Here is a 57,671-nt window from a genome sequence, read left to right as displayed (position 1 = left end):
CATCCATTCGGGCATCGGTTCATCTTTCAGGTAATGATTAAAAAAACCGAACATCCGCTTGCTTAAATCCACGCGGTTGGCCCAGCTGGAACTTCTCAGGTTGTGCGGTTCGTCGTTGTAACTGAGCAACCATGAAGGTTTATCGAGGCGGCGCAGCGCCACAAAAAACTCGATGCCCTGATACCACGGAACAGCCCCGTCATTGTCGTTGTGCATCATCAAAAGCGGCGTGTTTACGTTTGGCGCATAAAACAGTGGTGAATTCTCTATGTAATGCAACGGCTTCTCCCATAATGTTCCGCCTATCCGGCTTTGTGTATGTTCATACTGAAACATCCGGCTCATTCCCGATCCCCAGCGGATTCCGCCATACGCACTGGTCATGTTGCTTACCGGTGCGCCGGCCATGGCAGCGGCATATAAATCGGTTTGTGTAATTAAATAGGCGGTTTGGTAGCCTCCCCAGCTTTGTCCCTGCAATCCAATATTTTTTTCATCGATATATGGAAATTCATTGATGAGATATTGCGTGCCGCTGACAATGGCATTGTAGGCGCTTTGCCCGGGATAACCAACTTCATAAGTGATATCGGGAACAAAAACCATATACCCGTTGCTCGCATAAAATGTTTTATTGATGGTTGAACGGCTTGGTGCCGGATGCTGGTGCCGGAATAAATTCTCTGCGTTGCGTTCATAAAAATACACCATCAGCGGGTATTTCTTATTTGGGTTAAAATTTTCAGGTTTGTACAAAATACCATTCAACTTTTCACCTGAAAGGGAAGTCCATTCCACAAGCTCGGCAGTTGGCCAGATGAAATCATCTTGTTGCGGGTTGGCATCCGAAATTTTTTCAGCATCTGAAAAATCAATACTACTTGTCCACAAATCAGGAAATGTTTCCACGTTTTGGCGTGTCCAGATAAGTTTTTCTGCTGCTTTGGCTTTCTTCACATTTCCAAAATAATATTTATCCATTACGACCAGTTCGGGTTCAGTAATTGTACTGAAATCAAAACTAAAGAAACCGTTTTCCATGGTATTTTCGTCAATTGCCCGTAATAAAACATTTTCTTCCAAAGGAATATATATCAAGTCCGGATCCAATTTCTGGTAACGCAGTCGAATTTGATTGCGACGGCCAAATGCTTTGGTAATATTCACAGGAACACGTTCTCCAGAAGGGTCGATCTTCCAGATATCGTAGCGGTCGTAAATGTAAACAAACCGATCGTTTTCGCTCCAGCCGGTAAACCCGTACGGACGCGGATCCATGGGGCGGTCGTTTCGTTCGTCGTAAAAGTTCACCGGAATTTTTTTTGTGAGCGCAACAGGATCAAGGTTATTAATGTCGGTTGACCGCGAATAATAACTGCTGTCGGCAGGTTCGTACCAAACAACATATTTCCCGTGGGGCGATAGTCTGGCATATAATTTTTCTTCAACAATTTCCCTTTTAATACCCGTTTCAAAATCAACCAGATAATAATCACGATTACGTTTGCCAGTCCAACTCGAGGCTCTCAAATACGGGGATTCGTTGTAGCCCAAACCAACATTTCCATTGCCTTTCCGGATGGGTGAAACATTTTTGATATTTAAATCGGCCAGCTGGATAAACCGATCGAGGTTGGTATGATAAACGGCCAAAAAGGTTCGCTTCTTTTCGCGTTCGAGTTCCGCTTTTTGTTGTGGCTGTAGCTTATCATCGTGCCAGCTCCATACGTCAAGTTTCGGCCTTTCTTCATCCAAAATTGTATCCTTTGGCTCTGGTTCCGGACTTTCGGCTGTTCCGAAATAAAGTTTAGTCCCGTCTTCCGAAAAATAGACATTCCCGTTTTCGCTGGGCGACCAGCCCACCGGAATTCCGCTGGTATAGCTATCCACAGTAACTTCGGGTTCCGACTCCAGCGTTCCGTAGTACAATTTGTACACTTTTTCATCGATGGTATCCTTCGAGAAAAGAAACGCATATTGTGAACCGCTTTCATCAGCAACAGCTTTTTTGGCCCAGCCTTCAGAAGAAAACAACTCCCTGTTCTGCCCCATCGAAGTATCGAAATGTTGAACGGAAGAATAGGTGTTCAGTGTATCTTTTGTCTGCTGAATGAAATAGACCGATGCGCCATCTTTGGCATAAAAATATTCGGTTACATTCGGGAAATGCAACGTGTCGCCTGAATTCACTTCAAATAATACCAAATCATCGCCGGGTTGTTTCTCTTCTTTTTTTTCTTGCTTCTCTTCGATAGTATCTTTTTCTGCGGGAGCAGGTTCAGTTAAAAACGCGATCCACCGCGTATTGTCTTCGGGCAGTTTAAAGGACTTAAGCCTGGGAAATTTTTTAATTCCTTCGTTACCGAATACCCAAATCCCCAGGCTGTCTTTGGGCATTTTATCTTTTTTAACTTCATCAAGTTTTGCCTTCCGGATGGAGTCTTCATGAGGTTTGATTTCGAAAATAATAAAATCATTTTCGGAGCCAAAAACAGGCCTGGCACCACGCGAAAGAGTATCCAGCCTGTCCGAATGCTTTACAATCAACATCCCGTCGCCCTGCTGGGGTTTTTGAACGAAAGCAACCATCTCCCCGTTATTCGAAATAATTGGATTCGAAATGGTATTCCAGGTTTCAAAATCGTCGATTGACAATGCTTTTTTTACAGGTGCCTGGGCATTAAGTCCTACAGATATTAAAAATAAAGATAAAAATATCAGTCCGGTCCTTCTCATCACAACTCTCCTTTTTTTCGTATTTAATATAAATATTCAAATATAAAATAAATCACAATTTTATCCACGAAAAAAATTAAGAAGTTCATTGAATTCTTCGGGTATTGGCACGCTAAAGGAAAGTTCTTGATGAGTTTGAGGATGCATAAATTCCAGTTCGGAGGCATGCAAAAACAAGCGCTTCAAACCGGTTTTTTCTGTAATTATTTTGTTCAGTTTAAAATCGCCGTGATGTGTGTCGCCCAGCATATCGAACCGGTTTTTGGCAAAATGTTGCCGTAGTTGATGCCATCGTCCGGTTTCAGGTTGAATTTCAACAAGGCTAAGCACTACATTTTCGGTTTCTTTATGTGAAATACCGGTTAAAACAGATTGAAGTGTTTTGAAATGGGTGACAGCCGGTTTTTTAAATTTTGTCTTTTTTTTCACCAGCACTTTCTGGTCAAACGTTCCTTCCCCCGGGTTGTCCTGAACAATGGCCAGGTACTTTTTTTTCACCTCTTTGCGTTCAAACTGAAGGGCAAGTTCATGCGCCGTTTCAGAAGAAAATGTAAGCACAATTACCCCGGAAGTTTTGGAATCAAGCCGGTGAACGTTGTAAATCCATTTTTGGGTGATATCGCCCAGCAGCTTTGTAAGATACGGGGCATCGTGAGGCATAAAATCATTTTTATGAACCGGCAAACCAACCGGTTTGTCAACTACAATTATTTGTTCGTCCTGGTAAAGAACTGGTATTTTAAAATCGTGATTCACTGATAAATATTAGTTAAATTTCCAACAATCTTTCGCTATATTTGTGTTCCGGCAAAATAAACAAAACCAATGGTAAAAACGCTGATATTTCTTGTTATTGTTCTACTTGTTTCCTGCGGTGTTGACAACCGGAAAGAAGCCGAAAATATTATTGCTGAATTTGAAAAAGAACACATTACAGACAAACGCGAAACGGTTTTTGATGTTTATCCGGTATTTGAAATGGGCGACCTGGTTTTAAAAGGCGAAATCAGCAATCCGCAAAAAAAACAGGATTTGGTCGATGCGTTTGGCTCACTGAAATTCCGTGATAAAATTACTCTGCTGCCCGATTCAACTGTTGGAGAAAAAACATTTGCACTAATCAACCTTTCGGTGACAAACCTGCGGGCAGAGCCGCGACATTCGGCCGAGCTGGTTACCCAGGCATTGCTCGGAACTCCGGTAAAAATGCTGAAAAAAGAAAATGGATGGTACTTGATTCAAACGCCCGACAATTATATTTCGTGGGTCGATCCATCAGGAATTACTCCAATTACTAAAAATGAACTGCAAAACTGGCGGCAATCGGAGCGGGTGATTTTCACCAAAAATTTTGCTGAAGTTTTCCGCGATGAAAGAATGGAACAACCGCTTTCCGACATTTCCATGGGAAATATTCTGGAAGTGGTAAATCAAAACAGGGGAAGCCTGGAACTGCGTTTCCCCGATGGAAGAACAGGATTCGCCGCAAACACTGGCTGGACTAATTTTGAAACCTTTAAAAACAAAATGCAACCCGACACGACGAATATTATAAACATGGCCCGCCAATTTACCGGAAGACCTTATTTATGGGGTGGAACCTCATCGAGAGCAATGGATTGCAGCGGCTTCACCAAAACGGTTTATTTCATGAACGGCGTAATCCTGGCACGCGATGCTTCGTTGCAGGTCAGGCACGGTAATTTAGTGGATTCCGGAGAATCTTTCAATCAGTTTCAGCCAGCCGATTTATTGTTTTTCGGCAGAATAACTGCGGACTCCGCAGAACGCATTACACATGTGGCCATTTCAACCGGACGTTCCGAATTCATACACGCTTCAGGAAGGATTAAAGAAAACAGTTTCAATCCGGCCAGTGAAAACTATTCTGAATACCGGAGAGAATCATTTATGCGGGCCAGAAGAGTTATCGCTTCGGAAGGAACAGAAGGGATTCAATGGATAAAAAACCATCCGTGGTATTAATGAGGTATTTAAAAGTTACAAGAAAATGAAAACCGGCAGAAGAAAATTTCTAAAAAATACAGCATTGTTAACAGCAGGCGGAGTAATTTTGCCGCAATTAACTTATTCAAATATGAAAGGAGTATCTCCGAAACAAGGGTTAAAACTCAGTTTTGAACCTTACGATTTACAATTGAAGCATGTTTTCACACTGGCCAACAGTTCGCGTGCCACCACACCGGTAATGCTCACTAAAATTGATTTTGAGGGGTTTACCGGCTACGGCGAAGCCTCCATGCCGCCCTATCTGGGCGAAACGCAAAAAACAGCGGGTGCGTTTCTTTCTTCGCTAAACCTTGCGCAATTTGCTGACCCGTTCCGGATTGAAGATATCCTTGAATATGTGGACGAAGCAGCTCCCGGGAATACAGCAGCCAAGGCTTCGGTGGATATTGCACTGCACGATTTGACAGGAAAGATTATGCAACAGCCGTGGTATAAAATATGGGGCTATTCGCCGGAAAACACACCAAACACCTCTTTTACCATTGGAATTGACGAACCGGAAGTGGTGAAACAAAAAGTGGAAGAAGCAGCACCTTTCAATATCTTGAAAGTGAAACTGGGTGGTGATAACGATAAAGAAATGATTGAAACCATCCGCTCAGTGACCGACAAACCGCTTTGCGTGGATGTGAACCAGGGCTGGGCTAACAAAGAGGAAGCGCTGGAAATGGTGCACTGGCTGAAAGAAAAGGGGGTTGAATTTGTGGAACAACCGCTACCTAAAAACCGGAAAGACGACCACGCCTGGCTGACAGAAAATTCTCCACTGCCAATAATCGGCGACGAGGCCATTCAGCGGCTTTGCGATGTACAGGAAGCTGTGGGCGTTTATTCGGGAATCAACATTAAACTGATGAAATGCACCGGCATGCGCGAAGCCCATAAAATGATAAACCTGGCCCACGCCAACCAGATGCGGGTGATGATTGGCTGCATGACCGAAACTTCATGCGCCATTTCTGCAGCCGCACAGCTTGCACCACAGGCCGAATGGGCCGATTTGGACGGAAACCTTTTAATTTCAAACGATCCGTATGAAGGAGTAAAAGTAGTGGATGGAAAAATTACATTGGTTGACAGACCGGGGATTGGGATAAAAGAAGTATAACCTCCTTATTTTTCAAACTCATTTTTATGGAATGAGTTTTATGAGGTTTAAAACTTCTTTATCGGTAAGATTTTCAATTTCAGATTTATCATATATAGTCAGTAAAAAAACCGTATCATTTTCATAAACTACATGAGTAATAATCCTGGAACCGACTGACTTACCTTTACCTTTGCTCGAAATAGCAAGACGTATTTTATAGCAATGGCGACCGATTGAAACACCTTTAGCTGGGTCTTTTTTCAATTCCAAAATAAGTGTTTGAATTTCCTTTTTAAGCGATGGAAATTTTTTACTCAGGCGTTTGACCTGTCTCTCGAAAACCGATATTGTTTTAACATTAAAGTTCATCTAGAAAGTCCTCTGCGTTACGGGCTTCCAACTTTCCTTCCTTTACTTGCTTCATTTCCTCAACTGCCTCCGCAAGCTCAGTCATAAAAACCTTTTTGTTTCTCAGCCTTTTAAGTTCCATGAGGTCTTTTTGAATTTTTTCCCAATCTTTCATGGGAAGTTGGACAGCATTTTTGTATCCTTTCTTATCAGTAATATATTGTAAATCCATAGGTACTTTTCTTATAAATTCTATTTTCTTTTACAAATATAAAGTTCCCGAATGTATAAAACAATACCAAGCGAAAATGTATAACACATGGTATTTTTCAAAAGCCAAAAATGAATTTATGGTGTAATGTTGACGCTTTTGTAAAAATGTAATCTTTTCAAATTTTAAAAAAGTTGAACCTACAGGCTTTTATTTTGTCTTATTGGCAGGATGAAAACAGTTTTAACCATATTATTTTTTGCCGTTGCCTTTTCTGCGTGCGGACAGGTTCAGGAGAAGGCTAAGATTAAGGCTGAGGCAAAGGCTGAAGTAAAGGAGGACGAAAAAATGAATGAATACAGAAAGTTAACCGATTTTGAAGAATATGTGATAATCCAAAAAGGTACTGAGCGCCCGTTTACCGGGGAATATAACAACCACAAAGCCAAAGGAAAATATGTGTGCAAACGGTGCGGAGCCGAACTTTATACATCTTCAGATAAATTTGAATCGAACTGCGGCTGGCCCAGTTTCGATGATGAAATTGAAGGTGCTGTAACCAAAACGCTGGATGCCGACGGCCGGCGTACTGAAATCACCTGCAATAACTGTGGTGGGCACCTGGGCCATGTTTTTTATGGCGAAGGATACACCGATAAAAACACGCGCCACTGCGTGAATTCCATTTCACTGGAGTTTATTCCGGCGGAGCAATAATTACAAGGACACGGACAATCTCTTGTCCGTGAATCAGTCAGACCTGGAAAAGCCAACTCCCAAAGTTAAATCTGTCGGACTTGGAAAGTCCGACTCCCGTAAATCAGCTTAAATTTCTTCCTTCACGATTGTCAGTCCGTCAATAAAATAAACCACCTCTGAGGCATCCTGGGCTTCTGCAATAACCTGATGCGCTTCTTCTGTTTCAGCATCGTCTTCATGATCTTCACCTTCGCCGTGCTCCCCTTCCTGATTATGCGCGTCGGCCTGGGTTCTCACTTCCTTAAAAATACCGCTGATAGTAAGGTCGCTGCCCATCTGTTCCTGCCTGAAAGCTCCAATTTTTTCGCCGGCTTCCACCCTGATGTTCATATCTTCGTTGCTCCCCATCAGGAAACACCGGCCGCCACCCTGTTTGCACACGTGCATTACGGTGCCTTTTACCGTTACTTCTTTACCTTCCAGTTCTGCGGCATTAGCAAGCAAATCATCAACAGAATAAACCGTTGCGGACTTTTCTGCATTTTCATTGCCTTTTTGATGAGTTAATATCAGTTTTAAACTCGGTAAAATAAATTTTGTAATCGGGATTAAAATCGTGCCGGTGGTTTAAAAAAATCCCCGAAAGTGCATAAACTACGGTCATTCCTACAATAAAATATCCCAAATCGCGGTGCAGTATCCGCAGCAGTTTCCGAATCTTCATTTACTTAAGTCATTGTTTTTTATCTATTTCGAATAAAATTCGTTTAAGGAAATTACATCAGAAGAACTGCAAACCGGGCAGTCCGGATTTTCTTCCTCGTAGTTATTAAAACTGGCCTGGCACGAATTGCATTTAAACCAGTTTTTATCGAAGTAAATATCACCTCCCCTGAAAATGATGTCGCGGCCTTCAACAAAAGCTGTGGCCACTTTATTTCGGGCTTCTTCGTAAATACGTGTTAAGGTAGGCCTCGAAACATCCATGTGTATGGCAGCCTGCTCCTGGGTAAGGTTTTGATAATCGAGCAGCCGGATGGCTTCGTACTCCTCCAGCCGAAGAATTACTTCGTTCGATTTGCGGCCCCTAACACCAAAAACCGACATTCCTTTTATAACAGGGGGTACCTGGATTCTTCTGTTTCTTTTTCTTCTGGGCATATTAAATTGAATTTAGTTTGCTTAATAAAAAATGATCGGCCAGCACAAGCGCAGCCATGGCTTCCACAATAGGTACTGCACGTGGTAAAACGCACGGATCGTGCCTTCCTTTTGGGTTAATGGTCACCTCATTACTGTTTTTGTCAACTGTTTGCTGTTCTTTCAGCAATGTGGCAATAGGTTTAAAAGCCACATTAAAGTATATGTCTTCACCGTTGGAAATACCTCCCTGGATTCCTCCTGAATTATTTGTTTTTGTCCGAATACCGTCTTTGCTACGAATAAATACATCGTTATGTTCCGAGCCGCTCAGTTTGGTTCCTGCAAAGCCAGATCCGTACTCAAACCCTTTTACTGCATTTATACCCAACATTGCAAAGCCGAGGTCGGCATGCAGCTTGTTAAAAACAGGCTCGCCCCAACCGGCAGGAATGCCTTTGGCCACGCATGATACTGTTCCACCAACAGTGTCGTGGTTTTTCCCGGCTTTTTCAATGCGCTCAATCATTTTGGCTGCGGTTTCAGCATCGGGGCACCGCACAATATTATCTTCTGTTTTGGTGAGATCTGTTTCGGTGTATGATTTCTCCATTTTCACTTCCCCTACCTGCGACACAAATGCCTGGATGGTAATTCCTTTTACGGCCAGTATTTGTTTGGCAATGGCCCCTGCAACAACACGGGCAATGGTTTCGCGGGCTGATGATCGTCCTCCTCCGCGGTAATCGCGTGTACCGTATTTTTGCTGATAAGTATAATCGGCATGCGAAGGCCGGTAAACATCTTTTAAATTATTATAATCTTTTGAGTGGTGATCTTTATTCCAGATGATAAAAGCTATGGGGGTTCCCTGTGTTTTTCCCTCGAAAATACCGGAAAGAAATTCCACCTGATCGGCCTCTTTGCGTTGGGTTGTTATTTTCGACTGCCCTGGTTTCCTTCTTGTCAAATCTTTCTGAATAAGGTACATATCCAGTTCAATACCAGCAGGACAGCCATCGATAATTCCGCCGATGCCACGTCCGTGAGATTCTCCAAAAGAGGTTAAGCGAAATATTTTTCCAAACGTATTCATACACATTAAAAAAACCCCGTTTTCTTGCAAATGTTCAAGAAAACGGGGTTAAAATACTTAAATTGTGGTAATAATCAAAAATAAATTAACTGCCGCAACCGCAACCACCACCGTGGTCTGATCCACATCCGTCGTCTTCGCAGCCGTCGCTTCCGCAACCACATCCACCACCCGAAAGTATTTGCGCAACTTCTTCGTCAGTTGCTTCGCGTACTTCAAGCACTTCACCTGCAAAGTGCAAATCTTCGCCGGCTAACGGATGGTTGAAATCCATTTTCACGTTTTCATCGTTAACCTCGAGTACAAGGCCGTTCAGCCGTTGGCCACTGCTGCTCATCATTGGTACTGCATTACCAACAGCAATTAACTCGTCGTCAAATTTTCCATCAACAAGAAATACATGTTTAGGTAATTCAACTATTGCATCCTGATTTACATCACCGTATGCATCATCTTTTGTAAGCTTTATGGAGAATGGTTCTCCTTGTTTCAAGCCTGCAAGGTGAGATTCAAACTTGGGCAGCATAACCCCGGCTCCATATAAAAACTGTAATGGTTTTTCGGCAGTTGCTTTTTCAACTACTTCTCCTTTCTCGTCGTCCACCCTCAAATCGTAGGTCAATGTAACCATTGAATGCTTTGATATCTCTAACATAATTCTTCAAATTTTTTTTATTAAATGCAAATAAACTGTTTTTATGGCACAGAACAAAATACTTTTAAATCCCTTACTGATTTAATAACAAAAAAACAATGCATTGGATTACAATTTTTTTAATTTTTCAAGATTTTTTTCACTGAATAGCCTTTTGCATTTTTCACTTTCAGCAAATATATTCCGGGAGGATAATTTCCTAAACCTGAGATGCGTATATTGTTTTCATTTTCAACTTTCTCCCTGTAAAATATCCTGCCCGTCAAATCAGTTAAAACAACCATTTCAACATCTTCAGGCAACTCCACCTGAAAGAAATTATTTACCGGATTGGGATATACCTTTAGTGGTTGATCTTTTTTGCTAATAAGAATGCCGGAAGAAGTGAGTTTTGCCATCGTAAAATTGTCCACACAAAAATAAGCCGGCGTGTTCATCCATCCATTTTCTGTATCAGTGGATTCCATTCCGAAATGCAGTTCAGTTACCTTTCCCAGGCTGCTCAGGTTCATCCACTCCCAGGTATTTACCAGGTAATCCTCATCTGAATTTTCGAACCGGTAATCGGCCATAAAAAATTCCACAGTATCAGTTAAATTGCCCAATTCATTAACTCCCCAAACAAAAAGTTTTAAATAATCGGGGTCAGTTCCGTCGGCTCCTCCAAACTTTTTGGCAAAACCGTAAACACCGCCATCGCGCATGGCTAAATAGGCATAGGTTGAATTGGTTACATTGAATCCGGTAATTTCAACAGCAGAATCAAATTCCATTTTCAGAGCCCCCGGGAAATAAGCTACCGCGTAATTTTCAGAATCTGAAACTCCGCCGCCGGTAATGGCGCTGAACTGATTTTCGTACCCGGGGGTAACCGTGTCTGTCATATTCGAAACAGAAAAACCACTCCAGCTTTGATATTCGGCATTGTAATCGTTGGGGAACCAGATTCCGCCGCTGTTAAAACCACCGGCACCGTCGGAGCCATTATACCACGAACCGGGTTCCAAAACTACATCATCAAAAGTTGCAACTGTCTGGGCATTTGCTGAGAACAGGGCTACCCAGAGCCCCAAAAACAAATAAATTTTTTTCATTGTAAAATTAATTTTGGTGAAACAAAACATTTTACAATACCAAAAACCTGTGGGAAAAATGAAAGGTAAATTACCTCCAGCTTTTACTCCCGAAAGCTTACGATATTGTTTATGAAACGGCAGGTCTTCTGGCTTTCCCCGATTGGCAGCGGCCTTCCCGGTCCGTTTACCAACGGAACAGTGGCTTAAATGCTGTCAACATGAAAGGATTACAGCTGCGGGTACAGCTCCGGAATTCCCCGATAACTATCGGGCTCACCGGATTCCCTTAAAATCTCAAAAACTGAGAACCATTTCACTGCAAAAATAGGTTTTTATTTATAAAAAATGCACCTGAAGATTTTTTTACACATCCTCAGGTGCATTCTTTTAATTTGCACCAGTTTGCCAGGCAACAACTACAGTGCCTTAAACCAATCCTGGAAATATTTTCCCAACCATGGTGTTTCTTTCTTTTCTCCCTGAATAGCCCCCACTAAACTCATTATCCAAAATACGAAAACCACGATAGAAATTATCCATCCAATAACAGGGATCATCGTCAGAATAAGGCCGAGTAGATAAATACCGAGTAACTGGCGAACTCGTCTTTTTCGCTGCTGTTAATTACCAATGCTATAATCCAGCCGATAATAGTAATGTGTGCTACAATTGCCTTTGTTTTCCCATCCATAGTTTTAAATTTTAAATTTTTGTAAATTTCGTAAATTAAAAGTTAGTTAACAAAACAATCACTGAAAATCGAACTTTTTTATCTTTTTCAAAAACGAATAATTATTGGTTTATTGGTTCAGGAAAACTCTTCAGAAGAGAGCAGCTGTTCGAAATACTCCACTGTTTTTTCAAGACCTTCGCGCAGGGGTACAATTGGTTCCCAGTTGTTTAATTTTTCTTTGGCCAGCGAAATGTCGGGTTGGCGCTGTACCGGATCGTCTTCGGGTAACGGCTGGTAAACAATTTTAGATTTTGAACCGGTAATATCCAAAATTTCGTGTGCCAGTTCGAGCATAGTAAATTCACCCGGATTACCAATATTTACAGGGCCTGTAAAATCATCTCCGGTTTCCATCATGCGCACCATCCCGTCAACTAAATCACTTACATACTGAAAACTCCGCGTTTGTTTACCATCGCCGAAAATGGTAATGTCTTTATTTTGCAGCGCCTGAACAATAAAATTTGACACCACCCTGCCATCGTTAGGTTCCATTTTTGGGCCATAAGTATTAAAAATGCGTACAATTTTAATTCTCACATCATTTTGCTGATGGTAATTCACAAACAACGATTCGGCGCATCGTTTCCCTTCATCGTAACAGGAGCGGACACCAATCGGATTTACATTTCCCCAGTAACCTTCCGGTTGCGGGTGTTCCTCCGGATTGCCATATACTTCACTGGTTGAAGCTTGCAGTATTTTTCCCTTAATACGCTTGGCCAGCCCTAGCATGTTGATGGCCCCCATTACCGAGGTTTTTATGGTTTTAATGGGATTATACTGGTAATGAATGGGTGAAGCCGGGCACGCAAGGTTATAAATTTCATCCACTTCAATGTAATACGGCATGGTAACGTCGTGTCGTACAATCTCGAACCAGGGATTTTCCATAAGGCGAACTATTTTTTGCTTTTTGCCTGTAAAATAGTTGTCAAGGCAAATAACTTCATTTCCTTTGTTTAAGAGGCATTCACACAAATGCGAGCCGACAAATCCGGCACCGCCGGTTACCAGAATTCGTTTCATAATTAATTTTTTACCGGGTTACGACCAATGGGATAATAGGTAAACTCTAATTCGGCCAATTCGGCCCGATCATAAATATTTCGACCGTCAAAAATGATTTTGTTTTTCAACAACCGCTCAAGCACCCTGAAATTGGGCAACCTGAACTCTGGCCACTCGGTTACCAGAACCAGGGCATCGGCATCAATGCAGGCTTCATACTCATCTTTTGCATATCCGATTTTGTTGCCCAAAATCCGCTTTGCTTCTTTCATGGCCACGGGGTCGTAGGCAACTACTTCAGCACCGGCTTCAATTAATTTTTCTATTATAACCAGGGAAGGTGCTTCGCGCATATCATCGGTTTTGGGCTTGAAGGCCAGGCCCCACATTGCAAATTTAAATCCCTTTAGTTTACCTCCGAAGTGACTGGAAATTTTCTGATAAAGCGTTGATTTTTGCCTGTTATTTACTGATTCAACCGCTTTCAAAATTTCAAGCGGATACCCTTTTTCATCGGCAGTGCGAATAAGTGCCTGCACATCTTTGGGAAAACATGAACCGCCGTAACCGATGCCCGGATACAAAAATTTGTTTCCAATCCGCGGGTCGGAACCAATTCCTTTGCGCACTGCATCGATGTCGGCTCCAACAATTTCGCACAAATTGGCAATTTCGTTAATAAAACTAATGCGGGTAGCCAGCATCGAGTTGGCGGCATATTTTGTCATTTCTGAAGAGGTGATATCCATAAACAGAATCGGATGCCCGTTGAGCAAAAATGGCTTGTAGAGTTTTTTCATCACCTTCATAGCCTGCTCCGATTCTGTGCCAATTATAATGCGATCCGGACGAAGAAAATCCTGAACAGCACTGCCCTCTTTCAAAAATTCGGGATTTGAAGCCACATCAAACGGGATTTCCACTTCACGTTTTTGCAGTTCTTTTTGAATTGCTGCTTTTACTTTTACCGAAGTCCCCACAGGAACGGTACTTTTTGTTGCCACTACAATGTAATGATCCATGTGTTTCCCAATTTCTGCCGACACACCAAGCACATATTTCAAATCGGCACTCCCGTCTTCATCGGGAGGCGTGCCAACTGCAATAAAAACAGCCTCCGAATTTTCAAGGCTGCTTTTCAAATCTGTTGTAAAAGATAGTCTTCCTTTTTCAACATTCCGTTTGTAAATATCTTCCAGGCCGGGCTCGTAAATGGGTATTTTCCCGTTGTTTAACATTTCAATTTTGTGTTCATCCACATCAAGACAAACAACCTGAACGCCTGTTTCGGCAAAACAAGTTCCCGATACCAATCCAACATAACCTGTGCCTATTACTGTTATTTTCATGTGTTTAAAATGTTTTTATTCATTCGTGAAAACATGCAACTTTCATTGTAAAAATCAACTTTATGTAAAAGTTTATTCATGGATTGTTTCATGTTCATGTATTTATAAATTTGATGGTGCATTTCGAAATAAATATTCAAATGTACAATTTTTGATGAGTAGATTGTTTCATTCCGTTGGAAATTACCTGGGTTTTTCAATTTAAATGACGGTTTTTATAGAAAAATGTGTAATTTCAAAGTGGGAAGATTGAAAAAAAATTATTTCCACTAATGTATTATAACGAATGCTCAATATATAAATTTTGGCAGTGCAAACCAAGCAAATGTGTAGAGCATTCTAACATACAATACGGATATCTTTAAAGAAGAAAAATATGGAAAACGATGCGGCACTTTTTAAAGAAAAGCTGGAAAAAGAAAAATCTGCAAGAATTAAAGCAGAAAAGCAAATCGGGAAACTTAAAAAAGAACTGGAAAAAGCTTTAAATCAAAAAAACACAATATGGATATCCGGATGCCGGGAATAAGTGGCTACGATGCCGCCGAAGTAATAAAACAGGACGAAGACCTGAAACAAATTCCACTAATTGCATTCACCGCGTCAACCCTGAAAGACCACAGCAAACAAATTCACAGTTTATTCAACGGATACCTGCAAAAACCGGTATTCAAAAAAGATGTGGATTTCATTCTGAAAAAACACCTTAAATTCAGCTATGTCGATAAAAAAAAAAGAAGAAGGTTAAAATTATAGAATAAACTGAAAAGAATGATTTTTCAATTGGCATAATTCTTTAATTTTGTCGAAGTTCAAATACTGCAATGAAAAAGAAACTCACAGAAATATTGAATTATTTCAGTTTTGAAAAACTTAAGAACGACCAGCGGTTAATTGTATTTGCTGTTTGCCTTTTAATTGCAACTGCACTTTGGTTTTTAAATGCCTTAAGCAAAGATTACACTACAACTATCAACTACCCCGTGAGGTACACCAACCCGCCAGCAGATATATTTTTAACAAGTACACCACCCAAAAAATTCGAGTTGAAAGTTGAAGGCCATGGTTTTTCACTTCTGCGTTACAAACTCATTATATCGCCTTCGCCCATCTTGCTGAACCTTACTTCAATCCATGAAAATTACGAAGAAAGCGGAAATAATATAACGATTCAATCCCAAAGCTTAATACAAAGAATTTCGCAACAGGTGAGCAACGAAATTACAATTACAGAAATTTCACCCAATGTCATTACCCTGATTTTCGATAGCCTCGCAACAAAAACGCTTCCGGTAAAAACCAACGTTAACACCACTTTCAAACCGCAGTATTATCTTAAAGGCGAAATTACTTTTGAGCCTGAAAGCATAAAGGTATCTGGGCCTTCGGCTGCACTCGACACCATCCGGTTTCTGGAAACCGAACAAGTAAATATTTCAGAAATAGATACTGATATTGAAAGGGTTGTGCAGGTTAAAAGTCCTTTAAACACACAATTAGCAACCGATAAAGTACTGATGAAAATACCGGTCGAAAAATTTACCGAAAAAGAAATCAGTATTCCGGTTGAGGTAAAAAACAAGCCCGAGGGTGTATCGGTTAAACTTTTCCCTTCGGAAGTAAAAGTTTCGTTTTTGGTGGGTATGAGCAACTACGAAAGTACAACAACAAATAATTTTAAAATCACGGTTGATTTCAACCAGGCTGACAACAGCAGCGAAACCCTTGATGTGACTGTTGATTCGCAACCTCCATTTATTCAATTGCTCCGGGTTTCACCCCGGTCAGTTGATTTTTTGGTGGAAACCGATTAAATAAAAATTCATGAAAAAACAAAAATGGCTTTAACCATAGGAGTTACAGGGGGAATTGGCAGTGGAAAAACTACTGTATGCAAAGTTTTTAAACTGCTGGGGGTACCGGTTTTTGAAGCCGACGAGACAGCTAAAAAATTACTGGATAACGACCAACAGGTAAAATCGGGACTCATTCATCTTTTCGGTGAAAATATTTACAACCCGAATGGAACCATTGACCGAAAAAAGCTTGCGGAAATCGTTTTTAACGATAAAATTCAACTTTCAAAAATGAATGAACTGGTACATCCTGCCGTTCGGGAATATTTTGAAAAATGGGTGAAACAACACAAACATTTCCCGTATGTAATTCACGAAGCTGCAATTCTTTTTGAAAGCGATTTCTATAAAATAATGGATTATACCATTTTGGTAACTGCGCCCGAAAATGAAAGGATTGAACGGGTAATAAAACGCGACAAAGTAAGCAGGCAAAAGGTTGAGGAACGCATAAAAAACCAGTTCCCCGAAGAAAAAAAACAGGAACTGGCCAACCTTGTGCTGATGAACGATAACAAAAATTTATTGATACCAAAGATTATTGAAATTGATAAAAAACTAAAAGAAGATGGCAAAATTTGGTAAATGGATAGGCGGAGGATTAGGCTGGGCAGTTGGTGGCCCCATAGGAGCAATATTTGGTTTTGTGGTGGGCTCAATTGTTGATGGAAGTACAACTGAAATTCAGACAGGAAGGCCAAGCGGTTACTCGGGCCGCACCACAACCGGCGGCTACGTAATGAGCCTGCTGGTATTGGTAGCTGCAGTTATGAAAGCCGATGGGAAAGTACTAAAATCAGAACTGGACTATGTTAAAAAATTTATGGTGCAAAACTTTGGGGCAGCATCGGCACAGGAAGCAATAAAAATGTTACGCGATATTCTGAATCAAACCATTCCGGTAAATGCTGTTTGCAGTCAAATAAAACAAAACATGAACTATTCGGCGCGGTTGCAACTGCTTCATTTTTTATTTGGAATTGCACAGGCCGACGGGCATGTTGACGAAAATGAACGAAAGCTGATTGAAACGATAGCCCGCCAGATGGGCATTGGCAACGGCGATTTTGAGTCCATCCAGGCGATGTTTGTAAGAAACATTGATGCCGATTATAAAATCCTGGAAATTGCCCAGGATGCATCGAACGAAGAATTGAAAAAAGCCTACCGCCGGATGGCCATGAAATACCACCCCGACAAAGTGAGCCACCTGGGTAATGATTTTCAAAAAGCAGCAAAAGAGAAGTTCCAAATGGTGAACCGGGCTTACGAAAACATTAAAAAGGAGCGGAATATTGCATAAAAACACCGGGGCAGCATCAGTAAAACATGACGCACCCCGGCCAACAGAACAAATTAAATGTTAGAAGGCTTTGAAAAAGTAAGTAAAGAATTGTAAAATAACCTCAAAGCCTTCTGTTATGCGGTTTTTGCATTTTCGCGGTATTCTTTAATAATATTAACCACGTGGGTGGGTGCAACCCTTCCGAACACTTTTTCGCCCACCATAACAACTGGTGCCAGGCCGCAAGCTCCCACGCAGCGTAGGCAGTTCAGCGAAAATTTCCCGTCACCGGTCGATTCGCCCACTTCCACTTTCAGCTGGCGTTTAAATTCGCTTAACACCTGTTCGGCTCCCCGCACATAACAGGCAGTTCCCATGCAAATTGAAATGGGAAACTCTCCTTTGGGGATCATGGTGAAAAAGCTGTAAAAAGTAACTACTCCGTAAACTTTTGCCACCGAGGTTTTAAGTTCGCGGGCAATGACTTCCTGCACTTCGGCCGGAAGATAGCCCAGCTTGTTTTGAACTTTATGTAACACATTTATAAGTTCGCCTTCTTTATTTCCATATTCAGTGCAAATGTCTTTTATTTGCTGAACCGTATCTTCTGCAAGTTTTATTTTTGGCATCTTATTTTGTTTTAATTAGATTCTCAATAAAAATGTTGTGTCATAAAATCTAAAAATCATACGTTTTCAGTAAAAGTCATTGGTCATCGGTCATTTGTCACTGGTGGATGTGTGACCAATTGATTTAATAAACTTGTTATGTCTTCTTCCCAGTTCATCTAATTTAGCTATTAATCGTATATAAGTTTCTTCAGTAATATGTTTACGATTCCGTGCTTTTGTTAACCAGGTTCTTGTCTCAGTTTGTGAGCCTCTGGAATAAAATTGAAACTGACGATTTTCCTTATAAAAATAGCGACCGTACCCTTCACTAATATTAGCTGCGATTGAATCAGCAGCTTCTACCAATTGTTTACCGGTAGTCCATTTGTGAAAATTTTCCCACTTCTCTACTAAAAAATAGATTTCGTCTCCAATTTCCATAGCCAACTGATACACTTTTAAATCTTCCAGATTCATATTTCTTAATTTTAAGCTTTAACCATTCCCGAATCTTTCACTTTCCTAATGACTAATGACCAGTGACTCTCTTTCAGGTTCGATCAAAATATTCGGTATGCAATAACTGGTGCGCCTTTTCGCTCATCGGGTTTCCCAGAAATTCTTCATACAACTGAATGATGTACGGGTTTTCGTGCGATTTTCTGATTTTTTTATTGCCATCCTCCTGGTAAATAGCCATTTGCCGTTTTTTCAGAATTTCAACATTGCCATGATGATAGGGTTGCCCACCACCACCGATGCATCCACCCGGGCAACTCATAATTTCAATAGCATGAAAATTGCTTTCTCCGGCTTCAATTCTATTAAGTAATTCGCGGGCATTCCCCAGTCCGTGGGCAATTCCAATATTTATTGGAAAACCATCGAAATCGATTGTAGCCTGCCGGATGCCTTCCATTCCTCTCAATTCATTAAAATCAATTTTGGGAAGTGGCTTTTTCGTGTACAGTTCGTAGGCAGTTCGTACCGCCGCCTCAATCACACCACCTGTTGTACCGAAAATCACACCTGCACCGGTTGATTCCCCCAGTGGCTGGTCGAAATCCTCATTTGATAAGCGGCTAAAGTTGATATTTGCCAACTTAATGAGCGAAGCCAGCTCGCGGGTAGTGATGGCGTAATCCACATCCGGATTGCCATTTACTTTGAACTCATCGCGCCCGCATTCGTACTTTTTGGCAACACAAGGCATAATTGAAACCACTACCAGATCTTCCCGTTTGATTCCCATTTTCTCCGCAAAATAGGTTTTGGCTATGCTGCCAAACATTTGTTGCGGCGAGCGTGCTGTTGAAGGAATATCTTTCAGCTGCGGAAACTGATGTTCGAAAAATTTCACCCACGCGGGGCAACAAGATGTAAGGATTGGCAATTGCACATCTTTATCTCCCTCCAAAAATTTGGTCAGCCTGTTGAGTAATTCAGTGCCCTCCTCCATAATTGTGAGGTCTGCAGCAAAATCGGTATCAAAAACTTTATCGAACCCCAGACTGCGCAACGCCGAAACCAGTTTGCCCGTAACCAGTGTGCCGGGTTCCATTCCAAACTCTTCGCCCAGTGCAGCACGCACGGCAGGAGCTGTTTGAACAATTACAGTTTTTGAAGGATCGGACAACGCCCTTACCACATTACTGGTTTGATCCACTTCGGTTAACGCACCGGTTGGACAAACAGCCACGCACTGCCCGCAATAGGTACAAACCGAATGGTCGAGATTCATTTCGAAAGCAGGAGAAACAACAGAGTTGAACCCGCGGTTGATGGCAGAAAGTACCCCAACCGTTTGTACCTCGTTACACATCATTTCGCAGCGGCGGCACATAATGCATTTGTCCACATCGCGGATAATAGCCGGTGAAGTGTCTTCCCTGTAAGTTGACTGCTCACCCTTGTAGTGAATTTCCCTGATCCCGAGGTGATGGGCCATATCCTGCAGTTCACAGTTTCCCGACTTTGCGCAAATAAGGCAATCAGCCGGATGATCCGAAAGGATTAATTCAACAACAGTCCTTCGTGCATTTATGGCACGTATGGAGTGCGAATGTACCACCATGCCTTCGGCAACCTCGGTACAACAGGCCGGGGCGAGGTTCCTTCTTCCTTCCACTTCTACCACACAAACGCGGCACCCGCCGGGCTTGTTCTCAATATTCATGTCGTCGAGTTTCATATGGCAAAGTGTTGGAATGTGAACCCCAATGCTTTTGGCCGCCTCTAAAACGGTAGCTCCTTTTTTTACTACCAGTGGTTTATTATCAATTGTTAATTGTACTGTATCCATTGTTTTTAATTTTCAGGATTAGAAAAGTTTAATTGCATTGAACTTGCATTTTTCGTAACACACGCCACATTTAGTACAAAGCGACTGGTCGATGTAGTGTGGCTGCCTTCTCTCCCCGGTAATTGCGCCCACCGGGCAGTTGCGGAAACAAAGTGTGCAACCGGTACAAAAATCCTCAATTATTTCATATTTAAGCAACGCTTTACATTGTCCTGCCGGGCATTTCTCCTCATTTACGTGTGCCAGGTATTCATCTTCGAAATTGAGAATTGTGGACAAAACAGGATTGGGAGAGGATTGTCCCAAACCGCACAAAGAGGTATCTTTTATTACATTGCTCAGTAATTTCAACCGTTCCAAATCTTCCTCTTTTCCATTTCCGTTGGTTATATTCTCGAGAATTTCGTGCAACCGTTTGTTTCCAATGCGGCAGGGCGAACATTTACCACACGACTCTTCGAGTGTGAATTCGAGGTAAAATTTGGCAATGGAAACCATGCAGTCATCTTCGTCCATCACAATCATACCTCCGGAGCCCATCATTGAGCCGGCTTCAATAAGATTATCGTAATCGATAGGTGTATCCAGGAAATCTTTGGTCAGGCATCCACCTGAGGGGCCACCGGTTTGCACCGATTTAAAGCCTTTACCATCTTTTATGCCACCGCCAATATCGTAAATTACTTCGCGCAGGGTTGTCCCCATAGGCACTTCAATCAGCCCCACATTATTGATTTTACCGGCGAGGGCAAACACTTTGGTACCTTTCGATTTTTCAGTTCCGATTTTACTGAACCAGCTGGCCCCTTTGTTCAGAATTACCGGAATATTGGCAAAAGTCTCCACGTTATTCACGTTGGTTGGTTTGCCCAGGTAACCTGAAACGGACGGGAACGGGGGTTTAAATGTAGGTTCGCCCCTTAACCCTTCCATGGAATGGATGAGCGCGGTTTCTTCGCCACAAACAAATGCGCCGGCACCAAGTCGGATATCTATTTCAAAATTGAATCCGGTCCCCAGGATATCTTCGCCAAGAAGCCCGTATTCACGCGCCTGATTAAGCGCAATTTTAAGCCTTTCAATGGCAAGCGGATATTCGGCCCTGATGTAAACCAGTCCTTTGCCGGCACCAATGCAGTAGCCGCAAATAGCCATGGCTTCAATAACTGAATGTGGATCGCCTTCGAGTATTGAACGATCCATAAACGCTCCGGGGTCGCCTTCATCGGCATTACAAACCACGTACTTTTCATCCGACTCCACATTACGGGTAATTTCCCATTTCAGTCCTGTGGGGAATCCACCGCCTCCACGGCCGCGCAATCCTGAGTCTTTTATTTCTTTAATAGTTTCTTCAGGAGTGAATTCGCCAAGGCATTTGCCAAGCGCCATATATCCATCGCGCGAGATGTATTCATCAATGCTTTCAGGATTAATGAAACCGCAATTCCGTAAAGCAATCCGCAATTGTTTTTTATAATCGGTCATAATTGATTAGTTGAAAGTTAATTAATCGTCGATGGTTTTAAAAGTAATTGGAATTACGCCATCGATAAGTTCCCCGCGTTTTATGTAAACATCAATAATTTCTTCTGCCTTCTCTTTATTTACATATCCAAAAACCACAGGATCTTTTCCCGGCAGCGTTACTTCCACGGTGGGTTCGGCATAGCAATAGCCCATGCAACCGGTTTGGGTAACTACTGCATCAATGGCCTGTTGTTCCAGCTCCTCCACAAAATATTTCATGGTTTCCTTTGCTCCGGATGCAATTCCGCAGGTGGCCATTCCCACCTTCACCTGCACTAACCGGTCAGGGTGATCGCTGTTTTCACGTAATTTAATTTTCGACTGAACTTCCTCTTTTATTTTCCGAAGGTCAGCCACTGATTTTATTTTTGTCATAGTTGAAAGGTTGTATTTATTTTATTACTCTAATTTCTTTCAGGTTGTTTATTATTATTTACTATGATTTCAATCAATGTAGCTTTAGCCCTGACTGAATTCTGCACTATATCCAGCACATGTTCCGAAATGGTTTTCATACCTGCTCAACAAAACGGCCTTCCAATTGATTCAATGCCTTCTTAATCTCCAAAAAAGTTATTTCTTTCATATTGAAGACGGAGCAAATTTCGCCAATTTGTTCTATATAATGGGCATCAGAATTGCGGATCAGGCTGATTTTGTTTTGTAAAACATATTGTTGTTCAACATCATTTTTTGAACCATGCATCGAAAGCCCCAGTGCATCGAACTTTAAACCGGGTGGAATGAATCCCAGCTGACTTAATATTCCGTTAACAGACCGGTCGATGTGGGCAGGAATAAAAATCCCGTTTAGCCTTTCTACCTGCTGCTGAATTTTGGTAATCCCCACTTTTAAAGCCGCCGGCAAATAATACGGGATCAATTCCAGAATATTTTCATCCTCATCTATTACAGGTTGGTAACCAAAATATTCTTCATCATTCGGAATTTTGGTGATGTTTGCATCGATAAATTCCTGGAATTGTTGTAATTCTTCTGCTTTTTCGAAAAACGCGAGGCAGTGCACTTCTTCGCGGGTTGTAACTTCGGCACCAGTCAGTACATAAATTCCTTCCTTCTCAGCCAGTTTTTTAACCAGCAGTGCATTTTTTGTAGAATTATGATCGGTAATTCCAATGATATCGAGATGGCTGGCTTTTGCTTTTTGCACAATATTCCGGGGAGTCATTTCCACATCTCCGCAAGGCGACAATAACGTGTGAATATGTAAATCGGCCCGGAATTGCTGCATCACCCCGTATTTAAATCGTTATAGATTTTGCCGGCCATTTCAAAAGTTTGCATCGAAGTTCCAAGCAGAGGCACTACTTCTTCGTTACTATGCTCAAGCGTATCTTCATCAGGTTCCAAATTTTTTACAAGGATAACCGCTGCCAGGTCTTTCAGCGAAGCAATGGCTATCACATTCTGGTGGGTTTGCAATGTTATCCAAACTTCATTTTCAGCTGCATTTCCCATCACATCACTCAACAAATCAGATGCGTAACCACCTGTAATTTCGTTATTTAAACCCTGTTCTCCTGAAAAAACTTTCAGGTTATATTTTTTTACCAAATCAGAAACCTTCATTTCGTCCTCCTTTTTTATTGCAATCGGCCTCGAAACGCTTTTCGCCCCAGGTTTTTTCCAGGTTTTTATAGGCTTTTTGCGGGTCTGTTTTCTGTTCTTTTACATATTTACTCTGAAGAAAAACGCAATCGGACATCTTTGCATTGCCCTGCACCATGTCTTCAGCCAGCGCATGACAATTGGGTGCGCCGCAACCTCCGCAATCGATTCCGGGCAGCTGGCAGAGTATTTTATTTATTTTCTGAAGCTTTTCAATGGCTTTCGTTCTGTCTTTATCTAAAATAAAAGCATGTTGCGGTTCAATTTTATCTGAAACAAGTTGCCCTTTTACCGTCTGTTTTTCTTTTTGGTTTACTTTAAGCTGAGAAGCCCGCGGGTAACGCTGTGCTCTTTTTTGCAAACGTTCTACTGTTAAGAAACGGTTGCCGGTGAGTAAAATACCACCGGCACATCCCTGTCTGCACGATTTCATTTCAAGAAAATCGAGATCCGGAACTTCATCGTTTACCAAACGCTCCAAAAACTTCACCACATTGTGAATGCCATCGATTGCCATCGATTTTTTCCGGAACCATGAAGTTTCGCCGCGTGGTAAACTCCAGAGAATTCCTTCGCGACTCAGGTTTTCCCTGAATTTGGAAGTATCGGTTTTTTCATGCGAGGGAATCAGTTTCAGGATGCGATTGTACAAATCCTGCATATTGATGATGCCGGTAACAATCGACTCCTTTTCGACAACCGGCTGGTTAACTGCCGCCATTTTTGCCGAACACGGCGACACATAAAAAGTACCGATTTCATTTTCGCTGGCACCCTGTTTTTTCAACTGCTCAATGGCAAAATAGGCTGCTAAATCGTGCGGTGCTTTTCTTTTTACCACGTTTTCAACCAACGATGGATATTTGCACTGAATGAGTCGGACAATGGCCGGACAAAAAGAGGAAATTAGCGGCCGATCTATATTCTCACGGTAGTTATCTTTTATCGATTCCATAAGCCAGCCGGCAGGTTGTTCTACCTCAAAAATGTGTGTAAATCCAAGTTCAAGCAGGGCTTCGTAAATCTGGCCTTCAGAATAAATCTCTGGAAACTGACCGATAAAAATCGACGGAAACAAAACCACACGATATTTGTACCCGTTAATCTGTGAGAGTTCGTCCTGTTCCACATAAAATGCATCAACCGGGCAGACACGCAAACAGTTTCCGCAATCGACACAACGCTGATTATTGATTGCAGCCACACCGTCTTCAATGCGAATGGCTTCGGTGGGGCAAATTTTCATACAGTGTGTGCATCCGAAACATTTTTCAGTATCTACTCTGATTGCATGATATTTTGGTTCTCGTCTCATCAGTAAAAACATTTAAAACGCACAGTGGTGCTTTTTCCAACTGTGCTTTCAATTTTCATTTCATTAGTAAACCTCTTTTAATCCGTTTGCATACAAAACTCCACTGGCTTTGTAAATTGAAAACGGGGTTTCGAGAATTACCAGCCCGTTTTCTTTGGCGAGATCAACCATTTCGGGCGTGGCCTTTTTATTGCGCGCCAGCAAAACTGCGCTGATATCGGCCATCTCGGCGGTACGAATTAACTGCACATTGGCAAGGCCGGAAATCAACAAAATATTTTCCTCGCCGAGTGTCAACACATCACTCATTAAATCGGAGCTAAATGCCTTTTCCAAACATTTATCATCTGCTAAATTTCCCGCAGAAATTTTTGCCTCGGTATGACGGATTATTTCACTGAGCTTCACAATTATTTTTTGGTAATTTCAGGTTATTTACAATAGCGTAAACATCACAAAGATAAAGGAACAGGTTTTCAAAATGCTGTTAAAAATCAACAATTCATGTTATAAAAGATGATTTAAAATGAATTGAAATAAGCCATTTATTTCTTACTTTAACCAATCAAAAATGAATTGAATAAAAACCAACTTTATGATATACGATAAGCAATCATTCCTGACCGGGAACATCGATGATCCGGAATTTTACCAAAAAATTATTGATGCATTGCCGGTGCCCATTTTCTACCGCGATTTAGAAGGGGTTTTCCAGATGTGCAACAAAGCCCACGAGGAATTTCTTGGAATGCCGAAAGCACAAATCATTGGCCAGTCGGTTTATGATGTTTACACCAAAGAAATGGCTGATATTTTTCATCACCGTGACCAGCAGCTGATTGCCAACCCGGACGTGCAGGGCTACGAAACCCGGGTGAAGCAAAAAGACGGCTCCCATTTGGATGTGGTCATTAACAAAGCCGTAATACGCGACAATGACAACAAAATTGTTGGAATTGTGGGTTCGATAAATGACATCACACAACTCAAAAAAACCGAGAAACGCCTGGAGAAAGCAAGAGAGTCGATGGAAGTTTCGTCGCACATGATGCACAAAATCAACCTTGGCATCATTATGATGGATCAGGAAAATAAAGTAATTGACTCCAACGAAAGTTTTGCCCGTTTAATGGGAGAAGATATCCTGGAGCTGTACGAAACCATTCCCGGGCTGAAAGGTGCCGATGTGGAAGGATTGGTTCCCGAAGTCATTTTTAAAATGTTGTCGGGAATACTAAAATCGGGCGAAGAAATGCTTGACCGCGACATTAAATACAGCGACAAACTGCTTCATGTTTCGGTGGTAACACTTTACAAACAAAAAGTGGTAGGAGCTGTTATCCGCGACATGTCGGCTCCTTTGCTTGTACGCGACGAAATTATTAACCGTGCACAGCGCATTAAGGAACAAAATATTGAGACGGTACAAAAAATTGCCCACCTGCTTGGCGAAAATGCAGCAGAAACTGAGGAATTACTCAACTCAATAATACAATCTTACAGATATGGAGACGACCAATAATCAAGACTACCACGTTGAAATTGATGTACAGCAAAAACGTCCCAAAAATGAAATTGCCTGTGGTGATGTTTTCTTATCTGATATTTTCAGGGAAGAAGGTCGTACCATACTGGTTTTAAGCGACGGAATCGGCCACGGCATAAAAGCCAGCGTACTTGCCCAGCTCACAGCAACAATGGCAATGAAATATGCACGGTTTCACACCAAGCCCGAAATTTCATCGCGGATAATAATGGAGGCTCTGCCCAAAAGCAGCGACGGCAAAGAAAGTTATGCCACTTTTACAATTATTGAACTGGAAGCCGACGGGCAGGTGCGGATAATCAACTATGACAATCCGCCGGTGCTTATCATACGCAATGGGAAACCATTTCAACCCAAAGAATACGAATTGGAGGTGAGAGGCCATGAAAACGTGGGAAAACTGTTGCGCTGCCGCGAGTTTGTTGCACGCAAAGAAGACCGGCTGGTATTCCTTACCGATGGCGTTGTTCAATCGGGACTGGGGGGCAACAACCGCTATCCCATGGGCTGGGGAATTGATAACGTTAACAGTTTTGCCCTGAACCAGGTAGAACGCATGCCAACCATTTCGGCCGCCAAACTGTCAAGGAAAATTATTAACCAAGCAGCCATGAACGACAACTTTGAAATGAAAGACGATACCACATGCGGCGTAATTTATTTCAGGGAACCACGGAAATTCATGCTAATTACAGGTCCGCCATTCTATAAAATAAAGGATTACGATTTTGCCGACCGCATTAAAAGTTTCAACGGGAAAAAAATAATTTGCGGTGGAACCACTGCCGAAATAATTGCCCGCGAACTGAATATGAATGTTGAGATTGAACATGCTCCCAAAACCCGCGATTCTTTACCACCTTCAGCAAAGATGGAAGGATTTGAAATGGTTACCGAAGGAATTCTGACCCTGGGAAAAGTAGAAGAAATTCTCGATAATTACAACAGCGATACACGGTTGCAGGACAGTCCGCCGGAAAAAGTAGTAAAACTGCTGCTTCAACACGACAGCATTGAAATTATTTTGGGCACACGCATCAACTGGGCACACCAGGATCCGGAGCAGCCAATAGAATTAGAACTTCGAAAATTTGTAGTTAAACGGATTGTTAAAATATTAACCAATAAGTTTTTTAAACATGTGGAAATTGAATACCTCTGATGATTGCAAACAAAAAAAAACAAAAGCAGAACCCTGAAACGGATTCTGCTTTTAACACAAACAAAATTAAACGATTACCAACTACCTCATCGGATATTTCTTAAAAACACCTTCTGAATTCATTAAAATATCGATGTATTGTGCACGCTGATAAGTAAAGGGGTCTTTCATGTTTTTGCGAGAAAGTTTGCCCCTGAAATCATCGAGCGATTTGTACTCTTTTTCATCCATCCATTTGTTCAGTTCATCGAGGATTTTTGCCACAACCGCCGGTTTATTTTTATAAATGGTGCTCACCAGCTGCACGGCATCGGCTCCGGCCAGTAACATTTTAATTACGTCTTCGGGAGTGTAAATTCCGCGGCTCACACAAACATCACCGTCGAGGTTACCATATAGCAATCCGGCAAACCTCAGTGCTACCATGTGATCCCTGGGATTACTCAATTCCCACGGAAAGTGAAATTCTTCTTTTTTAATGTCAATTTCGGGTTGAAAGAAACGATTGAAAAGCACGTAAGCATCGGCACCGGCTTCATCAATTTTTTTAATAAAATTTAGTGGATTGGTATAAAACAAACTGATTTTTACACTCACCGGAATTTTCACTGCTTTTTTTACAGCTTTTACAATTTCCACCTGTTTCTCTTCTATCGATTCACCTGTACGTTCGAAGTAACCCGGGGTGGCGTATAAATTTAATTCCAGCCCGTCAACTCCGGTTTTTTCCAGTTCCTGTGCGTACTCCACCCAGGTGGGTTCGTACAATGCATTTAGACTGGCAAACACCGGCACACTAACATTTTTCTTCAGTTTTTCAAGGTTGTATAAATGTTCCTTCGGGCCGGCATGTTCAATTTCCGGAAAAAGCCGAATCATCTCTGCATTGCGTTCTTCGTATTCGGTAAGATCTTCTGACATTTGAAGGTCCTCAAGCTGAACCTGTTCTTCGAATAACGAACGGTAAACGATTGCGCCAATCCCTGCTTTTTCAAGTTCTTCAACGGTTTTTGGTTTTTCTACCAAATTGCATGCTCCAAGAATAAGCGGGTTTTTAAGTTTTACCCCCATGTAGGTTGTTGAAAGATCTGCCATATTAATTGATTTTTTGATTTTCCTAATTAAAAACTAAATATAGAAATATTTTGTTCAAAATCCTTTTATAATTGTTGCTCTTTTATAAAAGAACCGGAATTTATACTGAAACAAAATAAAAAACCACCTGCCAAATGACAGGTGGTCCTTTTCAATTCAAATTCAAAAATGTTTATAACAAACTTAAAGTTACAGTTAACCCGGCCATAACAACCGATACCATGGTCATAAGTTTAATAAGGATATTCAGCGAAGGCCCTGAAGTGTCTTTGAACGGGTCGCCCACTGTATCGCCAACAACGGCTGCGTGGTGTGCTTCGCTACCCTTACCGCCGTAGTTTCCTTTTTCAATAAATTTTTTGGCATTGTCCCAGGCTCCGCCGGCATTATTCATAAATACTGCGAGTGTAAACCCAGTTGTCAAACCACCTGCCAGCAGACCAACCACACCGGCTACTCCCATTGCAGCACCAACAATTACAGGAACGGCAATAGCAACAAGCGATGGCAGCATCATTTCGCGCTGTGCGCCTTTGGTGGAAATGGCAACACACCTGGCATAGTCCGGTTTAGTTTCGCCGGTTAAAATGCCTTTCATTTCGCGGAACTGGCGGCGCACTTCGTCAATCATAATACCAGCTGCACGCCCAACAGCTTTCATTGTAAGTGCACTAAACAAGAAAGCCATCATTGCACCAATGAAAATTCCACCTAAAAACAGCGGGTTAAACAGGGTAATATCGTAAGCTGCCGAAAATTGTTTCACTGAGGCAGAAGCAATTTCAATTCCGTTAACTCCCTCAGGAACATCAATATAAAAATCCATACCTCCTTTGGAAACAAAACCTTCGCCGGCTTTTGCAATTTTACTGAACCACAAACGAACTTCTTCCATATATGCCGAAATAAGTGCCATTGCTGTAAGTGCAGCCGAACCAATAGCAAAACCTTTACCGGTAGCTGCAGTTGTATTTCCCAGCATATCGAGTGCATCGGTGCGTTCACGAACTTTAGGATCCAACTCCGCCATTTCGGCATTTCCGCCGGCATTGTCGGCTATTGGCCCAAAAGCATCGGTAGCGAGAGTGATTCCGAGAGTTGAAAGCATACCTACAGCGGCAAAACCAATTCCGTAAACTCCCATGGCAAAATGCTGTGCGCCACCTGATGCCCAGAAAGCTCCCATAATTCCAAGAACAATTGTTACCACCGGAATCCAGGTTGAGGTCATTCCAACAGCAATTCCGTCGATAATGGTAGTTGCCGGCCCCTGCTGGGCTTGTTTGGCAATGCCTCTGGTTGGTTTATATTCATCGGAAGTAAAAAACTCAGTGGCCTGTCCTATTATAACACCAGCAGCCAAACCAATTACCACAGCCCAGAAAACGCCCCAGGTTACCCATCCAAGCATAACCAGGCCAATCATTGCCAGCAATACCAGTGCTGAGCTGCCTCCGGTACCGAGCAACAATGCATTGAGCAGGTTCTTTTGTGTAGCCGACTCTTTGGTGCGAACCATAAAAATACCGACAATCGATAAAATGATGCCGATTGCTGCCACAATCATCGGGGCAAGCACAGCCTGATAAGCTGTAAGTCCTGCATCTTTCATTACCAGAGCAGGCAGCGATGCCCCCAGTGCAGCAGTAGCGAGAATAGAACCGGCATACGATTCGTAAAGGTCGGCTCCCATTCCGGCAACATCACCCACGTTATCACCCACATTATCGGCAATTGTAGCCGGGTTACGCGGATCATCTTCAGGAATACCTGCTTCAACTTTACCAACCAGGTCGGCACCCACGTCGGCAGCTTTGGTGTAAATACCACCGCCTACACGTGCAAACAACGCCTGGGTTGATGCACCCATACCAAATGTAAGCATGGTTACCGTAATTTCGATTAATTTTACCCGCTCACCAGCACTGTTAATAATCCCCTCTGTTACATATTCAGGGTGTGCATGTACAAGGTTTAATCCAAGAAAATGTAGCCCGTTGGCCATATTATCGGGTGTATAAACCCACTCATTTAATATCAGAAACCAGGCTGCAATGTCGAGCAATGCAAACCCAACTACCACAAGCCCCATTACTGCACCGCTGCGGAAAGCAACCTGCAATCCTTTATTCAACGATTGCGATGCGCCATGTGCGGTACGTGCCGAAGCAAATGTTGCAGTTTTCATCCCCAAAAAACCACAAAGGCCTGAGAAAAAACCACCGGTAAGAAATGCAACAGGAACAAATGGATTCTGTACATTAAAGTAGGCCATGATAGTCAGCAATATAAACAGTATTACAAATACAATTGCAACCACTTTGTATTGCCTGTTCAAATAGGCCATGGCACCTTCTCTGACATATTGAGCGATTTCTTTCATCCGGTCTGTGCCCTCCGAATTCTTCATCATCGATTTAAAGAAAAACCAGGCAAAGCCCAGAGCCAAAATCGAAGCAATTGGAACTATAAAGAAAATATTGTCCATAAGATTGAAATTTTTATGTAACAAACGTTACGGTTTAAATAATAATAAATTCAGTAAACTCTTAGTTTTTATTATTTGTAATTTTTAGTTTTCAAAACATTTTCTCCAATAGGCAAAGATAAATTTTAAAATGAAATGCCGAAGTTTCAGTCCATGATTTGACAACAGGTTAAAATTTGTTAACACATCTACTGCACTATCACTCTGAAGCCTCGGAGTTCCTGTTATACAACACATAAAAACATTTCTCTATAAATGTATAAGTGCCTTTCGTTCTTTTCCGTTCATTAAAACTTTCAATGGTTTTTTAAAATGAATATGTTTTATAAACTCACTTTCATTAACAATTTCCTGCTCTTTCAGCATGTCCATTTTTAAAAATTCGTTTTTTGAATTATGAGGTACAGAGAAGTAGCCCACGTTCATCGAGGTTACATTATGAAAGAAATGCGAGCCGAGAGAAGCATCGAGCGGAAAGTCAGGCAACCCCATTTCTACAATTACACGAGCTTTCGAAATATTTGACCAAAGTACGGGAATTCCGGTGTAAGGATCGCGCGACCCCCAGCGGCCGGGACCAATCAAAATATACTCCCGGCCTTCTTTTTCAATAAGGGTGTTAATTTTATTTATTTCGCCAGCCATCTGACGGGTTTTAGTCTTTTCAAATTTTTCAGGATCAACAAAAACAATATCACTGATACTATCAATTTCCCCGTTACCCATTCCTCGTTCGGTGTACATAAAAACTCCTTCATCGTCGAGCGCCCCCAGGTCAATGTCCACTTGTTGTTCAAGCCTTATTAAAGGTTTTATTTGCAACAGGTAGAGGGTAGGCACCCCATTTTCTTTGGCATCCAAATCAATGGCATACTCAATTTCCACCGGCGACCCCATGGCTTCTTTAAACAATTGAAGGAGCAGCCTGAGGGTTTCGGCTAACGGGATATAGTCATATTTCAGAATATTGGCAAAGTCGATAACACGTGGCCCTTCGCCCTGAATTCCCGGGACCAGATCGTCGTTCTCCATCAGGTAAGTTGATGCGGAATGCTCAAGCGTACCATCTTTTTCAGCTTCTTTAATCCTGAATTTTATAATAGCAGCATCCTCGCCGTCGGTAACAAGATCAAAATCATTTTTTGTCATATCGATGGCATAAAAATGACGCTGCGTATCGCGCAGCTGATCGCTGACTGCCGTGGGATTTATGGCAGGAAAACGGGGACAGAAACGGTACGAACTTTCACCTCCAACAACATACATTCCCAGCCCAACAGCAGCCACCGAAAAACCATCTTCGGGTTTCATGTAGGAAATGGGATAATAATTATACGATTGTGCAACGCCCGAAATTGTCGGATAATATTTGTTGTTATACTCCTGCCCTACTACTTCCTGAATAACAACTGCCATTTTTTCTTCTTCAATTTTATAATTAATGGCATCGAAGTAAGCTTGCGACGATTCGGTAAAAATACTTGCGTACACAAGTTTAACTGCTGTTTCCAGCTGATTGAAACGCGCATTTTTATCGGGGTGGTTATTGGGAATTAAGAAGGTTGCATAAACGCCTGAAAAAGGTTGCAGCAATGAATCTTCAAAAAGCCCGGATGACCTCACGGCAAGTGGTTTATTTACCTGTTCGAGATAGTTCATTAAACGCTCCCGGATTTTACTGTCAAATTCCGACTCCAGGAAATGCTGCCGGATGGATTCATAATCGTTTAATGAATAAATATCGTCATACAAGTTATTCATTTCAACAAACTTATCGAACTCAAGAGCGCCAATTATTGTGGTTGAAGGAATGCGAATATTTAAACTGGGTATAAGTTTCTGAAAGTCGATATTTTCAATGAAATTACAAATAAAGGCAATGCCTCTTCCCTTTCCGCCAAGTGAACCTTTGGCCAGCCGGTGAATCAACCGGTTTGATGTGGCCAGTGCGGGATCGAAATTCACGATGGTGCCTTTTAACTTTTCGAACCTTACATTTTGAAAAACCTCCAGGCAAAACTGTCTCAGCTCTTCTGCCGACTCGAAGTCTTCTGTTTTTACCGGCCGCAACTGTTCGGCCATATTAATTTCGCCGCGGGCCATCAGCCAGGTTGAAAAAGAATTTCTTTTCCCGTGATATAACAATGCTTCGGCCGGAATATCCCTGAATTTTTTTTGAAATTCAACCAGGTTTTCAGCTTCGGTTATCGGTTTGCCGTCCTGGCCTTTAAAAACAAAATTCCCGAACCCAAGGCGCCGGTACAAAAAGTTCAGAATATCCATAGAAAGGCTTTCAGAATTTTTATCGATAAAATCGGCCTGAATACTTTTGGCACGTTCTGCATTTTCAATGTCCTGCGACTGCAACAAAACCGGGATGGCGTATTTCAGGTTGCTTTTTGCATACTTCAACAGCTCAATTCCGGCATTTTCATCGTCCACCCCGTTGAGTTCAAACTGGACATCGGAAATAACACAAAGCATATATCGCCTGTAACTATTGATAACCTGTACAGCATCTTCAAAATTATCAACCAGGATCACTTTGGGGCGGGCTCTCATTTTCAATATTTTATGCAACTCGTCTTTGGCATCTTCCTGCACCAGAATCTGGGTTTGGGTCATAATTGTGGTGTAAAGAATTGGCAGGTAGCGCGAGTAGTACTGGATGCTGTCTTCTACCAGCAGTACCACACGAACATTCCCGTTTTGCGTGTCGCGGGCTACATTCTTTTTGTCCTCTATATATTTAATCATGGCCAGGAAAACGTTGGAATTTCCGTTCCAAACAAATATCCGGTCGATAAAGTCCAGTTTTCTCCCTTCGGCCTGGAAATAACTTAAATCGGCATTGTTATTTGCCAGCAGCAGAAGCGGAATCCGCGGACGGCTCTGACTCAGCTCACGTGCTGTTTCAACCGCTGCATCTTTATCGAGGCCGGCCATTACAATTATCAGGTCAAAATCGCGGTGTTCGAGTGTGAGCAGTGCGTCTTCCCTGGTGTTTACGCTTGTAAACCGGGGTGCTGCATATAAGTTGAGCTGCAGGTATTCGCCAAAAATTTTATCGCTGAACTGGCCCTCCCTCACAATTGAATAGGAATCGTAAAGCGTGGCCACAAGGAGCACTTCTTTTACCTTGGTGGGCATAAGTTCCTGAAAAATATCGCGATCGGTTTTTTTGCGCTTGTAAATACTGCCAAGTGTTATCTTTTCAATATCCATAATTTCTGGTTTTAAACTGCTGAAATTAGCGATTTTTGAGGAAAATAAAACAGCCAGCGCAATGTTTGGGAAATAAAAAAGGGACCTAAATACTCAGCCCCCTTTTCAAGTTAATATATATTCTACATGTCAGTCCAGTTTGTGAATTACCAGTCCCGAGCGTAATTTGGGTTCAAACCATGTGGTTTTGGGAGGCATAATATTCCCGCTGTCGGCAATGTTAATGAGTTGCTGCATTGAAACGGGATAAAGCGCGAAAGCTGCTTTCATTTCGCCTGAATCAACTCGCTTTTTCAGTTCTCCCAGGCCTCTTATTCCACCTACAAAATCAATTCGTTTTGAGGTGCGCAAATCGGTTATACCGAGAATTGGACCAATAACCTGATTAGACAGAATAGTAACATCGAGGACACCAATCGGGTCGTCATTGTCGAAAGTTCCCTTGCGGGCAGTGAGTTTGTACCAGTTGCCGGAAAGATAGAGGCTGAACTCATGTAAACGTGATGGTTTGAATATTTCAGGCCCCATTTTTTCTACTTCAAAACCTTTGGCCAGTTCTTGTAAAAAGCCCTCTTCTGAATGGCCGTTCAGGTCGGTAACAACCCGGTTGTAATCAATTATCTGCAGTTGATCGTCAGGAAAATGCACCGCCATAAAAAAGTTGTATTCTTCGTTGCCGGTATGATTAGGATTTTGGGCAGATTTTTCGAGCCCTATCCGTGCGGCGGCTGCAGTACGGTGATGCCCGTCAGCAACATAAGTGCAGGGTACTTTTTCAGCAAAAAGCCGTTCGAGTTTCTGGTTTTTGACCACATCATTAATCACCCAAAAGTGATGTCCGAAACCATCATCAGCTGTAAAATCGTAATCAGGTTGGTTATTTTCAACCACACTTTTTACAATCTCATCAATTTCGGGAACAGCTTTGTAGGCAAAAAACACAGGTTCTATGTTGGCATTCAGGTACCGCGTAAGTACCATCCGGTCTTCTTCTTTTTCGGGCCGTGTGAGTTCGTGTTTTTTAATCACTCCCTTTTCGTAATCGGAGCAGGCTGCACCACCCACAATACCGTACTGCGTGCGCCCGTTCATGGTTTGTGCGTAGATATAATATTTTGGTTCATCGTCTTGCACCAACCATCCTTTTTCCTGAAAAGCAATAAAGTTTTCCCGGGCTTTGTTATACACAGTTTCAGAATGAATATCCTGAATTTCCGGCAGTTCAATTTCGGCACGGGTAATGCGCAGCAGCGAATTTTCTTTTCCCCGGGCCATTTGAGCAGCTTCCTCCGAGTTCATTACATCATAAGGAAGGCAGGCCAAATCTTCTGCAATATTTTTGAGTGGACGGAGTCCTTTAAAAGGTTTTACAATTGCCATATTTTTGAAGTTATTAAGTTATTGAGTAAGTGTGTAATTGAGCGATTGGGTAAATGTGTAATACTTTTTTGAAATTGTATTCTCATTGAGATTTCCTTTATATACAACTATAATTACTTTACTTATTCAGTTTTCGTTTTAAATACTTTCTGTATCCTGCTGATAATCTCGATAATTCTGTAAGCCGTCGCCTTGATTCAGCATAATCTTTTTCAGTGATAAAACCATTTCTGACCGATATGGATGAATTAACCAGGCATTCCCGAATTGACCCCCTGGTTATTCTTAAATACCTTAAAGCTAAAGGTATCGATTCTCCATATCCCTCCCCAATATTTAAGGCGATAGAATTGGCCGCATTGGATAGCTGAATCGCTAAACCAAACCTCTCCTCTTTTGGGAAATGATCAATGAGTTTATAAACAAAATCAATGTAATCAAGTGATTTTCTGTAAAGTTCCAATGATTCAAAATCGAATAAAGATGAAGTTGAACTGGTATCCATAATTAAAAGTTGAAATGATCATTAAAGTATAAAAATATATTTTTTCAGCCAGTACTAAGCCTTCTTTACTTCAATTACTAAATCACCCATTCACTCATTCGCTTTTTCCGATTCACCTGATAAGTAGTATCGTTCTTTTCAAAAAAAGCGATAATTTGTTCGGCAGCAGCAACTCCTGCGTTAATATTTGCTTCAATGGTTTGTGCTCCTGCTTTTTTAGGCGTGAAAAAATATCGTCCTTCAAATTTTTCCTGAAAAACATCTTCGCAGTCAGGTGTAATATCCGACATGTATTTAATCCTGGGCTTTTCTTCCATTATTTTCACCAGGTCGGGTTCGTTTATTACCTCTTTACGTGCCGTGTTTACAATTACAGCTCCATCTTTAAGGTATTTCAACACATCGTAACTAACGGATTTAATATGTTCGCCACGCGCCGGAACATGAATGGAAACAATATCGCTTTTCCCGTAAAGTTGCTCCAGCGAATTGGTTACTTTTAAACCAATGGCTGCAGCGGCACCTTTGCTGTAGCGGGTATAAACAATAACTTTCATTCCGAAAGCCCGTGCTATGCGAAAAACATTCCGGGCAACATAACCAAACCCGTGCAAACCAAGGGTGCGCCCCCGCATTTCTCCACCGGGTTTACCGCTGAATTTTTCGCGTAAACCAAATAACGCCAAACCGATGGCCAACTCGGCTACCGCATTGGAGTTTTGGCCGGGGGTATTCATCACAACCACACCTTTTTTTGTTGCTGTGTCCAAATCTACATTATCGTATCCGGCACCGCCCCTTACTACAATCTGAAGTTTTGGGGCAGCCTCAAACACATCGGCATCAACCTTGTCGCTTCTTACAATTAATGCATTGGCATCTGTAACTGCTTTCAGCAAATCCTGCCGGTCAGTATAATTTTCAAGCAATTCAAGGTTATATTCAGAATCTGCTTTACTTAAAATCTTTTTAATTTTTTTTATTGCTTCCGGAGCAAAAGGTTTTGTGGTTGCAATTAAAATTTTTTGCATAGATCAGGTTTTTTGCAGAAAAAACCCCGCAACCTCTGCTTAAAGTGCCTGGTTGCGGGTAATCTTCCAGTTATTTATTTTTTTCGAAATCCTGCATAACTTCCACGAGGGCTTTCACGCTCTCGTAGGGCATTGCATTGTATAACGAAGCCCTGAACCCACCAACCGAGCGGTGACCCTTAATTCCAACCATTCCTTTTTGGGTGGCAAATTCGAGAAAACCTTTCTCAAGTTCGGCATAGTCGGGTGCCATAACGAAAGTAACATTCATTCTTGAACGATCTTCGGGATTGGGCACAGTGGGGACAAACAGCTTGTTGCGATCCAGTTCGTCGTAAAGCAATCCGGCTTTTTCGATGTTAATTTTTTCCATGGCTTCAACACCGCCTTTTTCCTTGAGCCACAATAATGTTTGCAAACAAGCAAAAACTGGCAGTGTTGCCGGTGTGTTAAACATCGAGCCTTTATCAATATGGGTTTTGTAATTCAGCAATGTTGGTATGGGCCTGTCAACGCGTTGCAGTGCCTCATCTTTTACAATTACCAGTGTGGCTCCTGAAGGCCCGAGATTTTTCTGTGCACCGGCATAAATCACATCGTATTTTGCCACATCAATGGGGCGGCTTAAAATATCGGACGACATATCGGCAGTGAGCGGAACATTCACGTCGGGCTCTTTTAAAATTTCGGTGCCATAAATGGTATTGTTGGTTGTGATATGGAAATAATCGGCATCCTCAGGAACGGTGTAATCTTTGGGCAGGTAATTAAAGTTAGTATCTTTTGATGAAGCTACTTCAACTACTTCGCCAAAAAATTTGGCTTCTTTAATGGCTTTTGATGACCACGAGCCTGTATTCAGGTAAGCCGACTTTTTATTCATTAAATTGTAGGGTACCATTAAAAACTGGAGGCTTGCTCCGCCCTGGAGAAAAAGTACCGAGTAACCTTCCGGAACATGAAGCAATTCTTTTACCAGGTTTTGGGCTTCTTCCATAACAGCTACAAACTCTTTGCTTCTGTGCGAAACTTCCATCACCGACAAACCGGTTTCGGCAAAATTTAATGCAGCTTCGGCTGTCATTTTTTTGGTAAACTCAGGCAAAATGGAGGGTCCTGCATAAAAATTGTGTTTTTTCATTTCATTAAAATTTTAAGTTTTTAACGCGTCAGGAACACATTTTAAAAGGTTGTGATTTTATTTGGCTATCAACAACCTGAACCTTAACGCATTTAATTTCAAACAACTATTAAAGGTGAATAAATAAATTTATTTTTTTGCAAAACACCTTTTCAAAGGTCGTCATTCATTTATGTTTTGCAGATGAGAAAAATCAATAAACCGGCTTTAAAATTGAGTTATAAAACATTGTAAAGAAAGCCTGCAAACTGATAAAAATCATTTTGCTGTTTTAACGTTTTTTGATATCCCCAATGTAAAGCCATACAAATTTATTCGATTCTGAAAAAGAAAGCCACTTTTCAGGAAAGAATTTAAAAATGGAGCTATAATTTAACGGTCGAATAAATAGCTGCTCACCAAATAGCGTTTAAAATGAAAAAGCTGCCCCGCAGTCAGCAAGGCAGCTTTTATATTTATGTGGATATTTACACGCTTAAATAAAAGGAAGTTTCACAATTTCAGCCGGGATATTTTTGTTTCTCACCTTAATCCAGAGGGGTGTTCCAAAAGCACTGTACTCTTTGGCCACATAACCAAGGCCAATTCCTTTGTTCAAAACCGGCGAAATGCTTCCTGAAGTTACCTCGCCAATTTGGTTTCCTTCTGAATTAACAATCTGGTATCCTTTGCGCGGGATGCCACGTTCTTTCAATACAAAACCACGAAGTCTTCTGGTTATTCCTTCTTTTTTTTGCATCATTAAAAAGTCGCGATCGACAAACTGACGCCCGTTGTTAAATTTGGTAATCCACCCCAATCCCGCTTCAATTGGTGACGTTTTGTCGTCAATATCATTCCCGTAAAGGCAAAATCCCATTTCGAGCCGCAGTGTATCGCGGGCTCCCAGCCCGGCGGGTTTAATATCAAATTCTTTACCTGCTTCAAAAATTGCATTCCAAACCTTTTCGGCGTGTTTGTTTTTAAAGTACAACTCAAAGCCACCTGCTCCTGTGTATCCGGTAGCCGAAATTATAACATCATCAACCCCTGCAATGCTACCGGTTTCAAAAGTATAAAACCTGATATCGGATAAATTCACCGGGGTGAGTTTCTGCAAAATTTCGGTTGCTTTTGGCCCCTGTACTGCAAGCAAACTTATTTCATCCGAGCTGTTCTCCATTTCAGCACCAAATTCATTCTGGTTTTTAATCCAGTTCCAGTCTTTTTCAATATTTGAGGCATTCACAACCAGCATGTATTTTTCGGGGCTAAAACAGTAAATCAGAAAGTCGTCAACAATTCCGCCTTGCCCGTTTGGCATGCAAGAATATTGTGCCTGCCCCGGCTTTAAAACTGTGGGATCGTTCGACGATATTTTTTTCACCAAATCGAGTGCATGAGGCCCTTTAATCCAAAATTCACCCATGTGCGAAACATCGAAAACGCCTGCTGAATTTCGCACAGCGAGGTGTTCTTCCTTAATTCCACTGTATTCAACCGGCATTTCATACCCGGCAAATTCAACCATTTTAGCGCCTTCCTTTTTATGTATTTCATTCAGTGCCGTAAGTTTCATATTCATTTTTTTTTGTTTCCTGAACAGGGATAAATTCAGCCCCGGAGAAAAGAATTTATTTGGTTTCACCTTCAAATTAAATGCAAAATTATGGATTCACTAATAGCTTTTACATGAATTTTATCAGCGTTTATGGAATTATTAATTTGGATAATTTCACTAACTTGCGCCCCTATTTCAATATAGAAGATGAGCGAAAATTTCAAGTACATTAATCTTGGTTACATTGAAGAAATTTCGGGAGGTGACAAAGATTTTAAAAAAGAACTTATTCAGATTTTTCTGAAACAGGTTCCGGAGTTTATTGCAAATATGCACCAGTTTCTGTCTGAAGATGAAAAAAGCAACCTGGCAAAAGAGGCGCACACGGCCAAATCGTCGGCATTAATTTTCAGCATGGAGGAAACCGGTAAAACCCTTAAAAGAATTCAGCTTCTGGCTGAAAACAATCAGATTGATCCGATTCCCGGATTGCTTACCCAGGTTGAAGAAGAACTAAACGGGGCGACAAAGGAATTAACATCCTATTTAAACGACTTGTAAAAAGTTAAAATAAGATGCCCTGACTTTTTCAGAGCCAGGGCACCTTATTCTGCACCTAATTTTTAAATATCAGGTTGCCCTCTTTTTCATCAATCTCAATGGGTTTTGTTTTATCAACCTGGCCGGCAAGTATTCTACGCGACAATTCATTCAGTACATTTCTTTGAAGAATCCGTTTTACAGGGCGTGCCCCGAAATGCGGATCGTACCCTGCCTGTGCCAGCCAATCAACGGCATTTTCAGAAATTGAAATTTTAATATCAGTACCCGATAACCGTTTTATTACCTGGTTAAACTGTAACCGGACAATTTCCTTTATGTCTTTTCTCGACAGTGGCGTGAAAACAATAGTATCATCAATTCGGTTCAGAAATTCGGGCCGGATTGACTTGCGCAGTAAATCAAGTAGTTTCAGGCGTGTTTCTTCCAGCACTTCTTCCTGGTTTTTGTCTGACAGGTTTTCCATACTTTCCTGAATAATGTGCGAACCGAGGTTGGAGGTCATTATAATAATTGTGTTTTTAAAATTAACGGTTCGTCCCTTGTTGTCGGTCAGCCTGCCATCGTCGAGCACCTGTAAAAGCACGTTAAAAACATCGGGGTGCGCTTTTTCAATCTCGTCGAAAAGCACCACTGAATAAGGTTTGTGGCGCACTGCTTCCGAAAGTTGCCCTCCTTCGTCGTATCCCACGTAACCGGGAGGGCTTCCAATTAGCCGGGTAACAGAAAATTTCTCCTGGTATTCCGACATATCGATGCGCGTAATCATATTATCATCGTCAAACAGGTATTCGGCCAGTGCTTTGGCCAGTTCTGTTTTTCCCACCCCTGTTGAGCCCAGGAAAATAAACGACCCAATGGGACGTTTTTCATCCTGCAGGCCGGCACGGCTTCGGCGTACAGCATCGGAAACTGCAGCAATGGCTTCATCCTGGCCAACCACGCGTTTGTGCAACTCTTCTTCCATGTGCAGCAGTTTTTCGCGCTCGCTCTGCAACATTTTGGCAACCGGAATCCCCGTCCAGCGAGCTACAACTTCTGCAATATCTTCAGCATCCACTTCTTCCTTAATCAGGCTTTCGCCCTCTTTCATTTTCTGAAGCTCTTTATGCAGTTTTTCAATTTCATTCTCTGCTTCCTTTATTTTTCCATACCGCAACTCGGCCACTCTTTCATAAAGTCCCTGCCGTTCGGCATCATCAGCTTCAAAACGGTAATCTTCAATCTCCGATTTCTTTTTCTGAATGGCGTTAATTACCGACTTTTCGCTTTCCCATTTTGCCCTTAACCGCGATTGTTCTTCTTTCAGATTTGAGATTTCTTCGCTTAACTGGGCCAGCTTTTTATCGTCTTTTTCACGTTTAATAGCTTCCCGTTCAATTTCAAGCTGTTTTACACGACGTTCAATTTCATCCAGTTCTTCAGGTACCGAGTCCATTTCGAGACGCAGTTTTGCAGCTGCCTCATCCATCAGGTCGATGGCTTTATCGGGCAAAAACCTGTCAGAAATATACCGCTGCGAAAGTTCAACGGCCGAAATAATCGCGTCATCTTTAATGCGCACTTTGTGGTGGCTTTCGTAACGTTCTTTAATACCGCGCAAAATCGATATGGCGCTCAGGGTATCCGGTTCGTCCACATGAACCACCTGGAAACGGCGCTCGAGCGCTTTGTCTTTTTCAAAATATTTTTGATACTCGTTAAAAGTGGTTGCACCAATTGCGCGCAGTTCGCCCCTGGCAAGCGCAGGTTTCAGGATATTGGCAGCATCCATTGCCCCTTCGCTTTTCCCGGCTCCCACCAACGTGTGAATCTCATCGATAAAAAGAATAACTTCTTCGTTGGAATTCACCACTTCGTGAACCACAGCTTTCAGGCGTTCTTCAAATTCGCCTTTGTATTTTGCGCCGGCAATGAGGGCGCCCATGTCGAGCGAAAAAATTTGTTTTGTCTTCAGGTTTTCCGGCACATCGCCACGAACAATACGGTGAGCCAGCCCCTCGGCAATTGCAGTTTTTCCCGTTCCGGGTTCTCCAATTAAAATGGGGTTGTTTTTAGTGCGCCGGGAGAGAATTTGCAAAATGCGGCGGATTTCCTCATCGCGGCCGATAACCGGATCGAGTTTACCCGTACGGGCGCGTTCGTTGAGGTTCATTGCAAAACGGTTCAAAGAGTTGAACTTGTCTTCTGCCGTTTGGCTGTCAACTTTTGAACCTTTGCGAAGCTCTTCAATGGCTTTTTGCAAATCTTTTTTTGAAATGCCGTTATCTTTCATCAACCGGCTAACTGAATCATTGGCATCGAGCAGTGCCAGCAAAATATGCTCAACCGAAACGTATTGGTCGCCCATCTCCTGGGCCAGTGCCAGCGATTTTTGCAAAACCCGGTTGGCGGTTGAAGAGAGGTACTGATCGCCCCCGGTAACACGCGGATACGATTCGATGATTTTATCCAATGCCTGCAGAAAAATGGAAGTATTTACGCCAAGTTTTTTTAACAGAAACTCCACCACATTTTCAGCTGAATGTGTGAGCCCTTTCAAAATATGACCAGTTTCAGTTGCCTGCTGGTTATTCCCTTGTGCAATCTGAAAACCATGCTGGATGGCTTCCTGTGCTTTTATCGTAAAATTATTTAAATTCATAATCGTTGATTTTTTCTTTCAACCACAAATAACAATCCATAAACAACTGAAAGACAGAATGTCGCACACGACAATAAAACCAATGAAATAATTGCATAAAATGACGGATGGAGGTGCATTTTTGGCAGTAAGCAAAAAAAACAGGAGCGAATCATCACCCCTGTTTTTCTAACCTAACCAAATCTATTCTCTATGAAAAAAAACATTAACCTCAAATACTATTACAAAAATACGACAGAATTAAGTTAACACTTTGAAACCAAAGTTAAAGAATGTTAATACTTCATTTTCAAAATGATAAATAGTTCCATCCACCCTTAAAGCAACAAAATGAAACCAAATGGATGCCTGCTTTCAAAATGTCAGTTTAACATGAATTTTCCGAATAAAATACCAAAAAGTTTTAAATTTCACTGAAAGTTTGTTTACAATTTTTTAATATGACAATCTGTTTTCCTTTATATTTCTGTTGAATATGGGACAGAGCCTGTTATGGAATAGCTACGGGCTGTTTTAATTATAAAAAATTTAAGTTACTTTAGCGTCCCGAAATATTTATGAAATTTATTCAGTAACAAATAAAAATAATTTCTTATGGCAAAACATGTATATACTTTTGGTGCCGGCAAGGCCGAAGGTAAGGCTGATATGAAAAACCTGCTGGGTGGCAAGGGGGCAAACCTTGCGGAAATGAATTTAATAGGTGTACCTGTTCCACCGGGGTTTACAATTACTACCGAAGTTTGCACAATGTATAACGAACAAGGACAGGAAAAAACCTTTGAAGTAATTAAACCTGAGGTAGAGGCAGCCGTTGCCCAGGTTGAAAAACTGACCAACACAAAGTTTGGAGACAAGGATAATCCGTGTCTGATGTCAGTTCGTTCGGGTGCCCGCGCATCAATGCCCGGAATGATGGACACTGTCCTGAACCTCGGCATGAATGCCGATACTGTTGAAGGCATTGCAAAAAAATCGGGGAATGCCCGTTTCGCATGGGATTCTTACCGTCGTTTCATTCAAATGTACGGTGATGTGGTAATGGAAATGAAACCGGCAAGCAAAGAAGAGAGCGATCCTTTTGAAAAGATCATTGAACAATTAAAAGAAGAAAAAGGCATTGAGCTGGATACGCAATTCACTACTGAAGATTTGCAGGAACTGGTTAAACGTTTTAAAGCAGCGGTAAAAAAAGAAACCGGAAAAGACTTCCCTACCGACCCGTGGGAACAACTCTGGGGAGCAATTGCAGCTGTATTCGGAAGCTGGAATAATCCACGCGCAATTTACTACCGCAGAATGGAAAAAATCCCAGACGAATGGGGAACTGCCGTTAACGTGCAGGCAATGGTATTTGGAAATATGGGCGACACATCGGCTACTGGCGTTGCTTTTACACGCGATGCCGCAACAGGGGAAGACATTTTTAATGGTGAATACCTGATTAACGCCCAGGGCGAAGATGTAGTTGCCGGAATTCGCACACCTCAGGAAATTACACTTTCAGGTTCAAGAAAATGGGCTGAACTCCAAGGGATAAGTGAAGAAGAAAGAGCATCCAAATTCCCGTCGCTCGAAGAAACAATGCCGGAATTATACAAAGAACTGGATGAAATCCAGCAAAAACTGGAAGATCACTACAGCGATATGCAGGACATGGAATTTACCATTCAGGAAGGTAAATTGTGGTTATTGCAAACCCGTAACGGGAAACGCACCGGTGCTGCAATGGCTAAAATAGCCGTTGACATGCTTGAAGATGGAAAAATTGATGAAAAAACAGCACTGTCGCGCATCGATGCCAACAAACTGGATGAGCTGCTTCACCCTGTTTTTGTTCTTTCTGCACTTAAATCAGCGAATGTGGTGGCAAAAGGATTGCCCGCCTCACCAGGTGCCGCTACAGGCCAGGTAGTATTTTTTGCCGACGAAACAGCCAAATATCCGGTATCTATTCTGGTTCGTGTAGAAACTTCGCCCGAAGATCTTGAAGGCATGCATCTTGCCGAGGGCATTTTAACCGCTCGAGGAGGAATGACATCTCACGCAGCCGTTGTTGCCCGAGGCATGGGTAAATGCTGCGTTTCAGGAGCAGGCGCTGTAAAAATTAATTACAAAACCCGCGTAATGACTATTGACGGGAAAGAGTTTAAAGAAGGCGACTGGATTTCGCTCGACGGCTCAACCGGAAAAGTTTACGAAGGAAAAGTGGATACCAAAAATCCTGAAATGAGCGGTAATTTTGCTAAAATCATGGATTTGGCTGAAAAGTTTGCCCGCATGAAAGTGCGTACCAACGCTGATTCTCCGAATGACGCGAAAGTTGCCCGGAAATTTGGTGCCGAAGGTATTGGCCTTTGCCGCACAGAACACATGTTTTTCGAAGGCGACCGCATTATGGCCATGCGCGAAATGATACTGGCGAACAACGAGCCGGAAAGACGCAAAGCACTTGAAAAACTGCTTCCATACCAGCGCGAAGACTTCGAAGGAATTTTAGAAGCTATGGCTGGTTTTGGTGTTACAATTCGCCTGCTCGACCCGCCATTACATGAATTTGTTCCACACGAAGAAGCTAACCAGAAAGAAATGGCCCGGGAAATGGGAATTTCTGTTGAGGCCGTAAAAGCTTTGGTTGACGATTTACATGAATTCAACCCAATGCTTGGGCACCGTGGTTGTCGCCTCGGAAACACTTATCCCGAGATTACTGAAATGCAGGCGCGGGCAATTATTGAGGCAGCTGTTAACCTGAAACAAAAAGGAGTTGATGCCCGTCCCGAAATTATGGTTCCGCTCATTGGTACTGTAAAAGAATTGAAACTTCAGGCTGATATTATCCATGAAACCGCACAAAAAGTTTTCGAAGAAAAAGGCGCCAAAGTTGATTACCTGGTAGGTACAATGATTGAGGTTCCACGTGCTGCGGTTACTGCCGATGAAATTGCCGAAGTGGCCGAATTCTTTTCATTCGGAACCAACGACCTTACCCAGATGACCTTTGGGTACTCACGCGATGACGCAGGAAAATTCCTCCCCGTTTATCTTGAAAAAGGAATTCTGAAAAACGACCCGTTCCAGGTACTCGACCAGGAAGGTGTTGGACAGTTAGTAAAAATGGGAGTTGACAAAGGACGCAGTGTGAAACCGAAATTAAAAATCGGTATCTGCGGAGAACATGGTGGTGAACCTTCATCGGTTATGTTCTGCGACAGCGTTAAAATGGACTATGTTAGCTGTTCGCCTTACCGTGTGCCAATTGCACGCGTTGCGGCAGCACAGGCAAATATAAAGTAACCTGCTAAAAGCTTATAAATAAAAGGCTGTTCATTAAATTGGACAGCCTTTTATTTTTCATAATATTTGAAATTCCTGCGTAGTTCCACGTATCAAATACCGTAAAACTACGCACATGTAATTTCCCGTAGAAATACTCTTTTTTTAAACCTTCGAAATCGTGAAATTTGCTGTTACAAAAAGTAAGTGATAATTAATGAAAAACAACGGAAAATATAAAAGCATTATCCAAATACTCAATAATGTAAACTTGGGCACACCATTTTATGCTCCATTCCAAATTATCAAAATTTCACACAATCCGTTAAACAACTTCTCTCTCTCTCTCGTGAAATAAGATAACTTTAGGAGCATTTTACTTACGGGTTATCCGTAAAGGGGTTCTTGGCCGGGACCCCTTTTTTTTATTCTAAATTTACAAGATCATTTGTAAGGGCATAAACTACGAGTCCCGCAATATTTTTGGCTCCCGATTTATCGAGGAGGTTACTGCGGTATCCTTCGATAGTCCGCACACTCAAATTCATTTCTTCTGCAATTTCGGCCGCAGTATATTCCTTACAAATTAATTCAAGCGTCTGAATTTCGCGGGGAGTGAATTTATGGATAAATAAACCGGAACTCTTCTTCTTTTTATTATTCAGGTTCCTGTAAATTAACTGCGATATATTATCTGAAAAATAAAAATCCTTTTCGATTACACTTTTAATTGCAGCTGCCAGTTCATCCGGGTCGGCATCTTTCATTAAATACCCGTTAACGCCCTGCTTTATCATGTACAATATAAACTGGGCATCATCTTCCATGGTAAGAATTATCACCTTAATATCCGGGAATATTCTTTTTAATTCATTGTTGGCGGTTATTCCATCCATTTCAGGCATCTGCAGATCGAGTAAAATTATATCAGGTTTTGAATCAACTGTTTGCAGCAACTCAAGTAACTCTATACCATTTGAAGCTTCATAAATATTTCCAATAAACTCAAAATCAGACAATAATGAACTAAGTCCTTTCCGAAAAAGTTTGTGGTCGTCGGTAATAACAAGGTCAATTTTTTGATTGGTAACCATTGTTAAATTATTTTTTATCAGCTTTGGATTTTATTCGCAATATTGCAAAAGTTCCGTTACCGGGAAATGATTTCATTTTATAATCGGCCCCCATCATTTGGGCGCGGCTTTCGAGGTTTTTGAGCCCCAAACCAGTACTTTTTAGCTTTTCAGGTTCAAACCCAATCCCGTTATCGGCAACCGAAACAGCCATATAATTTGGGGTAAAACGCATTTTAACAGAAATGCACTTAGCCTGTGAATGCTTAAGGGCATTGTTGATTAGTTCCTGCACAATACGAAAAACGGACAATTCTTTTTTGGGAGTTAAACGGAACGGTTCCCCGCTTTCTTCTATATCAACTTTTACCTGGTCCGATTTATTAATCCAGTTTACCAGTTCTTCGAGAGCAAATGAAAGTCCCAGTTTTTCAAGTGATGGTGGCATCAATGCCCGTGAAATACGTCGCACCTGGGTAATTACATCACCGAGGTAGGTTTTGGTTTCGCCAGCAAGTTTTTGGGGAATTTCGTCGGTTGATTTGCTTTCAATCCTTCCAACATTCATCTTTACAACCGAAAGCATAGCTCCAACTTCATCATGCAAATCCTGAGCAATTCGTTTTCTTTCTTTTTCCTGCGCATGCATTATGTTCCTGAGAATTTCTTCCTGCTGCTCGGCTTTCATCCTGTTAATTTCGAGTTCTTTCTTTAACAATCGTTTCTGGTAGGTAACAAAAAAGAAAAATATGACACCTGCAAGCAGAACCATGGCGAAGGTGCCAATCACATAAACTATTATAATTTCCTCATTACCAGATTGAGCCATCCGTTGTTAGATATGAATAATTCTCTCCCAAAAAAATCACCACGAAAATAAGTAACATAAATGAAATTTTGAAGTGTTGTATTGTAATTCTTTGCAAACGAAAAGGGCAGCTCAAAAGCTGCCCTTAAATAAACCCCCAAACACACAAGCAATACAGAACGTATTGCGTTACAAATGTATTAAAATTTAGCAAAATGCAAAATAATGTGCTTTTATTAATTAAATGCCAGCTCCCTTTTCTGGAGCATCCTGTAAATTGTAGATTTTCCGATTCCGAGTTTTGAGGCCACCAGCCTTACGTTTTGATTGTACTTATTTAAAAAATACTGAACAATTTCATGGTTATATTCTTCGAGCGTTCTCTCGTTCGACAATAGATTTTGAACGTTCTCTTCAACACTCATATTTAAATGAGCCGGCTTAATGGTGTCACTGTTGGTCATAACACAGGCCAGCTCCATAATTGCTTTCAATTCCCTGATATTTCCCGGATAATTATAGTTAAGTAAAAGTTGTTTGGTTTCATCCGGAATGCTTTTGGAAGGCATATTATTTTCTTTGCAGAACTCGTTTACAAAATGTTTGGCAAGCAAAATAACATCGTTTCCTCTTTGCCTTAGCGGGGGCAGCTCTATTGGCAACCCAAGCAAACGGTAATATAAATCCTGCCTGAAACTACCCTCAGAAACCAGTGTGGACAGGTTTTTGTGAGTCGCGGTCAGTATTCTGACATCGAGTGGAATTTCTTCAGTTCCTCCCAGGCGCGTAACTTCACGCTCCTGAATAATCCTCAAAAGTTTGGCCTGGATATTCAGATCCAAATCAGCTATTTCATCCAAAAACAAAGTCCCGGAATTAGCGAGCTCGAATTTTCCTGTCTTTCTGAAGTCAGCGCCGGTAAAAGCACCTTTTTCATGTCCAAACAATTCACTCTCGACCAAACCTTCGGGTATTGCCGATACGTTTACCGCAACAAACGGCTTGTTGCTTCGTGGAGAATTATAATGAATGCCTTTGGCAACCAACTCCTTGCCAGTCCCCGTTTCGCCGCAGATAGAAACAGAAATGTTGGTTTGTATGGCTTTCTCCATCAGGTTAAAAATATGGTCGATCTCGCGGCTGTTTCCTTTTATCAGTTTTCGGAAATGGTACCGTTCTTTAATTGCATCTTTCAGCCGGGTGTTTTCCTCTTTTAACTGGTCCGACTGGTAGATGTTTTTAATAATATTGGTCAGTTTTTCACGCGTATCGGGAGCTTTCATAATGTAATCGTAAGCTCCGTTTTTCATCAGCTCAATGGCCGTGTTAATGCTTTCCTGCGCCGAAATAATTATCACATGCGTATCAGGCAGTTTCTTCTGGATTTCCTTTAATACTTCTTGCCCGGTCATGTCCGGGAGTGTATAATCCAGCGTAATTACATCGGGCTGATCATCGAGCTGTGCGATGCAATCTCTGCCATTGTAAAAAACTTTTACCTGGTATTGGTTATCAACAAGCTGTTTTTTGAGAACCTGTGCGTAGAGTTTATTGTCTTCAACAATGAAAACTTTGTACCGAATGTTGTTTTTTGGGTTTGACATGTTCTTTGATTTAAGGCTGTTCGTCCATGTTTTGTAAATTCCGTACCAAATTAGGAATATTTTTTGAAATGTTTCCCTTTTTGAGACAAATTTTTTATCCGGGATAAAAAAACCTATGGATCTTGCTTCTGTATCATTTATTTCATTAACAGAGACAACAACATTTTTTACTCCTGGTTTAAAATTTATAAGCCGCTTTTTGCAACTCTTTTAAAGAATTAATTGGCTTTCCGGGCTTGAGGTATTTTGCAAGGTGCCGGTGTATTTTTAATCGAATTTCCTTGCCGGTTTTTGTGTTCATACGATCAAACGAATGCCCGCCGGGAAGTGCATCAAAAATTTCATAATCGAAAGGTTTTCCTTCAACTTTCAGTGATTTAACAGGTTGTAAAATCGCTGTGAACTCCCCCGTGAGGCAAAACAATCAACGGGTATTTTGCTGAAACATCGAAACATCCAGCAAATAACAATGCCGGCAATAAAAGTAAAGCTATCTTATTCATATCAGCTAAATTTAGTTATTTTTATAAATGTAAAAATAAAATTCTGTTAGTATGAAACGAGCGTGTAATACATTTGCCCCCAAGATGATGATTAAAATACATGCGAGCCCGCCTGACCAGCGTAGCCGGGCAGGTTACATACTATACCTTTAAAATAAAAACAAACAATTTAAATAGTATGAAATATAAAGCATTTCACAAATTATCTTACGGCTTGTATATAATTGCTACCGAAACCAACGGCGAAAAAGCTGGTTATGTTGGCAATACCGCATTTCAGGTAACCGCTGAGCCACCCCGGATTGCCATTAGCTGCAATAAAAAAAATGCAACAATTGATAAAATTCTGAATAGTGAAAAATTTTCGCTCTCGGTTTTAAGTAAAGAAACCAGTTCTTCACTGATTGGCGAGTTTGGATTTATGTCGAGCGATGACATGGATAAGTTCCAAAAAGTGGAAACCAAAACAGCCGCAACCGGTACACCAATCGTTCTCGATTCTGCAGTGGCCTGGTTCGACTGCGAAGTGATTTCAACCCACGACGTTGGCACACACCTGTTAATAATTGGCGAAGTTAAGGACAGCGATGTCATTTCAGACGATGATCCGCTGACTTACAAATATTACCGCGAGAAATTTAAAATGCTATCGCCCAAAAATGCACCAACCTATATCGAAAAAGAGAAGCTGGATAAAGAGAAAGAGGCAGATGATGAACCTGAAGATAAAGCTGCTGAAAATAAAGAGAATAAAAAGAGTAATAAAGATAAATTTAAAAAAAGTGGAAACACCTTTACCTGTAGCATTTGCGGCTTCCAATATAATCCCGAGGAAGGTGACCCAACCGCCGGAATTCCCCCGGGAACTCCTTTTGAAGATTTACCGGATGATTACAAGTGCCCTATTTGCAACGCGAGCAAAGAATATTTCAGGGAAGATTAAATAATAAAATGACACTGCTTCACAACGTGTTTAAACAAAAATACCGAGGGTCCAGCTATTTGTAGCCGGGCCCTTTATTCAATTATGACACAAGCCTGGTCTCGCGCTGGTGCGGATATGCCCCATAAGGGATACCTAAGACTCAATCTGTACCGTGCATCAAAAGCACGGATTACAATTCCGCGCCAGCGGATATCACGGATGCGTGCCAATAATTCATCAAAGTAGTTTCCGCCACCTGCTTGTTTCAATAAATCATCATTCATGGTAAAACCTTTCACAATGTATTCCTTTAATCGTGCGGTTGCCCACTGGCGAAATTTTGTTCCCTGATGACTTTTTACCCGATAACCTACTGAAATTATTACATCGAGATTATAAAGTTTTATGTTTTTGATTTGTGTTTTTCCTTTAACAGCACCATGTTGAGTGGTATGTGCAAAATTTGCACATACCTTTTCTTCTTCCAGTTCGCCCTCTTTAAAAATGTTATTAATGTGTTTTGTAATTACCGAACGTTCTTTTTGAAAAAGTTCTGCCATTTGAACCTGCGAAAGCCAAACCGTTTCTTCTTCCAGCCTGACATCAATTTTTGTTTGCCCGTCCTCGGTTTGATAGAGTAATATTTCGGAATCTGCCATATTTAATCGGTAAAATAATTTACAATTATCAGCACATAAAACACCAGGCTCTCTTTTTTGATTTCTTCGAGGTGTAAGTAAATGTTTTTCATGCTTTTAATCGTTTAGTTTATTATAACGCCACCTATTTCTTTCTGTTTCTGTCAATGACTTTTTTCCAATCATCCGCTAAGATTTCCACCAAGGGAATGCTTCCTGCGAAATCCGTGCTTATGTTTTTTCTCTTTTACTTCTTTATAAATTTTTCTGATAAATATTTAAACCCTGAAGTACGGCTTATTTCGTTATGCGGAATTAACAGATAGCACCATGACTTACCGTCATTTTGAATTGTATATTCAGTTGCGTATTTGCAATATCGCAAAGCAACTTCCATTTTTGCAACCACACTTTGTTCTTCTGTTTGGTCGGAGCGTTTGACTTCAATCATAAAAATCGTATCGTTAGTTTCGGCAATGAAATCGGGTTCATAGCGTTTGGAATTGTTATCCCAATAGATACGGAATTGATTGGGTGCCGGACGAAGCCATTTTATCACATTATTATCATTTTCTAATACAAACGATAGGTCTTGTTCGGCTTTGCTATCAAATTTATATTCAAAATGGCAGGCTTTTTCAAAACCACGATATACATATTTGGGAACATCTTTGGTTGGACTGACAATATCTCTGTAATCACGATAGCCTTTGTTTACCAATGCTGAAAAACTCCAGGGTTCAATACGAACAAACGGGAAAACTTTTGGTGCAATATATTCGGGCATTGACAATTTAAAGTGCTGCTTCATTTGATTGTAGATTTTTTCGGCTATAGCAGATTTAAATTGATATACAGTCAGGTTAAGCTCTTTATCATCGGGAATATTGCTTTGTAATGCCTCAAAAGCTTGTGTGGCTAAATGATATAGTAAATCAGCGTTTTCATCGTAATCAATTTCAGGATAATTAATCAATTCGGCAATAATTAGTTTTACCGGATTGCCATAAGAACCACTTGATTTGGCTTTTAAGGTTTCAACATTCCGACCATCCTTTAAATCCATGCGGATAATTTCCTGCTCTAATGCAGTATAATTAATTCCGGCAACGTTAAGGTCAAATGGTTTAAAGTTCACTTTTACTTCTCCCTGAACCAAATCCATACGTGGAATTTCTATAATATTACGTTTGTACTCGCTTACCATTTTTTCATAAACCTGTTCTGCTTCATTGACAATATCGTCGGCAAACATGTTCAACTGCCCGCTTTTCAGGTTTTGTTCAACTTTACGCATTACCTTACGTTTCACTTCTTCCTTGTTAAGGTCTTCAACTTTTCTTACTTCCGGTAATGAGTTAAAATCAGGGAGGGCAGTAATAATGGCCTTTTTGGCATCAAGTGAGTTTTGAGCCTTTTGCTTTATCTCCGGTTCTTGTATATTTTTTATTTCAGTTTCTTCTTTATCGAAAAATGATTGCGTAGTATCTTTGGAAACAACAACCCTGGATTCTTCTTTTAAATCATCTTCATCAATTTCAATAAAGTTCATTTTATTTAAAACAGAATCGGTGTCTTGTGCAGCTTCGATAACTCTTTCGAAATTTTCGTGAGCCACTACAGTCAGTTTATCTATTTTATCGTCTCCGGTACGTTTACCCTCGTAAGGCAACCGTAACCCCCGTCCGATAGTTTGTTCAACCAGAATGCTTGCGTTTGCAGCACGTAATGGCACAATCGTGTACAAGTTGGTTACATCCCAGCCTTCTTTAAGCATGTTCACATGTATTACTATTTCTATTTGGTTGCCGGGGTTTTCAAGGCTTAGGAATTGCGGGGCAATGTAATCGTCGTTTTTGGTTGATGAATCAATTTGCAATACTTTGTCTTTGTATTGCCCATCGAAGAACGATTCGGAATTGATGTATTCATAAATATCATTGGCATGGGAAATATCACGACAAACAACCAATACAAAAGGTTTAACTTGCTTTACCTGGTTGTTGTTGGCGTATATTTTCAACTCGTTTTTTGTATCCTGATGAATACTGATGGCATCCTCCATTTTGATGATTTCTATCTCACTGTCGGACATGCCTTTTGTATTCAAATTTTTGCGTGTGGCAATGGCAGGACTTTTAACATACTTACCATCGGCAAGTGCTTGTGCAAGGGAATATTCGTAAACTACGTTTTTAAACGGGATGTTGTTGCCGTAAAAAGGCGTTGCAGTAAGTTCAAGTCCCAGTACAGGTTTTAACTCATTAACAGCTCTCATGCTGGCATCGGCACGATAGCGATGAGCTTCGTCCATCAGGATAACCAAATCATTGAGATTGGAAAGATAATTCCAGTAACTTTGCCCCAAATACTCCGAAAGCCGTTTGATTTTAGGCAATTTACCTTTCTCTTTACCTCTTGTTGCTTCAGTAGTGTCGCGGTTAAATTTTTGAATATTGAAAATATTGATACGAATTTCCTGCTCACTATATAAACGCCCTTGCTGCGCATAATTGTCGCCTGTGATGACACGTGGCTGATTGTGTACAAACTCTGAAATACCATTGAACACATACTTATGAAATGCAGGATTGCCAAAATCTTCAATCAATTTTTCGTAAATGGTGCTTCCCGGAGCAAGAATAAAAAAATTGCGGATTCCTTTTTTAAGATACAAATAAGTTATAAATGCGCCCATCAAGCGGGTTTTTCCAACCCCTGTTGCTATTGAAAAGGCCATTGAAGGGAATTCCCTTTCAAAATCAGTGCAGGTTGGAAATTGGGCTGTTACTTTTTCCAGCTCTGTATTAATATCTACCTCTTTTTGTAAGCTGAGTTTTTCAGCAAGTTGAGCCAGAATATCCAAAGAAACCTGCAAAGGTTCACGGAGTGACAGGCGTTGTTTGATGTATTGAGCTATATTGTTCATGTTTAACTATCAATTATTTTGGAAAGATTAGTAAAGAAGTTTTCAACATCCTCATGCACTTCTTCAGGTTTCATTGCATTTGATATCGATTGCCGGTTAATTTTGACTTGGTTTTTGCTTTCATCCCTGATTTGTTCAAACAGACAATCTTCATTTTCGAAAAGTAACTTTTTACCGTCCAACACCTTAAATATGGAAGCATTAACGTTTTTCCATTTTGCATTTGGAGGCAAGCTTAAATTTTCATTGGCAAAGAAATCATCAATTAGTTTTGTATAAGGTTGAAAAAACAAATCCTCATTTTGATTCTTAATATTTAAAATCTTTGCCACTGCCCGTTTCCAGGCATCAGGTACCAATAAATAGTTATCGATATTTTTTCGTTTCCATTCATTTAAAACAGCTTGGGCGGGATCGGGATGAATTGCTACATCATCGTTGTCGTAATCTAATATAATTGCCCTTTTTACATTCGGGTTAATTTGTTTTAACGCCCGGTAATGTATATCGGCTTTTTCTCTCATTTCCTTTTTCGAGGAACCACCCAGAATATACGGGTAAAATTTCTGATACATTTCATTCTTATCTAAAATGTTAGCCCAGTTCGACAACAAACGTTCGTCATCTTCACCTTCAACATATAAAATATAAGGACTTTCATTCGTCCGAACGATATCCATGTTATCAATGTCGCTAAGAGCATTTAATACTTCATGATTAGATGATACCCGTTTAGGTTTGCCGGAAAGAATTGATATGATGGAAGATATATCCACTCCTTTAATGAATTCCTCCGAGTGAGTTGCAATAATGAATTGTTTATTTGAATTTGCTTTAAAATAGTTTACAATCTGACGCTGTAAATTCACGTGTAAATGGGCATCGGGCTCATCGAACAGAATGGTTGTAGCTTCCTTGTAACCGTAGGTAAAGGCCAGGAGTGTAAGTATTTGATGGAAACCACTTCCCCCTGAGATTATATCGAACGTTTTCTTATTAAATTTATACTCCGACGCAATTTCGGTACTTATACCCCTTTCGTATTCAGGCATCTTTAGGTCAATACCAAACCATTCATTGGTTTTTGCAACAATTTCTTTCCATTCATCATTTTTTTTAGCAGGTATACATTCCCTGTCACTAACTCTAAACAGCAAATTTCGCTGAACCGAACCCGGCTGAGCTTTTCCAATTTGCTGCCTGATGTTGCCGTCATCCATCCACTGCTCATGTGGTTCCAACCCGGAAAATGGGGGAACATACACAACGCGTGGAAAGCCTGGTGAACTGCTAATAGTATTAAAGTTGGTCCAACCCTCTTTGGGTATGGCAAATGCAGCCTGTGGCGACTGGTAGCGCATAAGCACACAAAAATTCAGTTCTTTGTTGTTTTCATCACGCCAGTAAACATCCAGTTCAATATAGATGTAGTTTTGAGCTTTGCCCCCTTTTTTTGATTTGTCTTCTTTGTATTCGCGGTCGGTACGGTCGGTCCACAACAGGTTAAACTCAGGCAACGGAAGCGCTGTAAAGTTGGGTAAAACAACCTGTATGCCCCGGCTGCCTTTTTTCTTTGACAGGCGAAACTGGTCAACACAATATTGCCATATTGCCATAGCTTGCAATGCGGTGCTTTTTCCACTGTTGTTGGCACCAACAATTAAATCGAACTGGTTGAACTCAAAAACCTCTTCCCTGATGCGTTTGAAGTTTTTCAATATTAATTTATGTATCATAGTTTTGCGGTTTTAATCAAACAATGTTTTTTGCCTGGTTTCAGTTTTTTTCTGCGTTGCTTCGTTTATTTCCTGAATGCTGATATCTTCTTCGGGTTCATTTTCGTGTTCGGTTTCATCAACCGGCAGGTTTACGATATTCAGGCTGTAATCTTCTTTGCCAAACTCGCACCTGCCCAGTAGCATTTGCGGTATTTTTTTGATGGTAATGTTGTTGTATTTTCCTTTGCATTCCTTTTGAAAACTTTTGCAACAAATAAGCAGGCTGTCGCCGGGTTGCATTTCATCGTAAATACGGTCGAGGGTTTCAACGGTAATAAATTGTGTAGTGGTGTATATAAAATCCTGCTCGGTACTAAAACCCTGTTTCCAATAAAAGCTTTCGTGAGGTTGGTACTTGAAACCCTCTTGTTTAGCCATGGCCGCTGCCAGCATCGACGAATTGTACTTACTTTCAATTATCCAATTACCGTATTTGTCTTTTTGCAGGAGGCTTGGTGCAAGGGTGTAAAATTTGAAACCGCCTCCGCCTTGCCAGTTGACTTCGGCAGTGATCCCAGTATTATCTTTATCTTCAATAATGCTTTTTAATCTTGGTATGCAATGTGAATAAGCTTGTTGGCCTAACTCAATCCCTATCCATTTTCTTTTCATTTTATGTGCTGCTGCACATGTAGAGCCTGAACCTAAAAAACTATCAAGCACTAAGTCTCCTTCATTTGAAAAATAATTTAGAATTATATTTAAAAGCTTTTCTGGCTTTTTACCACTCCTAAAATCTGCACCACCTTCAAGTCTACAGTTTCCGAAACTTCCAGCTAAATCATAAAAATTATTTATAGGAGAAGTTTTGATTGCATCTAAGTTTTCCAATTGGCTATTTGGTACTCCTTGGTAATATTTACCTTTTGTCGCACCAGGTCTTTTTGGCCCTGTAAAATATCTGAAATCAAATTTATCATCACCAATTCCATAAACCTTATAAAGTACTCCCAAACCATCAGTTTCATAACGTCCTGATAAGTAATCTCTAAAAAACCGTCCAGAGGAATTACCATCAAGTATGCTTCCTGATGCCCATATTTCTTTTCTCCCGCTTTCTGAACCTTCTCCCTTTTTTATCTTATATTGATTTTTTTTGAATATTTTGACTTTTTT

The 57,671-nt window shown here is 41.2% G+C and carries 51 protein-coding genes and 1 riboswitch (1 of these 52 running past the window's edge); of the genes, 13 read left to right on the top strand and 38 right to left on the bottom strand.

What is annotated here, in order from left to right:
* Positions 1-2,736: the 5' portion of an alpha/beta hydrolase family protein gene (locus ACTCNA_RS05015; RefSeq protein ID WP_462946806.1), read on the bottom strand. Its footprint begins 48 nt before the window's first position; 2,736 of the gene's 2,784 nt are visible here — the first part of the coding sequence; it begins with the start codon at positions 2,734-2,736; its stop codon lies off the left edge, out of view.
* 60 nt (positions 2,737-2,796) lie between these two features.
* Positions 2,797-3,492 carry an RluA family pseudouridine synthase gene (locus tag ACTCNA_RS05010; RefSeq protein ID WP_462946805.1) on the bottom strand — a complete coding sequence of 232 codons (696 nt, stop codon included), beginning with the start codon at positions 3,490-3,492 and terminating at the stop codon, positions 2,797-2,799.
* Between the two features lie 69 nt (positions 3,493-3,561).
* On the opposite strand from ACTCNA_RS05010, the gene ACTCNA_RS05005 reads away from it, so the two are divergent.
* Both ACTCNA_RS05005 and ACTCNA_RS05000 read left to right on the top strand, forming a co-directional pair.
* Positions 3,562-4,722, top strand: a complete 1,161-nt coding sequence (locus ACTCNA_RS05005) for a C40 family peptidase (protein WP_462946804.1) — start codon at positions 3,562-3,564, stop codon at positions 4,720-4,722.
* A 112-nt stretch (positions 4,723-4,834) separates the two neighbouring features.
* Positions 4,835-5,875, top strand: a complete 1,041-nt coding sequence (locus ACTCNA_RS05000) for a dipeptide epimerase (protein ID WP_462946803.1) — start codon at positions 4,835-4,837, stop codon at positions 5,873-5,875.
* Between the two features lie 24 nt (positions 5,876-5,899).
* On the opposite strand, the gene ACTCNA_RS04995 is transcribed toward ACTCNA_RS05000, so the two are convergent.
* Together ACTCNA_RS04995 and ACTCNA_RS04990 are read right to left on the bottom strand one after the other, a co-directional pair.
* Positions 5,900-6,226 (bottom strand): hypothetical protein, encoded by a 327-nt coding sequence (locus ACTCNA_RS04995; protein WP_462946802.1) that lies wholly within the window; start codon positions 6,224-6,226, stop codon positions 5,900-5,902.
* Positions 6,216-6,437, bottom strand: coding sequence for a hypothetical protein (locus ACTCNA_RS04990; RefSeq protein ID WP_462946801.1), 222 nt, complete (start codon positions 6,435-6,437; stop codon positions 6,216-6,218). The genes ACTCNA_RS04995 and ACTCNA_RS04990 overlap by 11 nt, the downstream gene beginning before the upstream one ends.
* 210 nt (positions 6,438-6,647) lie before the next feature.
* On the opposite strand from ACTCNA_RS04990, the gene ACTCNA_RS04985 reads away from it, so the two are divergent.
* Complete coding sequence (locus ACTCNA_RS04985) at positions 6,648-7,133, top strand: methionine-R-sulfoxide reductase (protein WP_462946800.1); 486 nt, start codon at positions 6,648-6,650, stop codon at positions 7,131-7,133.
* Positions 7,134-7,241: 108 nt separating this feature from the next.
* Here the strand turns inward: ACTCNA_RS04985 and ACTCNA_RS04980 are convergent, their stop codons facing one another.
* The 9 genes from ACTCNA_RS04980 to ACTCNA_RS04940 form a co-directional block, all read right to left on the bottom strand.
* Positions 7,242-7,619, bottom strand: a complete 378-nt coding sequence (locus tag ACTCNA_RS04980; protein WP_462946799.1) for a hypothetical protein — start codon at positions 7,617-7,619, stop codon at positions 7,242-7,244.
* A gap of 40 nt (positions 7,620-7,659) precedes the next feature.
* Positions 7,660-7,839: a hypothetical protein gene (locus tag ACTCNA_RS04975; RefSeq protein WP_462946798.1), complete on the bottom strand. Its 180-nt coding sequence runs from the start codon at positions 7,837-7,839 to the stop codon at positions 7,660-7,662.
* Positions 7,840-7,862: 23 nt separating this feature from the next.
* On the bottom strand, positions 7,863-8,276 hold the full coding sequence (locus ACTCNA_RS04970) for a DUF134 domain-containing protein (RefSeq protein ID WP_462946797.1): 414 nt from the start codon (positions 8,274-8,276) through the stop codon (positions 7,863-7,865).
* Between the two features lies 1 nt (position 8,277).
* Positions 8,278-9,351: a chorismate synthase gene (gene aroC, locus ACTCNA_RS04965; protein WP_462946796.1), complete on the bottom strand. Its 1,074-nt coding sequence runs from the start codon at positions 9,349-9,351 to the stop codon at positions 8,278-8,280.
* A gap of 85 nt (positions 9,352-9,436) precedes the next feature.
* On the bottom strand, positions 9,437-10,006 hold the full coding sequence (locus ACTCNA_RS04960) for an FKBP-type peptidyl-prolyl cis-trans isomerase (protein WP_462946795.1): 570 nt from the start codon (positions 10,004-10,006) through the stop codon (positions 9,437-9,439).
* 119 nt (positions 10,007-10,125) lie between these two features.
* Positions 10,126-11,100, bottom strand: a complete 975-nt coding sequence (locus ACTCNA_RS04955) for a DUF4465 domain-containing protein (RefSeq protein ID WP_462946794.1) — start codon at positions 11,098-11,100, stop codon at positions 10,126-10,128.
* 101 nt (positions 11,101-11,201) lie between these two features.
* Positions 11,202-11,410: riboswitch (cobalamin riboswitch) on the bottom strand.
* A gap of 231 nt (positions 11,411-11,641) precedes the next feature.
* Positions 11,642-11,773, bottom strand: coding sequence for a hypothetical protein (locus ACTCNA_RS04950; RefSeq protein WP_462946793.1), 132 nt, complete (start codon positions 11,771-11,773; stop codon positions 11,642-11,644).
* A 117-nt stretch (positions 11,774-11,890) separates the two neighbouring features.
* Entirely contained in the window at positions 11,891-12,844 is a 954-nt protein-coding gene (locus tag ACTCNA_RS04945) for a UDP-glucuronic acid decarboxylase family protein (RefSeq protein ID WP_462946792.1), read from the bottom strand.
* 2 nt (positions 12,845-12,846) lie between these two features.
* Entirely contained in the window at positions 12,847-14,175 is a 1,329-nt protein-coding gene (locus tag ACTCNA_RS04940) for a UDP-glucose dehydrogenase family protein (RefSeq protein ID WP_462946791.1), read from the bottom strand.
* A gap of 376 nt (positions 14,176-14,551) precedes the next feature.
* On the opposite strand from ACTCNA_RS04940, the gene ACTCNA_RS04935 reads away from it, so the two are divergent.
* The 5 genes from ACTCNA_RS04935 to ACTCNA_RS04915 all read left to right on the top strand — a co-directional run bounded on the left by ACTCNA_RS04935 (position 14,552) and on the right by ACTCNA_RS04915 (position 17,334).
* Positions 14,552-14,704: a hypothetical protein gene (locus ACTCNA_RS04935; protein ID WP_462946790.1), complete on the top strand. Its 153-nt coding sequence runs from the start codon at positions 14,552-14,554 to the stop codon at positions 14,702-14,704.
* Positions 14,680-14,931 carry a response regulator gene (locus ACTCNA_RS04930; RefSeq protein ID WP_462946789.1) on the top strand — a complete coding sequence of 84 codons (252 nt, stop codon included), beginning with the start codon at positions 14,680-14,682 and terminating at the stop codon, positions 14,929-14,931. Before ACTCNA_RS04935 ends, ACTCNA_RS04930 begins: the two co-directional genes overlap by 25 nt.
* A 68-nt stretch (positions 14,932-14,999) precedes the next feature.
* Positions 15,000-15,989 carry a CdaR family protein gene (locus ACTCNA_RS04925; protein WP_462946788.1) on the top strand — a complete coding sequence of 330 codons (990 nt, stop codon included), beginning with the start codon at positions 15,000-15,002 and terminating at the stop codon, positions 15,987-15,989.
* 24 nt (positions 15,990-16,013) lie between these two features.
* The gene (gene coaE, locus ACTCNA_RS04920; protein ID WP_462946787.1) at positions 16,014-16,616 is read left to right on the top strand and encodes a dephospho-CoA kinase; all 603 of its coding nucleotides are present in this window, start codon (positions 16,014-16,016) and stop codon (positions 16,614-16,616) included.
* Positions 16,600-17,334: a TerB family tellurite resistance protein gene (locus ACTCNA_RS04915; protein WP_462946786.1), complete on the top strand. Its 735-nt coding sequence runs from the start codon at positions 16,600-16,602 to the stop codon at positions 17,332-17,334. The genes coaE and ACTCNA_RS04915 overlap by 17 nt, the downstream gene beginning before the upstream one ends.
* 116 nt (positions 17,335-17,450) lie before the next feature.
* Here ACTCNA_RS04915 and ACTCNA_RS04910 read toward each other — a convergent pair whose 3' ends face one another.
* The 9 genes from ACTCNA_RS04910 to ACTCNA_RS04870 form a co-directional block, all read right to left on the bottom strand.
* Positions 17,451-17,945 (bottom strand): NADH-quinone oxidoreductase subunit NuoE family protein, encoded by a 495-nt coding sequence (locus ACTCNA_RS04910; RefSeq protein ID WP_462946785.1) that lies wholly within the window; start codon positions 17,943-17,945, stop codon positions 17,451-17,453.
* Positions 17,946-18,035: 90 nt separating this feature from the next.
* Positions 18,036-18,404 (bottom strand): four helix bundle protein, encoded by a 369-nt coding sequence (locus tag ACTCNA_RS04905; RefSeq protein WP_462946784.1) that lies wholly within the window; start codon positions 18,402-18,404, stop codon positions 18,036-18,038.
* Positions 18,405-18,477: 73 nt separating this feature from the next.
* Complete coding sequence (locus ACTCNA_RS04900; RefSeq protein WP_462946783.1) at positions 18,478-20,229, bottom strand: NADH-dependent [FeFe] hydrogenase, group A6; 1,752 nt, start codon at positions 20,227-20,229, stop codon at positions 18,478-18,480.
* Between the two features lie 18 nt (positions 20,230-20,247).
* Complete coding sequence (locus tag ACTCNA_RS04895; protein WP_462946782.1) at positions 20,248-21,717, bottom strand: NADH-ubiquinone oxidoreductase-F iron-sulfur binding region domain-containing protein; 1,470 nt, start codon at positions 21,715-21,717, stop codon at positions 20,248-20,250.
* A gap of 21 nt (positions 21,718-21,738) precedes the next feature.
* On the bottom strand, positions 21,739-22,134 hold the full coding sequence (locus tag ACTCNA_RS04890; RefSeq protein ID WP_462946781.1) for a (2Fe-2S) ferredoxin domain-containing protein: 396 nt from the start codon (positions 22,132-22,134) through the stop codon (positions 21,739-21,741).
* 136 nt (positions 22,135-22,270) lie between these two features.
* Entirely contained in the window at positions 22,271-23,011 is a 741-nt protein-coding gene (locus ACTCNA_RS04885; protein ID WP_462946780.1) for a PHP domain-containing protein, read from the bottom strand.
* Complete coding sequence (locus ACTCNA_RS04880) at positions 23,011-23,349, bottom strand: serine kinase (RefSeq protein WP_462946779.1); 339 nt, start codon at positions 23,347-23,349, stop codon at positions 23,011-23,013. Before ACTCNA_RS04880 ends, ACTCNA_RS04885 begins: the two co-directional genes overlap by 1 nt.
* The gene (locus tag ACTCNA_RS04875) at positions 23,336-24,703 is read right to left on the bottom strand and encodes a [Fe-Fe] hydrogenase large subunit C-terminal domain-containing protein (RefSeq protein ID WP_462946778.1); all 1,368 of its coding nucleotides are present in this window, start codon (positions 24,701-24,703) and stop codon (positions 23,336-23,338) included. The genes ACTCNA_RS04880 and ACTCNA_RS04875 overlap by 14 nt, the downstream gene beginning before the upstream one ends.
* Before the next feature lie 63 nt (positions 24,704-24,766).
* Positions 24,767-25,111: a hypothetical protein gene (locus ACTCNA_RS04870; protein WP_462946777.1), complete on the bottom strand. Its 345-nt coding sequence runs from the start codon at positions 25,109-25,111 to the stop codon at positions 24,767-24,769.
* Positions 25,112-25,298: 187 nt separating this feature from the next.
* Here ACTCNA_RS04870 and ACTCNA_RS04865 point away from each other — a divergent pair, with 187 nt between their 5' ends.
* Positions 25,299-26,225: a PAS domain-containing protein gene (locus ACTCNA_RS04865; protein WP_462946776.1), complete on the top strand. Its 927-nt coding sequence runs from the start codon at positions 25,299-25,301 to the stop codon at positions 26,223-26,225.
* Positions 26,209-27,411 (top strand): SpoIIE family protein phosphatase, encoded by a 1,203-nt coding sequence (locus ACTCNA_RS04860; protein ID WP_462946775.1) that lies wholly within the window; start codon positions 26,209-26,211, stop codon positions 27,409-27,411. The genes ACTCNA_RS04865 and ACTCNA_RS04860 overlap by 17 nt, the downstream gene beginning before the upstream one ends.
* Before the next feature lie 81 nt (positions 27,412-27,492).
* Here ACTCNA_RS04860 and ACTCNA_RS04855 read toward each other — a convergent pair whose 3' ends face one another.
* The 8 genes from ACTCNA_RS04855 to gcvT all read right to left on the bottom strand — a co-directional run bounded on the left by ACTCNA_RS04855 (position 27,493) and on the right by gcvT (position 39,834).
* Positions 27,493-28,506, bottom strand: a complete 1,014-nt coding sequence (locus ACTCNA_RS04855) for a dihydroorotate dehydrogenase-like protein (RefSeq protein ID WP_462946774.1) — start codon at positions 28,504-28,506, stop codon at positions 27,493-27,495.
* 172 nt (positions 28,507-28,678) lie between these two features.
* The gene (locus tag ACTCNA_RS04850; protein ID WP_462946773.1) at positions 28,679-30,994 is read right to left on the bottom strand and encodes a sodium-translocating pyrophosphatase; all 2,316 of its coding nucleotides are present in this window, start codon (positions 30,992-30,994) and stop codon (positions 28,679-28,681) included.
* 249 nt (positions 30,995-31,243) lie between these two features.
* Positions 31,244-34,219, bottom strand: a complete 2,976-nt coding sequence (locus tag ACTCNA_RS04845; protein WP_462946772.1) for a PEP/pyruvate-binding domain-containing protein — start codon at positions 34,217-34,219, stop codon at positions 31,244-31,246.
* 129 nt (positions 34,220-34,348) lie between these two features.
* On the bottom strand, positions 34,349-35,599 hold the full coding sequence (locus tag ACTCNA_RS04840; protein ID WP_462946771.1) for a DUF1015 domain-containing protein: 1,251 nt from the start codon (positions 35,597-35,599) through the stop codon (positions 34,349-34,351).
* 118 nt (positions 35,600-35,717) lie between these two features.
* A complete protein-coding gene (locus ACTCNA_RS04835; RefSeq protein ID WP_462946770.1) occupies positions 35,718-36,104 on the bottom strand; it encodes a four helix bundle protein in 387 nt (128 codons plus the stop codon).
* A gap of 77 nt (positions 36,105-36,181) precedes the next feature.
* A complete protein-coding gene (locus ACTCNA_RS04830) occupies positions 36,182-37,135 on the bottom strand; it encodes an NAD(P)-dependent oxidoreductase (protein WP_462946769.1) in 954 nt (317 codons plus the stop codon).
* 70 nt (positions 37,136-37,205) lie between these two features.
* Positions 37,206-38,276, bottom strand: coding sequence for a 3-phosphoserine/phosphohydroxythreonine transaminase (gene serC, locus ACTCNA_RS04825; RefSeq protein ID WP_462946768.1), 1,071 nt, complete (start codon positions 38,274-38,276; stop codon positions 37,206-37,208).
* Positions 38,277-38,751: 475 nt separating this feature from the next.
* On the bottom strand, positions 38,752-39,834 hold the full coding sequence (gene gcvT, locus ACTCNA_RS04820) for a glycine cleavage system aminomethyltransferase GcvT (protein ID WP_462946767.1): 1,083 nt from the start codon (positions 39,832-39,834) through the stop codon (positions 38,752-38,754).
* A gap of 189 nt (positions 39,835-40,023) precedes the next feature.
* On the opposite strand from gcvT, the gene ACTCNA_RS04815 reads away from it, so the two are divergent.
* Complete coding sequence (locus ACTCNA_RS04815; protein ID WP_462946766.1) at positions 40,024-40,377, top strand: Hpt domain-containing protein; 354 nt, start codon at positions 40,024-40,026, stop codon at positions 40,375-40,377.
* A 55-nt stretch (positions 40,378-40,432) separates the two neighbouring features.
* Here the strand turns inward: ACTCNA_RS04815 and clpB are convergent, their stop codons facing one another.
* Complete coding sequence (gene clpB / locus ACTCNA_RS04810) at positions 40,433-43,021, bottom strand: ATP-dependent chaperone ClpB (protein ID WP_462946765.1); 2,589 nt, start codon at positions 43,019-43,021, stop codon at positions 40,433-40,435.
* A gap of 594 nt (positions 43,022-43,615) precedes the next feature.
* On the opposite strand from clpB, the gene ppdK reads away from it, so the two are divergent.
* Entirely contained in the window at positions 43,616-46,318 is a 2,703-nt protein-coding gene (gene ppdK, locus ACTCNA_RS04805) for a pyruvate, phosphate dikinase (RefSeq protein WP_462946764.1), read from the top strand.
* 404 nt (positions 46,319-46,722) lie between these two features.
* Here the strand turns inward: ppdK and ACTCNA_RS04800 are convergent, their stop codons facing one another.
* The 3 genes from ACTCNA_RS04800 to ACTCNA_RS04790 all read right to left on the bottom strand — a co-directional run bounded on the left by ACTCNA_RS04800 (position 46,723) and on the right by ACTCNA_RS04790 (position 49,782).
* On the bottom strand, positions 46,723-47,391 hold the full coding sequence (locus tag ACTCNA_RS04800) for a response regulator (protein WP_462946763.1): 669 nt from the start codon (positions 47,389-47,391) through the stop codon (positions 46,723-46,725).
* 7 nt (positions 47,392-47,398) lie between these two features.
* On the bottom strand, positions 47,399-48,199 hold the full coding sequence (locus ACTCNA_RS04795; RefSeq protein ID WP_462946762.1) for a sensor histidine kinase: 801 nt from the start codon (positions 48,197-48,199) through the stop codon (positions 47,399-47,401).
* A 215-nt stretch (positions 48,200-48,414) separates the two neighbouring features.
* Positions 48,415-49,782, bottom strand: coding sequence for a sigma-54-dependent transcriptional regulator (locus ACTCNA_RS04790; protein WP_462946761.1), 1,368 nt, complete (start codon positions 49,780-49,782; stop codon positions 48,415-48,417).
* 681 nt (positions 49,783-50,463) lie between these two features.
* On the opposite strand from ACTCNA_RS04790, the gene ACTCNA_RS04785 reads away from it, so the two are divergent.
* Complete coding sequence (locus ACTCNA_RS04785; RefSeq protein WP_462946760.1) at positions 50,464-51,228, top strand: flavin reductase; 765 nt, start codon at positions 50,464-50,466, stop codon at positions 51,226-51,228.
* Positions 51,229-51,302: 74 nt separating this feature from the next.
* Here the strand turns inward: ACTCNA_RS04785 and ACTCNA_RS04780 are convergent, their stop codons facing one another.
* The 4 genes from ACTCNA_RS04780 to ACTCNA_RS04765 form a co-directional block, all read right to left on the bottom strand.
* On the bottom strand, positions 51,303-51,869 hold the full coding sequence (locus ACTCNA_RS04780) for a virulence RhuM family protein (protein WP_462946759.1): 567 nt from the start codon (positions 51,867-51,869) through the stop codon (positions 51,303-51,305).
* 226 nt (positions 51,870-52,095) lie between these two features.
* Positions 52,096-54,777 carry a DEAD/DEAH box helicase gene (locus tag ACTCNA_RS04775; protein WP_462946758.1) on the bottom strand — a complete coding sequence of 894 codons (2,682 nt, stop codon included), beginning with the start codon at positions 54,775-54,777 and terminating at the stop codon, positions 52,096-52,098.
* A gap of 2 nt (positions 54,778-54,779) precedes the next feature.
* Complete coding sequence (locus tag ACTCNA_RS04770; RefSeq protein ID WP_462946757.1) at positions 54,780-56,513, bottom strand: ATP-dependent nuclease; 1,734 nt, start codon at positions 56,511-56,513, stop codon at positions 54,780-54,782.
* Between the two features lie 12 nt (positions 56,514-56,525).
* Positions 56,526-57,671 (bottom strand): site-specific DNA-methyltransferase (locus ACTCNA_RS04765; protein WP_462946756.1); only part of this gene is annotated, 1,146 nt, incomplete at its 5' end.

Source organism: Tangfeifania sp. (genome assembly GCF_055108615.1).
The sequence above is the reverse complement of the archived record's forward strand: the minus strand, read 5'-3'. Positions and strand labels throughout refer to the sequence as shown.

Bases quoted from the DNA above. Each gene is read 5' to 3' on its own strand.
- ACTCNA_RS05005 (WP_462946804.1), top strand. From the start codon at position 3,562: ATGGTAAAAACGCTGATATTTCTTGTTATTGTTCTACTTGTTTCCTGC.
- ACTCNA_RS05000 (WP_462946803.1), top strand. From the start codon at position 4,835: ATGAAAGGAGTATCTCCGAAACAAGGGTTAAAACTCAGTTTTGAACCT.
- ACTCNA_RS04995 (WP_462946802.1), bottom strand. From the start codon at position 6,226: ATGAACTTTAATGTTAAAACAATATCGGTTTTCGAGAGACAGGTCAAA.
- ACTCNA_RS04990 (WP_462946801.1), bottom strand. From the start codon at position 6,437: ATGGATTTACAATATATTACTGATAAGAAAGGATACAAAAATGCTGTC.
- ACTCNA_RS04985 (WP_462946800.1), top strand. From the start codon at position 6,648: ATGAAAACAGTTTTAACCATATTATTTTTTGCCGTTGCCTTTTCTGCG.
- ACTCNA_RS04975 (WP_462946798.1), bottom strand. From the start codon at position 7,839: ATGAAGATTCGGAAACTGCTGCGGATACTGCACCGCGATTTGGGATAT.
- ACTCNA_RS04970 (WP_462946797.1), bottom strand. From the start codon at position 8,276: ATGCCCAGAAGAAAAAGAAACAGAAGAATCCAGGTACCCCCTGTTATA.
- aroC (WP_462946796.1), bottom strand. From the start codon at position 9,351: ATGAATACGTTTGGAAAAATATTTCGCTTAACCTCTTTTGGAGAATCT.
- ACTCNA_RS04960 (WP_462946795.1), bottom strand. From the start codon at position 10,006: ATGTTAGAGATATCAAAGCATTCAATGGTTACATTGACCTACGATTTG.
- ACTCNA_RS04955 (WP_462946794.1), bottom strand. From the start codon at position 11,100: ATGAAAAAAATTTATTTGTTTTTGGGGCTCTGGGTAGCCCTGTTCTCA.
- ACTCNA_RS04950 (WP_462946793.1), bottom strand. From the start codon at position 11,773: ATGGATGGGAAAACAAAGGCAATTGTAGCACACATTACTATTATCGGC.
- ACTCNA_RS04945 (WP_462946792.1), bottom strand. From the start codon at position 12,844: ATGAAACGAATTCTGGTAACCGGCGGTGCCGGATTTGTCGGCTCGCAT.
- ACTCNA_RS04940 (WP_462946791.1), bottom strand. From the start codon at position 14,175: ATGAAAATAACAGTAATAGGCACAGGTTATGTTGGATTGGTATCGGGA.
- ACTCNA_RS04935 (WP_462946790.1), top strand. From the start codon at position 14,552: ATGGAAAACGATGCGGCACTTTTTAAAGAAAAGCTGGAAAAAGAAAAA.
- ACTCNA_RS04930 (WP_462946789.1), top strand. From the start codon at position 14,680: ATGGATATCCGGATGCCGGGAATAAGTGGCTACGATGCCGCCGAAGTA.
- ACTCNA_RS04925 (WP_462946788.1), top strand. From the start codon at position 15,000: ATGAAAAAGAAACTCACAGAAATATTGAATTATTTCAGTTTTGAAAAA.
- coaE (WP_462946787.1), top strand. From the start codon at position 16,014: ATGGCTTTAACCATAGGAGTTACAGGGGGAATTGGCAGTGGAAAAACT.
- ACTCNA_RS04915 (WP_462946786.1), top strand. From the start codon at position 16,600: ATGGCAAAATTTGGTAAATGGATAGGCGGAGGATTAGGCTGGGCAGTT.
- ACTCNA_RS04910 (WP_462946785.1), bottom strand. From the start codon at position 17,945: ATGCCAAAAATAAAACTTGCAGAAGATACGGTTCAGCAAATAAAAGAC.
- ACTCNA_RS04905 (WP_462946784.1), bottom strand. From the start codon at position 18,404: ATGAATCTGGAAGATTTAAAAGTGTATCAGTTGGCTATGGAAATTGGA.
- ACTCNA_RS04900 (WP_462946783.1), bottom strand. From the start codon at position 20,229: ATGGATACAGTACAATTAACAATTGATAATAAACCACTGGTAGTAAAA.
- ACTCNA_RS04895 (WP_462946782.1), bottom strand. From the start codon at position 21,717: ATGACCGATTATAAAAAACAATTGCGGATTGCTTTACGGAATTGCGGT.
- ACTCNA_RS04890 (WP_462946781.1), bottom strand. From the start codon at position 22,134: ATGACAAAAATAAAATCAGTGGCTGACCTTCGGAAAATAAAAGAGGAA.
- ACTCNA_RS04885 (WP_462946780.1), bottom strand. From the start codon at position 23,011: ATGCAGCAATTCCGGGCCGATTTACATATTCACACGTTATTGTCGCCT.
- ACTCNA_RS04880 (WP_462946779.1), bottom strand. From the start codon at position 23,349: ATGAAGGTTTCTGATTTGGTAAAAAAATATAACCTGAAAGTTTTTTCA.
- ACTCNA_RS04875 (WP_462946778.1), bottom strand. From the start codon at position 24,703: ATGAGACGAGAACCAAAATATCATGCAATCAGAGTAGATACTGAAAAA.
- ACTCNA_RS04865 (WP_462946776.1), top strand. From the start codon at position 25,299: ATGATATACGATAAGCAATCATTCCTGACCGGGAACATCGATGATCCG.
- ACTCNA_RS04860 (WP_462946775.1), top strand. From the start codon at position 26,209: ATGGAGACGACCAATAATCAAGACTACCACGTTGAAATTGATGTACAG.
- ACTCNA_RS04855 (WP_462946774.1), bottom strand. From the start codon at position 28,506: ATGGCAGATCTTTCAACAACCTACATGGGGGTAAAACTTAAAAACCCG.
- ACTCNA_RS04850 (WP_462946773.1), bottom strand. From the start codon at position 30,994: ATGGACAATATTTTCTTTATAGTTCCAATTGCTTCGATTTTGGCTCTG.
- ACTCNA_RS04845 (WP_462946772.1), bottom strand. From the start codon at position 34,219: ATGGATATTGAAAAGATAACACTTGGCAGTATTTACAAGCGCAAAAAA.
- ACTCNA_RS04840 (WP_462946771.1), bottom strand. From the start codon at position 35,599: ATGGCAATTGTAAAACCTTTTAAAGGACTCCGTCCACTCAAAAATATT.
- ACTCNA_RS04835 (WP_462946770.1), bottom strand. From the start codon at position 36,104: ATGGATACCAGTTCAACTTCATCTTTATTCGATTTTGAATCATTGGAA.
- ACTCNA_RS04830 (WP_462946769.1), bottom strand. From the start codon at position 37,135: ATGCAAAAAATTTTAATTGCAACCACAAAACCTTTTGCTCCGGAAGCA.
- serC (WP_462946768.1), bottom strand. From the start codon at position 38,276: ATGAAAAAACACAATTTTTATGCAGGACCCTCCATTTTGCCTGAGTTT.
- gcvT (WP_462946767.1), bottom strand. From the start codon at position 39,834: ATGAAACTTACGGCACTGAATGAAATACATAAAAAGGAAGGCGCTAAA.
- ACTCNA_RS04815 (WP_462946766.1), top strand. From the start codon at position 40,024: ATGAGCGAAAATTTCAAGTACATTAATCTTGGTTACATTGAAGAAATT.
- clpB (WP_462946765.1), bottom strand. From the start codon at position 43,021: ATGAATTTAAATAATTTTACGATAAAAGCACAGGAAGCCATCCAGCAT.
- ppdK (WP_462946764.1), top strand. From the start codon at position 43,616: ATGGCAAAACATGTATATACTTTTGGTGCCGGCAAGGCCGAAGGTAAG.
- ACTCNA_RS04800 (WP_462946763.1), bottom strand. From the start codon at position 47,391: ATGGTTACCAATCAAAAAATTGACCTTGTTATTACCGACGACCACAAA.
- ACTCNA_RS04795 (WP_462946762.1), bottom strand. From the start codon at position 48,199: ATGGCTCAATCTGGTAATGAGGAAATTATAATAGTTTATGTGATTGGC.
- ACTCNA_RS04790 (WP_462946761.1), bottom strand. From the start codon at position 49,782: ATGTCAAACCCAAAAAACAACATTCGGTACAAAGTTTTCATTGTTGAA.
- ACTCNA_RS04785 (WP_462946760.1), top strand. From the start codon at position 50,464: ATGAAATATAAAGCATTTCACAAATTATCTTACGGCTTGTATATAATT.
- ACTCNA_RS04780 (WP_462946759.1), bottom strand. From the start codon at position 51,869: ATGGCAGATTCCGAAATATTACTCTATCAAACCGAGGACGGGCAAACA.
- ACTCNA_RS04775 (WP_462946758.1), bottom strand. From the start codon at position 54,777: ATGAACAATATAGCTCAATACATCAAACAACGCCTGTCACTCCGTGAA.
- ACTCNA_RS04770 (WP_462946757.1), bottom strand. From the start codon at position 56,513: ATGATACATAAATTAATATTGAAAAACTTCAAACGCATCAGGGAAGAG.